The following is a 57,369-nucleotide window of genomic DNA, read 5'->3' on the forward strand; positions in this document are numbered from 1 at the left end:
TACGATGGTTGAGAATACCCCCATCGATTACCTGGATTTCGCCTCGCCGGTGGCCGGCCTGGGCTCGAAAATGGGCCTGGATGCCACTACCAAATGGCCGGGTGAGACTGACCGGGAGTGGGGCACCCCCATTGCCATGGCTCCTGACGTGAAGCAGCGGGTCGACGAGATCTGGTCGAGCCTGGGCATCGATGAAAGCCAAGACTGAAGACAGGCTAACAGTCTTAATCGAACCGGCTGGCCTGACCTTCCCGGCGTCAGCGTCGGACGATCTACTGACTGCGGCCCGCCGGGCAGGCATTGCGGTACGTTGGTCGTGCCGCAACGGCGTATGCGAGCTATGCGAAGCCCGGCTTAAACAGGGGCAGGTGGTTAACACCCGCACCCGCAATACTGAATCCCCGCCCGCAACCATTATGCTGTGCCGATGCCAGCCATGCGGGCCGATTGAACTGGAGATCGAGGAGGTTATGGCCGCAGGTTCTTACACGCCGCAACAGGTGCTGGCCAAGGTGGCGGATATCACGCCGCTGAATCACGATGTGTTTCGCGTCAGCCTGGAATTGCCGCGGCGCCGCGATATCGGTTTTCATGCCGGCCAGTACCTGTCCGTGCGTTTGCCGGGCGCCGATCCGGCGTATTTCTCCATTGCCAGTAGTCCCAACGACTCCGCCATCGAGCTGCATGTGCAGGCGGCAACGGATTGGGCATCGGCTCAGCGTGTCATGGATACGCTCCGCGAAGACGGTCAGGTTGTGCTAGAGCTGCCCCACGGCAAAGCCTGCCTGGCTTCGATGCCGGCTAAACCCCTGCTGCTGATTGCGGCGGGCACCGGTTTTGCCCAGATGAAAAGTATCGTCGAGTATCTGCGTAACCACGGAATGTCTCAGACCGTACATCTATATTGGGGCGTTCGCCGCCATGAGGACATGTATCTGCGCTCCCTGGCCCAGCAATGGCACGAACAATGGCCGGAGTTCTCGTTTCTGCCAGTAGTCGGCGACGACGAGGACAACGACTGGAGCGGCCACCACGACCAACTGGTCAGGGCGGTCCTGGCTGGAGGCCATGACTGGGCTAATGTCGACGTCATGGTCAGCGGCTCACCGCCGATGGTGTACACGCTGATGGATGCGCTGGTCGAGGCGGGGCTGCCCGCAGCGGCGTTTTACTCGGACGTGCTGGAGTATGCGCCCCGAGCGTAAGGGCGCGGTAGTTGTTCCTGCGCTTCTTCCCATTCAAGAACGGCTGTCGGATTGCGCGAGGCTAATCCCACCTACATTAGCACTGTAGGTGGGGGCTCAGGCCTTCGGCATCGGCAGATTCGGTAGCCCGCTATCTTTCAGCACACTTTGCAAGAGCATCTGATTGCTCTGTTCCTGCTGTCCCATATGTGCGTTCAGGCGAGCAAGTTCTGCAAGGGTCTCGCGGCTACGTTTGAGGCGCAGGCTGGTTTCGAAATATTCCCGCGCTTTACCCCAGAGTTCATTGCGCAGGCTCAGGCGGCCCAGGGCGAGAAGTAGTTCCGGGTTGTTAGGTCGATCCTGCAGCCAGCGCTCGGCGACGAGCAATTGCTCGTCCGGCTTTTCCCCGGCCACCCGTCCGTAGAGGTTGGCCAGCTCATCGCTCCAGTGGTTTCTGAGAACCTTACGTAGCAGCGTTTCCGCCTGGGATTCGTCGCCTAGCAGTGAAAGATGGCGGGCGTATTCGCGGATGGTGAGTTCGTCCCGACGCATGGATCCCGGCAGCTCGTCCCAGAGTTTGGTGAGCGGAGAGAGATCGCGCTTCTCGGTGTCCTGACGCCGAACGTCGTCTGCCGCCCGTTGCAGCAGATTGTGCCAGGTGGTGCGCTCCAACTGTTGTAATTCCTCTTTACCCAAAAGCTCCCGCTTGCGTAGCTCCGGAATCAAGGCGGATAGCTCGCGCCAGTCTTCAAGGCGCTCATAGACGGTGCGCAGCAGTTTGAGGACGAACGGGTGGTGCGGGGCCTGCTTACGCAGGCGCACCAGCGTCGCCAGTGCCTGTTCCATGCGGTTGCCGGCGATCTGTAACTGGGCCTGGGTGATGCCCACCGCCAGATCGGAGCCCGGTGTGCTCTCGAAGGCCTTGCGCAAAAGGTCGTCGACGGCTTCGTGATCGCCGCATTCAAAAGCGCATTGGGCCGCCGCCAGGTAATTGATCAGCGGTGTATCGGCCTTGTCGGCGGAGGTTTCCAGCAGCTTGCGTGCGCGTGGCCAATTGCCTTCGGCTAGCGATAGCAGGCCCCGGGTGGTGCGCCGGCGCGCGCGGCGTTCGGCGCTTTGGTTGAGCCAGTTACTGACGATGCCGGTACCGCTGCGCAGACGCCGGGCAACCACCAGGATGGCCTGAAGCAGCAGCGTGACGACCAGCAGTAACAGAACGCCAACCCAGAAATTGGTTTCGATCAGGTAGTTGCCCAGGCTGATTCGGATATAGCCGCTGTCGTACTGCAAGCCCAGACTCAACACGGCGCCGAGCAGCAGCGCGATCAGTAGTATGAGGAAGACTCGTCTCATGATGCGTCGCCCGCCTTATCCCCGGCCGGCGCGGGTGAGGCTGGAGACCGGGATTGCTCGCTTTGAGGCGGCGAGGAGGCCTCGCCGCCGGTCGCATTGCGACGACCCTCCAAGCGGGCTTTGAGCAGGTTCAGGGGCTCGCTGATATCCGGCAATTCCGGATTGATGTCTTTTTCACTGAGTTCTGCGAGTTTCTCGCGAAGGGCGCGCACTGGGGCGTGGCTGCCATCGTACCAAGTGTCGAGCCAGTCGCGGGCTTTGGCCAGCGCTCGCTCGTAGAGAGTTTGATTGCCGCTCAGCAACGCCAGCTGCGCCTCTTCGAGCATCAGTCGCATGTTGAGCCGGGCGTAGACACTTTGTTCCGGCGCCAGCAGGGGTTTGACCGGTTCGTCCAGGCGGCGGATGGCAATCGCTTCGCCGAGGGTGGATTTGATCTGGTTCCAGCCGCGGGCGAACGTGCTGGAAGCCTCGGCCGATGATCCTTGGTCCATCGGCTGGGCTTGTCCCGCGCTGGCCTCCAAAGCGAGGGCGCTTTCGGTTAGGTTGTTGATGGCATCGATAGCGGCGTCCAGCTGCAAGTAGAGGCCGGTTCGATCCACGTCCTCGATGCTCTTGAGCGCCATGACGTCCTTGGCGACCTGCTTGCGCACCGGATAGGTGCCTGGGTCGTCGGTCTGGTTTAGGACGTCGTCGGCGGCCAGCAAGGCGGAAAGAGCGCCATCGATATCCTGTTCGATCTGCAGGCGCTGGTTGGCGATGCGCAGCAGGTACTCGGCTTCGGCCAGCAGCCAGTCGGTGCGGCCGCGATTGCCGGCATCCAGCAGCGTCTGGGCGTTATGGTCGATCTGCCGGCGCATGTCCGAGATCAGCTTTTGCTGCTCGTTAATGGAGGCTTGCAAAGACTGCAAGCGACTGTCGAGCTGACTGCCGGTTTGGCTGTAGTTGCGGTCAAGCCGGTCTGTCGTGGATTGCAGGTGTTCGATGCTTTGTTGCAGCGATTGCTGCTGTTGCCACTGATGCCAGCTCCACAGCGCTAAAAAAACGAGGCCGACGACGGCGATGGCGACGATGAGCCAGAGAGGCCAAAGGCGCCGTGGCCGTGGTGAGGACGGCGAAACCGGGGCGGGCAGGTTGTTTTTTGACTCAGTCACAGGCGTCCTTACTCGTTAATGGCTATTCCGGCGCGAGGGTGTCTGGGCCGGCGGTCCGGGCAACTTCAGTTAAGCTGCATGAGGCAATCGATCAGGCCCTCCGGCGTCAGTCTTTGCGGGATATGAACGCGCTCAAAGCCGACGGCCCGCGCCGTTTCCGCCACATGGGCGACCGGCACCAGCAGGTTGCGGAGTTTAAGATTATGATCAGTATTCTCACCCAGTGCGATGAGATTGTTCAATGTTTCTCCTGACAGCACGATAATGGCATGGGGATCGAAGGCCGTCAGTGCGCTATCTATTGTTTTAGTAGGGTAGTCGGGACAAACGCGCGCGTAGAGTTCCATTTTATCCACCCGGGCTTGACGTTGTTGCAATGTCTGGCCCAGCAATTCCCGGCCGCCGACACCTTTGGCGATCAGAATCCGTTCGCCGGCAGGCTTAGCCAGTGACGGCAGCGCCAACAGGTGTTCGCTCGTGAAACCATCCGGCGGCACGGTAACGGTCAATCCGGCCTCGCGCAGTATGTCTGCCGTGCCACTGCCGACGCCATACCAGTTTAGACCGATGGGCCATTGGGGCCACCAGTCTTCGGCGTACTCAACGAAGGCCCGTGCCGCGCCGGGACTCACGGCAATGACGTGCCGGTACTCATCCAGCGCCAGCATCATCGTACGGCGCTGGGGAGTATCCGGCAGTGAGCGTCGTTCCAGTAAGGGCAGAACCCGGGTTTGCGCGCCCTCGCCTTTGAGATGGTCGGCGAGCAAATCGGCATCGGGCTGGGGACGGCAGATCAATACCCGCAATCCGCTCAGCGACGCGTTATTCGATCTCGTAGCCATAGATGTCGGCAAGAATTCGGTTCGCGCCCATTGCCAGCAAGTCCTCGGCCAGTTCCCGGCCAAGTCGCTCGCCTTCGGTCCTCGGGGCACGTCCTTCCACTCGCAGGATTTCCGTGCCGTCCACTTTACCGACCAGGCCGCGTAGCCAGAGCGTGTCGTTATCCTCCAGCAGGGCGTAGGAGGCGATGGGTACTTGGCAGCCGCCTTCCAGGCGCTTGTTCAGGGCGCGTTCGGCGTGGACCCGGTCGGCAGAATCCCGGTGGTTCAGGGGCTTGAGCAGCTCGATCAACTCGGCGTCGTCGGTTCGGCATTCGATGCCCAAGGCGCCTTGGCCGACCGCGGGAAGCGATACTGTGTCGGGCATGTTGTAGCGGATACGGTCGTGAAAACCCAGTCGCTTGAGGCCGGAGCTGGCCAGCACGATGGCATCGTATTCGCCCGCATCCAGCTTGGCCAGACGGGTGTTGACGTTACCGCGCAGCGTGTGGACCTTGAGATCCGGCCGGTAGGCGCGCAGTTGCGATTCGCGGCGCATGCTGGCCGTCCCCACTACGGCGCCTTCGGGCAGGGCATCCACGTTTGCGTAGTGGTTGCTGACAAAGGCGTCGGTCGGATCCTCGCGCTCGCAGATGGCTACCAGGCCGAGGTTTTCAGGGAAGGTCATGGGCACGTCCTTCATGGAGTGCACCGCCAAGTCTGCGCGGCCATCGAGCATGGCTTCTTCGAGCTCTTTGACGAACAAAGCCTTGCCGCCGATCTTGGCCAGGGGCACATCCAGGATCTTGTCGCCGCGGGTCTTGATGCCCAGCAGTTCGACCGTCACGTGCGGGTACATCCGCTCCAGCTCGGCCTTGATGAATTCCGCCTGCCAAAGGGCCAGGGCGCTGTTTCGGGTTGCAATGCGAAGGGTACGTTCTGTCATGTGCGCTTCGATGGAGTTTCCGGTGGATGTGAAACCGATAGCCTAACGTTTATGACCCAAAAAGTCGCGGCTGGCGGCGCATGGGCACGCGCTATCGACCCTGGCGCTCAAGCCATTCGCGCACCGAACTGGAGTGGCGGCGACTGACCTGCAGCCGCGTATCGCGGTCCCTGAGGCGAATGACATACTGGCCTTCCCGGTTGCGGGTCATGGCTTCTATAAAGCGGCAGCCCACCAGCGTATGACGATGGATACGCAGCAGACTCTCCGGATAGCTTTGCTCCAGTTCCTTCAGGGTGTAGTCGGTGACTGTCTCACCCCGGTCGTGGAAGATGCTGACGCATTTCTGGTCCGCCTCGCAGAAGCGGATACTGTTGATATCGATCAATTCGGTGCCGCGATGGGTCCGCACGGCCAATTGTCCCGGATCGGATTCGCCGGCGGCCTGGAGCGCCTGCAGCTGCACCCGGTTGACCCGACCCGCGCGGGCCAAAGCCTCGCTTAGGTTTTCCTGTCTCACCGGTTTGAGCAGGTAGGCCACGGCCTGCACTTCGAAGGCGTTGATCGCGTACTGGTCATAGGCGGTGCAGAAGATAATCGCGGGGGGATTGTGCAAAGCACTGATTTGCTCGGCCACCGCTAACCCGTCGAGTCCCGGCATGCGGATGTCGAGCAGAATAATGTCCGGCTGGGTTTCGGCGATCTGGCGCAGCACCTCGTGACCATCGCCGGCTTCCCCACAGATTTCATAGTTATCGAGCCCGCCCACCAGCCGTTGCAGGCGCTCGCGGGCAAGAGGTTCGTCATCGGCGATCAGTACACGTTGGCCCATTATCAACTTCCTTACATCCCTTCGACCTTAGCTGCCCTGATCCGAAATGGTACGCCAGGGCAAACGCAGGGTCACGGTGTAGCGTCCGTCGTGCACGCTGTGCTTGAGCACCGCCTGCTCGTCGAACACCGTATCCAATCGCGCACGGATATTGGCCAGGGCCATCCGGTTACCCTGATGCCCTAGCTGATCGGCGGCGGAGGTTCGTTCGGGGTTCTGCACCTCGATGTAGACCCAGTTGCGCTTGCGGTAGGTTAGCACGCGCACCTCGCCCCCCTCGGGCCGAGGCTGGATGCCATGGTAAATGGCGTTTTCCACCAAAGGTTGCAAGGTCAGCGGGGGAATGGTCTGACTATCCAGGGCGCGGTCCAGATCCCAGGTCAGTGTGAGACGATCGCCCAGGCGCAAAGACTCGATATGCAGGTAGCGTTGGCACAGGGACAGTTCTTCGCCCAGGGTGATCAGCCGGTCCTGAGTGCGCAGGCTCGCGCGGAACAGCTCCGACAAGTCGAGAACGGCATCTTCGGCCTGCTCGGGCCGGCTGGCGATAAGACTGGCGATGGTGTTCATGCTGTTGAACAGAAAGTGCGGGTGAATGCGGGCCTGCAACGCCGTCATGCGCGATTGCATTTCCGCCTGTTTCTGCTGGCGCCATTGATGCTGCAGGAAAAAATAGCGCAGCACCATCAAGGTGATGATGAGTGCGGCTAGCAGATTGCGGCCAATCAGATGAGGCGGTAGCGGCACGTCGCCGGCCATCAGTACACCGTTTGCGGCGAGGGTAAAGACCAGCACATCCAGCAGCACAACGGCGGTAATGATGACGACCACGTGGGTCGCGGAAAAACGCTGCAGCCAGCGCCGCATACTGCAGATCAGGGCGGCGCTGGTGAGCACCGTCCACTGCACGAATAGCGACACCAGGCCGAAGTGGTGCCAGTCTATCCAGCCACTGTCGGCATGAACGATGGAGAGCAGGAGTACGATCAGTTCGCTGGTCATCAGCAGCAGGAACACGGCTCTGACCCGGCACAGGTCGGGCACGAAAAGATCGGCGCTGGGTAGCTCCTCGCTGCCGTCGGGACGTCGTTGATGGGCTGGCGGCATTGCATGTCCTGTGTTTTTGTGGGCTATGGGCGTCGCCCATGACTTCTACAGCCGTGCTGTCGAGAGTGTTACAATCCCGGGCGCCTGTTCAATCCCTCTACCAGCTAGCAGGAAAGATAGACCATGACTGACCAGAATACGTCTTCCGAAAAACCCTGGGGTGGCCGTTTCAGCGAACCGACAGATGCCTTCGTCGAGCGTTTTACCGCGTCCGTCGGGTTTGATCAGCGCTTATATCACCATGATATTACTGGCTCAATCGCCCACGCTACTATGCTGGCGAAAGTTGGGGTACTGACTGAAGACGAACGGGATCAGATCATCGAGGGGCTCAAGGCGGTCAAGGCGGAGATCGAAGCTGGCGAATTCCAGTGGTCGGTGAGCCTGGAAGATGTGCACATGAACGTCGAGAAAAGCCTGACGGATCGCATCGGCATCACCGGTAAAAAGCTTCACACAGGGCGTAGCCGGAATGATCAGGTGGCGACGGATATCCGCCTTTATCTACGCGATGAAATCGATGTTATCCGTGAAGAACTGGTGCGTCTGCGTAAGGGCTTGCTCGACCTGGCGGAGCGGGAGGCCGAAACCATCATGCCTGGCTTTACTCATTTGCAGACGGCGCAACCGGTCACTTTCGGCCACCATCTGATGGCCTGGTACGAAATGCTGGCGCGGGACACCGAACGCCTGCTGGATTGCCGCAAGCGCGTTAATATCATGCCCCTCGGTGCAGCGGCTTTGGCTGGCACCACCTATCCGATCGACCGCGCCTATACCGCAGAACTCCTTGGCTTCGATAGACCGACAGAAAATTCTCTGGATTCGGTGAGCGATCGCGATTTCGCCATCGAATTCGGCAGCTTCGCCGCATTGCTGATGACCCACCTGTCTCGCTTCAGCGAGGAGTTGGTGCTATGGACCTCTGCCCAATTCGACTTCATCGACCTGCCGGACCGTTTCTGTACCGGTTCGTCCATCATGCCCCAGAAGAAAAATCCGGATGTGCCGGAGCTGGTGCGGGGTAAAACCGGGCGGGTAAATGGGCACCTGATCAGCCTGCTGACGCTGATGAAGGGCCAGCCGCTGGCGTATAACAAGGATAATCAGGAAGACAAAGAGCCGTTGTTCGACATGGTCGATACCGTCAAGGGCTGTCTTAAAGCCTACGCCGATATGGTTCCGGCCATCCAGGCTAAGGCGGAGAATATGCGTGTCGCCGCCAAGCGGGGATTCTCCACCGCCACCGATCTGGCGGATTATCTGGTCAAGAAAGGCGTGGCCTTCCGCGATGCCCATGAAATCGTCGGCAAGGCGGTGGCCTTCGGTGTGGCCGAGGCGCGCGATCTGTCCGATATGACCTTGGAGGAGCTGAGCCGTTTTTCCGATGTCATCGAGGGTGATGTGTTCGATGTGCTGACGCTGGAGGGTTCGGTGCAGGCGCGCGACCATCTGGGCGGTACCGCACCGCGGCAGGTACGTGAAGCGGTGGCCCGGGCCCGGAGTGCAATGCAGGGGTAGAGCTTCAGCCCGGCTGCTATTTATAGGTAGCCGAAGCTTCAGCTTTGGAGCAGGCTGAAAGCCTGCCACGGGCGCCTCCGCACCTTAGAAACTGAAGCCTCTGCTACATTGCTCTGAACTCTGAGCCCGTCACAGTCCTCTCCGCCCAAGAAGCACATCCACCGTCGCCGGCGCCAGCTCTTCCAGCGGCCGCGGCGGTGACAGGCGGAAGCCCTGGCCAAAATGTACGCCCAGCCTTCGAACCTGCCGCAGGGTTTCATCGCTCTCGATAAACGTGGCCACCGTCGTCTTGCCGGCAGTGACGGCGATACGATGCAGTGCCTCGACCATCACCTGCTGAACCGGATCCTCATGCAGCTCTCCCATCAGGCTGCGATCCAGTTTGATGATGTCCACGGGCAGACGGGCCGCCAGCCCGTAGCTTTGCATCGAAGCACCGGCGCCATCGAGGGCCACCTTGCAGCCCAGTTCGTGCATCATGTCGCAAAAGATGCTGGCTTTGTCAGGATGCTGGGTGGCGTCGGTTTCGCGGATCTCGAAGCAGAAACGATCCGCCGAGAAGTTGATGCGGGCCAATTCGCTCGACAGAAAGTGGGCGAACTCCTCGTCGAGCACGCTTGCCAGGGACAAGTTGAAGCTGCACAGCTTCAGGCGTGGCTCCAGTCGTGGATGCTGGCGCAGCCAGTCCAGCGTCTTGCGGATGACCCGGCGGTCGATGTCCTGCGCCAAGTCGAAACGTTCCGCCACCGGCAGGAAGTCGTTGGGTAGCCAGAAGCCCTCCGCGCCCTCGTGTTCCAGTCGAGCCAGGATCTCGATGTGCTCGCCCCAGGTAACGCTGGTTACCGGCCGCATGGTCTGATACATCAGGGTAATACGCTCCTCGCGAACGCAGTCCTGCAACTGGCCCAGCCTTTTTTGGGCTTCGCTTTCCAGCATGGTGGAGCCGGGGTCGCGATGAACATGTATACGGTCCCGCCCGGCATTCTTTGCGGTCTGGCACAGGTCCGCTGCAAGCGTCAGCAGCTCTTCCGCCGCGCTTGGGCCGCATCCTGGCGCAAAGGGCACAAGGCCGCCGCTGGCGGTGGTCTGCAGCGGATAGCCCTGCCACTCGAACATGAAGCTCTTGATCTGGTCGGTCAGCGCCTGAGCGACGCGGCGGGCTTCAGGCTCGGCACAGGTATCGAGAAGCAGGGCAAACTTGTCGGCAGAGACGCGAGCCAGGGCATCCCGCTGGCGAATGCGGCTACCCAGCAGGGCCGCCAGTTCGCGCAGATACCGGTCGCAGGCGCCCGCTCCGGCAGTTTCGTTGAAACGGGTAACGTGATCGAGGTCGATGTAGAGCAGGGCATGGCCGGGGGATTCGTCGCCGGTCTTGTCGATGGCGCGCTGCAGGCGATGCAGCAGCTCGCGGCGGTTGAGCAAGCCGGTCATCGGGTCGTGCCGGCTCAGATAGTCGAGATTGTCCCCGGTGTTGATGCGACGGGTGATATCCCGCGCCAGATGCACGGCGCCAAGGGTATGGCCCTTTCGATCCTTAAGGCGGTGAAAGCGCACTTCATAGATGGGCAGTTCCCGCTCCTGCTGGGCCAGGGGCATCTCCACGGTGAACTGGTCGCGGCTCATGGCCTTGCCCCAAAGGCGTTGTGCGAGTCGTCGTTCGTTGGGAAAGTCGGCAAGCAGGCGTGTCAGGTCATCGCCCACCCGGGGGCGCAGGCCAAAGGTCGACTCGAATTGATCGGCCATTGCATCGTTCAGGGCAAGAATATGGTGATTCGGCTCGAGTGCGAGCACCAGATCCTCTGTCGCTGCCATAACGCCCTGCAGTACCTGCTCAATTTCAGTTCGTGCCTGACGCTGATGCAGCCGCTCCGAGAGATCCACTAGAGTGCCGGCGACGGCTACGATTTTCTCGCCGGCTCTTAACGGCTGGCCGGTCAGCCGCACCGGACGAAGCCGCTGCTTGGCCGTGAGGATGTGCAAGTCCCGCGTGAAGGGGGTGCCCCAGCGGATGCAGCGGCGGAATAATGCGCGCACGCGCTGCTGATACTCCTGAAAATAGAACAAGGCATGTTCCGGCGTCATGTCGCTACCCGGTCGCAGGTCGAACAGCCGGTAGAGTCCGTCGGACCACGTCATCTCATTGCTGTAGGTTTCCAACTGCCAGATGCCTAGCTGACCTGAAGCCTCGGCCATGTGCAGCAGCCGTGGATCGAGAGGATCCTGGCCGCGGGGCTGGATGGCGGCCGTGGCCGCCTGGTCGGCGTCGGCGATAGCGACGCGTACGGCAAAGCGAGCGGTGAAAAAGAAGCCCTCATGGTGGCGCAGGGTTAGCAAGGCCGACTCGCCTCGCTCGAAAGCTTCCCGGGGCACCGGACCGAGCGGGTCGTCCTGGCGGGTTGCCGCCAGGCAAGACAGCGACTTGCCCACCAGATCATGCGGGTCATAGCCCAGCACGGCATCGGCGTAGGCATCGGCATAGGTTATGGTGCCGCTGTCGTCGATCCGGACTAAGGTGCGTCGCTCGTCGGGAGCCACGGCATCGAGGCGATGCCGGCAAATCAAGAATTCCTTCACGGTGGCTTTCCGTTGTCATTGGGCCGGGTTGTCACCGTGGCCCGGAATGATGCTTTCCCCCGAGGAAAGGTCACGAGAAAAAGGCACGAGGAAAAGTCATTTGTGTCATTTTGTCATTGTGGTTTGAAAGCAGGCTAACATCATAACGATAATGTCCATGCTATACATGTTCGAAAGATGCGCCACCCGACCGCCTTTCTGGGACGATTTCACCTTGTGACCGCTGTAACCCCCATTAACCTGGATTTCGCCGATGGCATCGACCGTAAGACGCTGAAGCGCCTGACGGACCGCTTTCTCGAACTCAATGCGGTGCGAGTGGGCCGGGCGCGCCTGGCACTGGCGTCACGGCAGCAGATCGTGCTCGATTTGCTGCCGCTAGTTTTCCATCTCAACCACCCGTCATTGCCGGGGTACCTGGACCATGCCTGCCCCTACGGCATTGCCCATTACCAACCCGACGGCGCAACCCTCGGCGCAGCGCAGCGCCTGGCACGGTCGTTCCGCCTGAAGTCGGCGGGGCGCCGGCAGCCCGATATCCAGTCGCTCTTCCTTATGGGGAGTCCCGGCACCTTGGGGCAATCGGTCGCCAGCGATCTGGACGTTTGGTTGTGTCATCGACCGGATCTGGATGAGGGCGGCGTTGATCGCCTGGAAAAAAAAGCGGAAGCGGTTTCGCGCTGGGCTGCGACCCTCGGACTGGAGCTGCACGTTTTCGTGTTTTCGGCGGAAGAGTTCCGTCAGGGCCGCCAGCGGGTTGAGGTCAACGGCGAAAACTGCGGCAGTGCCCAGCATTACCTCCTGCTCGACGAATTTTATCGCACCAGTATTCACCTCGCGGGCTGCTATCCGCTGTGGTGGTTGATCCCCGCCGAGCGCGAGGCTGAACATGACCTGCTGGCGGGTCAATTGCGCGACTTCCGTTTTATCCGGGCCGACCAGTACATCGACTTGGGCCCCGTGCCGGCGATTCCCGACGCCGAGTTTCTCGGGGCCGGGGTCTGGCAGCTCTATAAAGGTATCGATGCGCCCTGGAAGTCTCTGCTTAAACTGCTACTGATCGAATGCTATGCCCGCAATACCGGTGAAGGACCTCTTGCCCTGGATTTCAAGGCGCGTGTCTACCGGGGTATGACCGATCCGGACCGGCTGGATCCGTACGTCATGCTCTATCAGCGCCTGGAGCAATGGCTGTCGACCCGAGCGGCGCCGGAACGCCTGGAGTTGGTGCGTCAAAGCCTGTACCTAAAGACGGGTATTCCCCTGTCCCGGCTTGAAAAGGCCGGTGAGAGCTGGCAGTCAGCGCTGCTGACCGAGCTGGTCGGGCAGTGGGGCTGGGACCGAAAGCGAATAGTCACGTTGGATGACCGGCAGAAGTGGCGTGCGGGGGATGTGCAGGTGCTACGCCGTCTCATCGTGTCGGAACTGACGCACAGCTACCGTTTCCTGTCGCGGCTGGCGCGCGACCACGCGATCAAGGCCGCCATTCGCGCGGAAGACATGAGCTTGCTGGGACGTAAGCTCTACGCCGCCTTCCAGCGCAAAGCCGGCAAGGTCGAGCTGATCAACCCCAACATCGCGCCGACCTTGGCGGAGGAAAACCTGTCGTTTCATCATCCATCCAGTCAGCCCGGCACGGCGCCGGGTCAGGGCTGGCTGATCTATCGCGATCTGGAGAACCCGACGGACGCCTTCTGGCAGCCGGTGATTCGACGCTCGTCCAGCTTGGTGGAAATGCTGGTGTGGTGTCACTGTAACGGCCTTCTGACACGCGCTACGCGATTGAACCTCCGGGCCGGTGACAGCGCGCTGAGCCTCGTCGGTCTGCGCGGCATGATCGAGGTCCTGCAGGCCCGCTTACCGGTTCCGGATGCCCCGGCGCCCCGCGAGGCGCTGCTGGAAGCAAGCCGGCCGCTACGGGTGTTGCTGTTCGTCAACGTCGCGGTCGATCCGCAGGCGGCGCTGACCGAAAAAGGTCTGCACAAATTGAGCGGTCGCCACGATTCCCTGGGTTTCAGCGGCGGGCGTGAAAACCTGGTGCTGACGCTGGATCAGGTGACACTCAATAGTTGGCACGAGGTCAGCGTTCACCGCTACGAAGTGGGCGACACCCTGATTCAGTGCCTAAAAAACCTGCTGGCTGCCCGCGTCGCCGCCCCTGGCCGGCCGCCGGTGCTGACGGTGCACTGCCACGATGCTGGCCATGCCGGATCCATCGAACGCCGGTTACAGACGTTGTTCGAGGATGTGCAGCGGTACTTTTTTGTGGATGAGCGCGGGTTCGTGGGCGAGCGCGGACCTCACCCCTTGCGTTATGTCATCGAAATGGACCGCCGGTATTTCGTGCTCCAATTCCACGACGGGCAGCCCGGTTTCGTGGCGTTGGATTCATGGCCGTCGTTGCTTGAGTATTTGCAGAAACCGCAACCTCGCTATATGCCCATCGTTCTGGATCGCCATACCCTGGAGGAAGATCCCGCCCTCGGTGCTGTGTGCCAAGCCAGCCGGCCGGACAACATTCAAGTGTTTTTTCAGGTCAGGGAAGAGCGAGCCCGGTTATGGGTGATCGACGAACATGGTTCGCTCAACCATTGGGAGCAACCGTTTACTAACCGTCGCCACCTACTGGCCCCGGTGTTGAGATTCCTGGCCAATGTGTCGGAGCGTCGCCAACTGCGGCGTACGCTGACCGAGGCCGGTGGCGACTTGGAAATCATTTGTGGCGAGGTGGTTCGTCAGGGGGCGGACTGGGTGGTTGAGCGTCGCTGGCTGTCCAATGACGAGCTACCGATGGACGGCTTCGAACTACAAGCCGTGGGTGTGCAGGAAGGCGACCAGCCGGTGCGCTTCGATATCTTCTGCGAGGAGCAGGAATTTACAGCCCTCGAGTACGGTGATCGGCTAATTCCGGCGGTCGCCCATTACGTTCGATCCCGTCGTCGCGAGGGTGGACGCTATCCACTTTATCTCACCGATCTGCACCTACTACCCCACGATCTCGACCCCCAGGTCTACCAGCACGATTTACAGACCAGCCAGTACGTGTATTACCGCATCAAGCTGGAAACGGAACTTAACCGGGCATTGAGCGGGGGGATCTGAGGGTTGGTTCGCTAATTGGGCGCTGTCTCAAGGGGCTGGGAGTCTCGCACGGGCGGGGGATGGCCGGTATACTGGCGCGATACATTTCACCGGAGCGAGCCCGTTATGACAGGTCGTTTGATTGCGGCGGCCGGCCTGGTCCTGCTGCTGGCTGGCTGTGGCCAGAAAGGGCCCCTACACCATCCCGAGCCCGAGCCACCGATGTCGACGGATAGCGGCAACACGCAGAATGACGGCAGCCGCGACCAGCCGTCGCGCTAAACGTTTGGTCTATACGCGCTGCTGGGTCGGCGCACCGATACAGGATCACCGATGGATTACTTCAATTACCGCGACGGCACCCTTTTCGCGGAGGATGTGCCCGCCGCTCGCATTGCCGAGCAATTTGGCACACCGGCGTACGTCTACTCCCGAGCTACGCTGGAGCGCCATTTCCGCGCCTACGACGATGCGTTGGCCGGCCGGCCGCATTTGATTTGCTACGCGGTGAAGGCCAACAGCAATCTGGCGGTGCTCAATGTGCTGGTACGTCTGGGAGCGGGCTTCGACATCGTCTCGATTGGCGAGCTTGAGCGCGTGCTTCGGGCCGGCGGTGATCCGGCCAAAATAGTGTTCTCCGGGGTCGGCAAACAGCCGGCGGAAATGCGCCGGGCGCTGGAAGTCGGCGTGCGCTGTTTTAATGTGGAGTCCGAAACCGAGTTGGATCGCCTCAACGAGGTTGCAGGTGAACTGGGCAAGAAAGCCCCGGTTTCACTGCGGGTCAATCCGGATGTGGACGCCGGCACGCATCCCTATATCTCTACCGGGTTAAAGGAAAACAAGTTCGGCGTGGACATCGCCGAAGCGCGCCGGATCTATGCGCATGCAGCTGGCTTCCCCAACCTGGAGGTGGTCGGTGTGGACTGCCACATTGGCTCTCAGCTCACCACCGTGTCGCCGTTTATGGACGCGCTCGATCGCGTGTTGGCGCTGATCGATCAGCTTGCTGAAGACGGTATCCATATCCACCATTTGGATATGGGCGGCGGGTTGGGCGTGACCTATAACCAGGAAACACCCCCCTCACCCAGCGAGTACATGGCACAAGTGCAGGAACGGTTGGGCGAGCGCAAGCTGGAGATCATCCTCGAGCCCGGTCGATCGATCGCGGCCAACGCCGGTATTCTGTTGACCCGGGTCGAGTTCCTCAAGTGCACTGATCACCGCAATTTTGCCATCATCGATGCGGCCATGAACGATCTCATCCGGCCCGCGCTTTACAGCGCCTGGCAAGCGATTGTGCCTGTCACGCCACGGCAGGATGTGGCCAGTCAAGCATGGGATCTGGTGGGCCCGGTCTGCGAAACCGGCGACTTTCTCGGCAAGGAGCGGGAGCTGGCGCTGGCGCCGGGTGACCTGCTGGCGGTGCGTTCGGCCGGGGCCTACGGTTTCGTTATGAGTTCCAACTACAACTCCCGCAATCGTCCGCCGGAGCTGATGGTAGACGGCGACCGGGTGCACGTCGTGCGACAGCGGGAAACCCTGGAAGATCAGATGCGCCTCGAAGCCTGTCTGCCGGAGTGACTGCAATGACTGAAGCCCGACGGCGAGGCGGCGGCCTGCTCCAGTTCACCAAAATGCACGGCTTGGGCAACGACTTCATGGTGGTCGATGCCATCAGTCAGCCGTTCCGGCTGAGTGCGGATTTTATCGGGAAGCTGGCGAACCGTAATTTTGGTATCGGTTTCGATCAGTTGCTGGTGGTCGAGCCGCCGGGCCTGCCGGACGTGGATTTTCGCTATCGCATTTTTAATTCCGACGGCTCCGAAGTAGAGCAGTGCGGTAACGGCGCTCGCTGTTTCGCCCGCTTCGTGCGCGACCAGCGTCTGACTAACAAGAAAGTGATCCGCGTCCAGACTGCTGGCGGCGTTATCGAACTACGGGTCGGCAAGGAGGGGTGGGTCACTGTGAATATGGGTGTACCTGAGCTTGAGCCCGCGAAAATCCCGTTCAAGGCGTTAGCGCGCGCCGAAACCTACACCCTCGAGGTGGCTGAACATACGGTGGCGTTCTCTGCGGTTTCCATGGGCAATCCACATGCCGTTCTGGTGGTCGATAACATCGATACCGCCCCGGTGTCGCAATTGGGGCCGTTGCTTGAAGCGCATCCCGCGTTCCCCAAGAAAGCCAACATCGGCTTTCTGCAGATTGTCGATCGGCAGCATGCCCGCCTGCGGGTCTTCGAGCGTGGGTCCGGTGAAACCCTGGCTTGCGGCAGCGGTGCCTGTGCGGCGATGGTAGCGGGCCGTCTGCGTGGTTTGCTCGACGACAAGGTGAGGATGGAACTGCGTGGCGGGCCGCTCAGTCTTGAATGGCAGGGGGAGGGGGCCCCTGTTATGATGGAAGGGCCAACGGCCCGAGTCTTTGATGGTCAAGTCAAAGTGCCGGGGGAGGCCCCGCGCCGAGCCCGCTCCGGGCGAGCATCGGGCCGTGGACGACAGAAAAAAAACTAGCGTGTGCGCTCTCCGAATTGGAGAGCCCGATAAAAAGAACCGCTTTTAAAAGGTGGTCGCAACAGGAGGTATTCTCGGATGACAGACCAGGCGGCGGATCCAGCCGTAAACGTGACCGAGCAGGACGTTGTGGCGTACCTGAAGGCCAACCCCGATTTTTTCGTTCGCCAGGACGATTTGTTGCGCAGCCTGAAGCTGCCCCATGACAGCGGTAGGGCCATTTCTCTGGTCGAGCGGCAGGTACATCTTTTTCGCGAGCAACGCGATCTGCTTCGTCACGAACTGGGCGAGCTGCTTGAGATTGCTCGCCACAACGACCGGCTGTTCGAAAAAAGTAAGCGCCTGCTGACGCAGGTGATCGAAGCGCGCTCCCTCAATGAGATGGCCTCTGTCATCGACGACAGTATCCGCGGCGATTTTGGCCTGGATGCGGCCTCCCTGATTATGTTCGACGATGTGGACGACGCGGCTGAGCCAGAAGGGGCGCTGGTGCGTGTGTCGCGCGACGGCGCGCAGTCCCAGTTGGGCGCGTTGCTGGATGGACAGCGGGCGGTGTGCGGCCAGTTCCGCATGGATCAGCGGGCCTTCCTTTTTCCCCGCCGGGAAAACCCCATTGCCTCGGTTGCCCTCGTACCTCTGCGCCATGGCGACCTTCTGGGTTTGTTCGCCATCGGCAGCGAGCAACCTGGCTACTTCGACGAGAGTATGGGTTCGCTATTCCTGACCTATATCAGCGACACCCTAAGTCGCCTGCTGCCACCGTTGATGGCGCGCCACAGCCAGCATGCGCCCGTCGCCGGCGATGAAGAACGGGTCGCGGAATCTCGCTGATCCACGTCGCGACGGTAACGGGTAACGGCAAATAGGCGGCCGGGACGGCAGGCAGAGGTGGTAGAAAGCGCCAGTAGGCGGTGGCGGTGGACGACTGGCAGTAGACAGTACGGTAGAGTGCAACGATGAGTGAATGGCCCGAAAGTCTCGATGAACCGTTAAACCGATTCATCGAGCATTTGCGATCCGAGCGGCGTCACTCGCCTCACACCTGCGTCCATTACCAGCGGGATATCGAGCGCCTCGGCCAGCCTTTGGTCGAGGCGGGTTGCTCGCGCTGGTCCGAACTCGATGTGCATGGCCTGCGTCGCCATGTCGCCAACCTCAGCCGCGAAGGCCTGGGCGGTCGCAGCATTGCCCGTCACCTGTCGTCGATCCGCCGCTTTTATGAATTCCTATTGCGTGAACGCGAAGTGCGGGACAATCCCGCCCTGGACGTGCGCGCGCCTAAGTCCGGCAAGAAGCTGCCCCGGGTGGCCGATGTGGACCAGCTCAACCATTTGCTTAACGCGGCGCCAGACGATGCACTGGAGATCCGCGACCGCGCCATGTTCGAGCTGATCTATTCGTCCGGGTTGCGTCTGGCTGAGCTTGTCGGTCTCGACCTTACCGATCTCGATGCTCGGGCCGGAGACGTTCGCGTACTGGGCAAAGGGGGTAAGACGCGGATCCTTCCTGTCGGCCGCCAGGCCTGGCAGGCGCTGGACGACTGGCAGCGCATACGCCGTGAATTGGCCGGGGAGGGCGAACAGGCTCTGTTCCTGAGTCGTAACGGCAACCGTCTGAGTCCCCGTAGCGTGCAGGCCCGGTTACACCGCTGGGGACTGCACAAGGGCGCCGATCAACGCCTGCATCCGCATTTATTCCGTCATTCTTTTGCGAGCCATATGCTGGAATCCAGCGGCGATCTCCGGGCCGTGCAGGAATTGTTGGGGCATGCGGATATCTCGACCACTCAAGTCTACACGCACCTGGACTACCAGCATTTGGCGCGAGTCTATGACCGTAGCCATCCGCGCGCCAAGCGGCGCAAGTCCGGCGATTCATTAGATGGCGGACAGGCCGAGCCATAACGGCTTTGATCGTATAAGGCGTTGGACGATGCCACGCCAGGGCGATAACAGTTGTTCTAGATGCAGTGGACGGCACGGTCTACGCTGATACTAATCGGATTTAAAAACAGGGCTCCCCGGCGCTCCCGTGGAGCTCATTAAGGCTGTAACGATGGATCTCAAAGACGCTGCACCCGAAAACTGGCAGGAAGAGCGCTATACCTTGCAGCGTTTACTGGTTCGCACGAGCTTGTTCGCGGCCGGTCAGGACGGGGCGGTCGACGCCTTGCTTGAGCGCCTACGCAAAGCTCTGCGTCACGATGATTGCACGTTGGCCGATTTGCGGCATTTGCAGCACGATCTCGACCAGGCTTTGGAGCGTTTCGATGGCAAACGTGCTGAGTCGGAGCGAGCGCTGAAGGCGGTTCTCGCACAACTCCTGGAGGTGCTTGAAGACGATGGCTCGGCCTCCCACAAGCAGTATCGATCACTGGAAAAGCAAATCGGCAAGCTCGAGCTGGATAGCGAGACCGTCGCCAGCTGGCTTTCCCGGGTGGTTGCGCTGGCTGAGCAGGAACGAGCCGTTCTCTCCAAAGATGATGCAAAAGACGACGCACGCGGTGGATGGCGTCGTTTCTTTTCTCGCCACGACTCTCATCACGACTCTCACCACGACGATGAGTCCAAGTTATCCGTTCCTACCCCGCGGCCTACCGAAGTTGCGTCCAATCACGTCGAGCAGGTCGAGAGCGACGATGCCGAGCAGCGTCTGCGGATTGCCCGGCGTATCGGCGAGCTGCTGGGCCACGTACTGGACCAGGTGAGTCTCGAACCCGCCGCCCATGCGCGGGCTCTGCACCTGAAGCAACTGCTGGACCAAAGCTATGAATGGCGGGAGCTGCGCGATGCGCTAAACGAGATTGTCGACCTAGTGATCGCCGCGGTCAGTCGTGGGCGGACCGAGTTTGAGGATTTCCTCAAGCGCTTGGATGAGCGTCTGGCGACACTCAAGGCCAATTGCGAAGCTCAAATGGAAGCGGGCGCCGTTCGCCGCACGGCAACCGATGCACTGGATCAGGCACTCAGTTCTCAACTGGAGGATATGGGGTCGGCAGTGTCCCGCGCCACCAGCCTGGATCAGCTCAAAACCTCGGTCACGCAAAATATTCAGGCCATTTCCGACTCTTTCCGCACTTACCGGGACGACGAGAGCCAGCGTGAGAAAGTTTTGGAAGAGAAACTGTCGGCGATGCAGGAGAAGCTGGCGGGGATGGAAGCCTATTCCGAGCAGGTCCAGGAGCAGCTGCGCACCGAACGCTCGCGGGCGTTGACCGATATGCTGACCCAGCTTCCCAACCGCGAAGCGTGGCAGCAACGACTACAGCTCGAGTTTGATCGCTGGCAGCGCTACCAACACCCGATCAGCCTCACCGTACTGGACATCGATCACTTCAAGAAAGTGAACGATTCCTTCGGTCATAAGGCCGGGGACCGGGTCATCCAACTCGTGGCCCGGGCCTTGTGCGATCGTCTACGGGCGACGGACTTTGTGGCACGCTACGGTGGTGAGGAATTCGTTATCCTATTACCCGAAACCGATGCCGATGTCGCCTACAAAGTCCTTGAAGATCTGCGCCTGCACATTGCCAGCCTGCCGTTCCACTTTCAGAACCAGCCCGTTGCGGTCACCGTTTCTGCGGGTATCACGTCTTTCATTGCCGGCAGCAGCCATGACGAACTGTTCGACAGGGCCGATAAAGCCCTTTATCGAGCCAAGAACGAGGGCCGCAATCGCGTGGTCCGGGCTTGATGCCCGGCAGTATCGTTCTGCAGTCGGGGCGTCCCTGCCACACTCAATGGCGTAGCAAGGCATCCAGCTCGTCAATCACCTCGGCCCAGTCCGAGTCGTCCTCGATACCTTGGTGTAGGAAGCTGGATTGAGCGGCGTTCCAGAAAGTGGCATCGGGCAGCGCCACTTCCTGAGGCAACGGGGCGTAGTTGGCGATGAATGTTTCAACGCTTTCCTGGTCGGCGGGTAAACCCAATTGTGCGAAGAGCGTCTGCAATGTGTGCTGACTCGTGTCCATGGTGCTAAAGTCCTCTGCCTTGATGACCTGTAAAACGTTGTGCCTGCGAACGAAACATCGGCAGGCTCTAAGGTGAGGGACATCCTCACTTAACGACATCTTTAATAGTCCAGTCTAGCCGCCGGTTTCTGCAAAAATCCAGGAAATGTGGCGCTGGAATCATGAACAGTTATTAAACTCGAACGTATTGCGTGAAAAACCGAAGAATTCCACTATCCGCTTTGCTCCGTAGCCTAGTGCTGGCTGTCCTTGCCGTCTTGGTTCTGTTGCCTCCCGCGCTGTCGACGGCCGAACCGCGACTCGAGTCGCCGCACCCGGTACTGGGCGCGGAGGCCTTGGCCTGGCTTGAGCGGCAGGAAAGCCTGCGCATCGGTATTGCCGGCCAGCGCAAACCGTTGGCCTACCTGGCGCCGGACGGAGAAATGGCGGGCACCCACCCTGCGTTTGCGCGGCTAGTGGGCCGCAAGCTGGGGGTCGGCGTGACTCTGGTTCCGGGTGCGCCGGTTACCCTGGAAGCCCGCCTCAAAGAAGGCGAGCTGGATGCCATCGTTACCACCCGGCAGCCACCGGTGAGCGCGCCTGACCTGCTGTTCACCGATAGTGTCATGTCTCTCAACTATGGCTTGTTCGCCAACGCCCAAGACGCTTCCGTTCAGCGTTTGTCCGACCTGGAACACAAGCGTATCGCGCTGATTGCGGGCGATACCCAGCAGTATGTTCTGCTGGACGCGGTGGATTCTTTCCGGCCCATTCCCGTGCGCTCGGTGAGCGAGGCGGTCAATAGCATCCTGTCCGGGCGGGCCGATGCCTTTTTCGCGCCCATGCCGGTGATTTCCGATTACCTACGGGCCGGTTTGATCGACCAGCTGTCGCTGGTCACCGTACTCAACAACCAGCCGGCGGAAGTGGCTTTTGCCGTGGCGGCGGGGAATGAGCAATTGCAGAGTATTCTCGATGCCGGTGTCGAGGCCATTAGCGGCAACGAGAGCCGGGCTCTCCAGCAGGAGTGGATTGCCTTCGAGCTGCCGGGTGTCAGCGCCGAGAGCGATGTGGCGATTTCAACCCAGGAACGGGCGTGGCTCAAGCGCCATCCGGATCTGCGTGTGGCCTATCGCAGCGACTGGCCGCCGTTCGAGTTCGAGGAGGATGGCCGTCCCAGCGGGTTGGTTCCGGATCTGGTGGCCAGCCTGGGAGACAGGCTGGATGCGCGCTTTGCGACACGCACGATCGACGACTGGTCGAGGGCGGAATCCCTGTTGCAGGCCGGCGAGATCGACGTTATACCCGCGCTGCCGAGAACCCCGCGCCGAGAAAATCTGTTTCTTTTCACCCGCGCCTACCTCAGCTTGCCTATCGCCTTAGTTATTCGCGAAGACGGGCGTTTCGTGGGCGACCTGCGCGAGCTTCGGGACGAGCGCGTCGGGGTGGTGCGGCAGCACGCCAGCCACGAATACCTGCTGATCAATCACCCGGAGCTGAATATCTTTCCCGTCGATAGTCTGGAGCAGGGCCTGCTCGATTTATCCAACGGCGACCTGGATGTGATGGTGACGCATATCCCCGGCGTGAGTTACACCGTCGCCCGTTTGGGTCTGTCCAATCTGCGCATTACCAGTATTACCCCGTACCAGTACGAGCTTCGGTTGGCGGTGCGGCGGGATGAACCGGAGTTGCTACGCATCCTCAACAAGGGCCTCGGCGCTATCGGCAAGAGCGAATACGACGGTATCTATAACCGCTGGATTCACCTGGATATCGAGCAGGACATCGATTACACGGTGGTACGCCGGGTGGTTCTGATCGCGGCGGTGGTGGTGCTGATCTTCCTCTATTGGAACCGCAAGCTGTCTCGGGAGGTGGACGAGCGTATCCGTTCCGAGGACGCGCTGCGCCGCAGTGAGGACGAGCTGCGCGCGGCCAAGCTGGAGGCGGAGAAGCTCGCCCGCGAAGCGGAATCCGCCAACCGCGCGAAGAGTGAGTTCCTGGCGAATATGTCGCACGAGATTCGTACACCGATGAACGCGGTCATGGGCTACAGCGAACTGCTCGAGGGCAGCGTCACCGATCCGCGCCAGCGGGGCTATATCGAGTCCATTAAGGCGGGTAGCCGCAGCCTGCTGACGCTTATCAACGACATTCTCGATCTTTCCCGAATCGAGGCCGGCAAGATGCGGCTGGAGTTCGGGCCGCTGGACTTGCAGCGCCTGCTGGAAGACGTGCGGCGGATTTTCGAAATGCGGGCCAAGGCCCGGGGGCTCACGCTTGAGGTGACCCTGTCGGACGCCATGCCGACGGCCATGGTGCTGGACGAAACGCGCCTGCGCCAGGTGCTGTTCAACCTGGTGGGCAACGCCATCAAGTTCACCCATGAAGGGGGTATTCGTCTGAGTGCGCACACCGAACGCTGTCGCAGCGATGACGCCGGTGATGAATGCCAGCTGGTTATTGAGGTCACGGATACCGGGATTGGCATACCCGACGATCAGCAGGCCCGCATTTTCGATGCCTTCGAGCAACAGGAGGGCCAAAGCAATCGCCAGTATGGCGGCACCGGCCTGGGCCTGGCTATCAGTCGCAAACTGGTGCGCATGATGGGTGGCGAACTCAGCGTGACCAGCACGTCGAGCGAGGGCTCCACGTTCCGCGTGGTATTGCATGACGTAGAAACCTCGTCCGCCGGCCCGGAGTCCCAGGGCGAGGGCGGTCCCGGCTTTACCTTTGCCGGTGGCCAAGTGCTGGTGGTGGACGACAACCAGATCAATCGCCAGCTGGTACGCGACATGCTGGAGCCGGTCGGCCTGAAGGTGATCGATGCCGCCGATGGCGCCCAGGCGCTGGGTGTCGCCCGGGAATGCCAGCCAGACGCGGTTTTGATGGATATCCGCATGCCCGTTATGGATGGCTTCGCCTGCCGGAAGGCCATGCACGACGATGAAGCTCTGGCTCACATTCCGGTCATCGCCCTGACGGCCTCAGTCATGCCCGGCGATGCCTCGCGTATCGAAGACGCAGGATTCGATGGCTTCCTGCAGAAGCCCGTCAGCCGTCATGTGTTGATGCAGGAGCTGGCGCGTTTCCTCGACCATGAGTTGAATCTCGAGGAAGAAGAGCTGGACGAAGACGACGAGCCCGTCCTCTACACCATTACCAACCGCTACCAGCGCCGCCGCCTGGCAAAAGACCTGCAAGCGAATTTTGCGGAGGACTGGGAAGGCATGCGCGGAAGCGGCGACCCGGAACAGCTCGCCGAATTTGCGCAGCGCTTGGTGGAGTGGGGTAAACGTTACCGCGTGCTTGAGGTGGTGGAGTACGGCCGTGAGCTGCTGGGCGATATCGAGTCATTCGATTTGGATAGCGTTCACGACCGGTTAGAGGCATTTCCGGAATTGCTTGGCGAGCCGGGATAACCAGCCTGCACGCTTATGTTAAGAGGGACGCTAGGGTCTAAGGGGCACTAGGATTAAAGACAGTCGTACTGGGATCTGCGATCGAAGGCCACGGCAACCATGTCGTAACCCTGCTGGGTCAAACGCTGCATCAGGTCCCGGTCGCGGATCATGGCCATGCAGATGGTGTGTATGCTGCTCTGCAGGTGGGGCGCGGGAGGGGCGTTGTTGAAGCGGAAATCAACGATGAGGTACTTGCGCTCGTAGTTGGCCGCTTCGGGAATATCCTCCCGGCTAATACTGCTCGCGCCGATATAGGTCGGTCCTTCGCTGGTAAACAGAGCGCTCATGAGCAGATCTATATTTTCGGCCCGTGCCGACTGGACACAGGCTGCAATCGGCAGCAGAGCCAGGACACAGAGTAAACGCATAAGGCCGATCCGTTGGCGACGAACTTTTGCTCCCATCACCAATCTCCCTTGCAGAGAAATGTAACAGAACGTTAAACGATGTTACCGGCATTATCTCAGAGTGGCGCGGGTTTGCTTAGGCCCTGATCACTTTTTTTTCAATTGTTTGCAATAAAAATGCGATCAAATTGACGTCGAAACACCGCTGGTGCCCAAAATGAATGCGCCCTTTTGAATCCTCGCGTCAGTCGCATGCGACGGTCTCGCCTTCCTTCCGGGCCTATGGCCGCGGTTTGGGATGCGCTAGGATTAGGAAGTCGGCAGTGGAGCCGGATGGGTTAGTGTCCCGTTTCATTCGTCAATCGAACGGGATGTCAGGTGCGGAGAAGACATCATGTATCAGCTGATATTCAAGGGCGAGTGCGCCCCCGGCATAGACGAACAAACGGCGCGGGCCAACGCCATGGCCTTGTTCAAGGCGACCCTGGATCAAGTGGAGCGGATGTTCAGCGGCAGCCGCGTGGTGATCCGCAACAAACTCGATGAGGCTCAGGCGGCGAAATACGAAGCAGTGCTGCGAAAGCACGGCATGATTGCCCACGTCGAGCCGATGGACGGAGCGCCCGCATCTTCGTCCCCATCGCCTGGCGCCTCGACGCAGCCCGAGCCCGCACCGCGTGCCGAGCCGGAACCTCCGGCGCAGACAGCTGCGAGCGAGGTGCCGCGCCCTAGCGCCGGCGGCGTGCCCGTGGAACCCGGAGACCGCCTACTGGTGGCGGGGGAAAGAGTCGATAGCATCCTGTCGGGTTCGTCACTTAAGGTGGACGCCGTCCACGACCGCTTGAGTGAAGCCCGTGAGGTGGAAGCGCCCCTGTTCGAGCATGTCGATGACTGGACCCTTGCGCCGCCGGGCAGCACCCTGGTGGAGCGGCGGGAAGAGGTTCCGCCGATGGTGCCCGACATTTCCCATTTGTCACTGGTCGATAACGACGAGGATCGCAAATAATACCCGCCCGCCGCGCCATGCCTCACCATGGCGCTGTCATATATCGCGCTGTCATATATCAAGTGTACCGTCTGTTGCTTTGGATTCCGGTCAAGTAGGACCGCTGACAACGAACCTTCCGGTGGCATCGCTAACCGGTGCGTGTTGCGCCGGAAAACGACGGAGCGAAAAAATGGAAAGGAGTGCTGTTTGATCCGAATTCTCGCCACCCTGTTGCTAACCTGCCTCGTGCTGGATGCCTTTGCCCAGTCCCAGAATGCCTCCGGCAAGCGGTCGGTGGTTGCCCTGGTATTGAGCGGTGGTGGCGCGAAGGGCATGGCCCATGTCGGGGTACTGCGGGTGCTGGAGGAAATGCGGGTTCCGGTGGATATCGTGGTGGGTACCAGCGCAGGGTCCGCCGTGGCGGCGCTTTATGCCTTGGGTATGGACGTCACCGAGATCGAAGACCGATTCGTGGAAATGGATTGGCTATCGAGCTTTCAAGACAGTCCCGGCCGGGCTTATAAACCGGTACGGCGCAAGTTCGATGACTGGCGCTATCCGGTGGATCCGGGTATCGGTGTGGGGCCGGAGGGCATTTCCCTCGGCCGCGGCCTTGTTGCTGGCCAGAACCTGGGCTTTATTCTCAACGAACTGACCCGGCGGGCGGCGTTGGTGCGGGATTTCGACAAGTTGCCGATCCGCTTCCGCGCCGTGGCGACCGACCTGGAAACCGGTGAAGAGGTGGTGCTCAAGGAGGGCGCCCTGGCCGAAGCCATTCGTGCCAGCATGAGTATTCCCGGCGTCTACGCGCCTATGCAAATCGATGACAGGCTGCTGGTCGATGGGGGGATTGCCAATAACCTGCCCATTAGCGTTGCCCAGGACATGGGAGCTGATGTAGTCATCGCAGTGGATATCAGCGACGCCCTGTTGGAAGGCGAGAAGCTGACAGGTGCATTCTCCGTCGTCGGTCAGCTCACCACGATGATGACCCGGCGAAATGTCGACGACCAGCTCGAACGCCTCACCGGGGAAGACGTGCTCATTCGTCCCAAATTGGAAGATCTGACGTCGGCGGACTTCTTCGACGCGCCGGAGATCATTGAAGCCGGCGCCACGGCCGCCCGCAACGAAGCCGTCGGTCTCAATAGCCTGCGCGTGGGCCCGGTGGCTTGGGCGGATTTCCAGCGCGCGCGTCATCACGCCCGGTTCACTCCGGACCTGATCGCCGATGTGCAGATTCAGCACGACTCCCGCCTCTCCCGGGAATTCCTGCGTTCGCGCATCCGCCAGCAAGCTGGCCAGCCCCTAGACGTGGAACAGCTGGAGGACGACCTGCGCCGCATTTACGGCCTGGGCTACTACGAAACAGTGACCTATTCGCTGGCGCCCAGCGAGAGTGGCGAAGCGGGTTCCGACTTGGTGATCGACGTTCAGGAGAAAACCTGGGGGCCTAATTATCTGCGTTTCGGGTTGGGCTATGAGGACAACTTCGAAAGCGATACTCGCTTCAACGTGGCCGGCTCTTATCAAATGACCGAGCTGAATGCGTTGGGCGGCGAATGGACCACCGGCTTGCAACTGGGTACCGAACCGTACGTCCGCACCGATTGGTTCCAACCCCTGGACTATGGTTATCGGCGCTTCCTTCTCTCCGGCGCGGATTACCAGCAGGATAGCTTTTCGGTGTTCAACGCGCAGGGCGACCGGGTCGGCAAGGTGGAAGTCGAGGAGTATGCATTCGATATCAGCCTGGGCCTTGAATTGGGCGCTGAAGGCGAAGTGCGCGCGGGCTTTCGACGAGGCGTCGCGTCGGTGGACGACGTGTTGGGCGATTCTTCCCTGGAGGAGAGCGAAATCGATCAGGGCGCCTGGACGTTACAGTTAACGTTCGACACGCTGAACGATCCCTTTCTGCCCAGTAGTGGTGGCTTTTTGGGACTCAGCAGCCGCTTTGAACGGCCCGGCCTGGGGTCGGATCGCCATTTCGACCGGACCACGCTTCTGGCCGCCAAAGCGGGGCAATTTGGCCGCAACGTAATCGTAGGCCAGGCCTTCGCCAGCGCGGTCACCAACGGCAAGGCGGGCGTGGAGAACTATGTCTCCCTGGGCGGGTTCCGGCGGCTATCCGCCTACGCCCGTGGGGAAATCACCGGTCCCGACGCTGCGTTGCTGACGTTCTACAGCTACCGCCGTTTTGGCGGTCCCTTCGTACCTTACTTTGCCGGGCTAGGCTATGAAACCGGCAATGCCTGGCAGGAGGTCAACGATGCCAGTTGGGGCGACCTGATTCACTCCTGGAGTGTGTTTGCGGGAGTCGATACGTTCCTGGGGCCGGTCCAGCTCTCGACAGCCTATGCCGACGATAACCATTGGACCTTGTTCCTGACGGTGGGGTATTCGTTGGAGAGTCTGTTCATCAGCCCATAGGCCGATTGAGGTTCCCTTAGTTATTTGAAATTCTAAATTATTTGAGAGTCCCTAGTTATTTGAGGATCCTAAGTTATTTGAGGGTCCTAGTGGGTTGAGATGGCCTAAGTTGATCGAGATGTCCTAAATAGGCGCGACCAGAATCAACCGTTCCTCGTCACACGGGCCATTCAGCGGGCGCTCGAGAATGGCGCGGTATTCCGCGCCATTGCGCGCGCTGCTGGGCACCGGATGAAAGAGAATGTCGTCGCCGGGAAAGAACTGCCAGGTTCCGATCCGGTTTTCCTGCGCCAGCAGTGAGGCTACACCTCGCACCTTACTCCACGCGCAAAGGGCCGGAGGTCCGTCACTGCCCTTATCGCGGACGTCCCGGTCACGAGGTTCGGGAGCTGGCTCCGGTTCCGGGGCTGGCTTTGGCTCGTCCTGATCCGGCGGCGTTACCGTTGGAATAGGCTCGAATTCCGGGGCCGGGGCAGGCTGCTCGGGTGGGGATGACGCACAGCCGGTCAAGGCCAGAAATAGGGCGGCGGCGACCGGATAGCTATAGCGCCGCTCAGTCGCCAGCATCGCTACGCGGCGCGTCTTCCCCGATGTACGAGAGCACTTGGGCGCATTGCTGGCCCGCGTAGCGCTGCAAGATCTCCACCAGCTGCTCCTCGTCATGCGCCTTGATAGCCTCGATGGATTCACGCATGTGGGCCAGGTTGTCTTCCAGTACCCGCTGGTTGGCATGCTGAAAGGCGACGAAGGCGCAACGGCGTGCCGACGGCCAAAGGTCTTCGATGGCTTGCAGGATAAAGTAGTTGTCGGCGTAGGCGAGAGAGGCCTGGGTATACTCGATACCAAAATCGAGAAACGCCAGCAGGTCGCCCCGTTTGTAGCATTCGTCCATGCGGGCATAGAGGGACTCGAGTTTTTCCATGTCCTCAGGCTGCCATTGCCGGGCCAGCTTACGGCCGGTATGGCAGAGATAGAGTTCGAGCACTTCGTACAGGCTTCGAACAAAGTACGCGTCCAGTTCGGTTACGAACGCACCTTTGCGCGGTACGTTGCGCACCAGATGACGCTTCTCCAGCAGCAACAGCCCTTCCCGTATTGAACCATGGCTAACGTCCAGCTGCTTGGCCATTGCGCTCTCGTATATGCGTTCTCCGGAGCGGAGCTGGCCGAAGGCAATCAGATTCTCGATATGTTGGGCGACCTGCTCGGTCAAGGTTTCACGGGGCTTGAATGGCTTCATTAACGGGTTTCCGGATAATTCCTGATAACCGGGTACGTTTACGCCGGGGTCTAGTGCACTAGTTTGATGGCCGGCTGCCTGCAAGTGTCCCTTCAACACAAGTATTCCTCATTATGCTCTCACATTCCCCGATAACTGCAAGGGGGTTACAGCAGCGGCGCCAGCAATCTGATCGCGCGGCAAGTCAGGCGGAAGACGATCGAACGCTCGCTATAGTCTGACGGCGTCATGAGACGGCAGTGCCGCAAGTCCTCTTCCAACATTTGACGCACTTGGGCGACGAAAGCGGCGTCGGTGAACAGCGCCGCAATCTCGAAGTTCAACCGCATCGAACGGTTATCCAGATTGGCCGTGCCGACCGCGGCGTAGCGGTCATCCACCAGGATTACTTTCTCGTGCAGGAAACCCGGTTGGTACCGGTAAATCCCAATGCCGGCCTGACTGGCCTGCACCAAATAAGAATAAGCGGCCAAACGGACGAGCTGGTGGTCAGGATTCTGGGGGATCAGCACGCGCACATCGACACCACGCAGGGCCGCCAGTTGCAGGGCGTTGACCACTTGCAGGTCAGGCACGAAATAGGGCGAGGTGATCCAGATTCGCTCCCGGGCGCTATTGATGCAATTGAGAAAGAACAGAGTGCCGGTATCGAAGCGGTCGGCGGGCCCGGTAGGCAGGATAAGCACTTCCTGATCGCCGGCCGGCGAAGATTTGGGTGTCCAATTCAATGAGGGCAGGTCGTTGGCGGCCCAGTACCAGTCCTCGACAAAGGCCAGTTGCAGACCCATCACCGCCGGTCCCTCGATGCGGCAATGCGTGTCCCGCCAAGCCAGGCTATTGGTTTTCGTACCCAAGTATTCGTCGCCCAGGTTGATACCTCCAACGAAACCCAAGGTGCCGTCGCAAATCAACAGCTTGCGATGATTGCGAAAGTTGATCTGAAAGCGCCGTCGTCGAACATTGCCGTCCCCAAAAGCGGCCACGCGAGCGCCGGCGTTGGTCAGTTCCTTGAGGTAGTTGCGAGGCAGCCAGACACTGCCGATGTCGTCGTAGATGAAGTAGACCTTGACGCCTTCGGCCAGCTTGCGCTTGAGGATCGACTTGATGCGCTGGCCGACCCGGTCCGAACGGACGATATAGAACTCCAGCAGAATATAGTGCCGGGCGCTTTCCATCGCCTCGAACAGGGCATCGAAGGTGGCGCGGCCATCTTGGAGCAGCGTGCAATAGTTGCCGCTGGTGAAGGGCTGACGTACCAGGCTGGTCAGCACCCGTAGTTCCGGACTGGGATCGTCGCTGTCTGGGATGCGTGTGAGCTGGGTTTCGTTCTCAAACACCGTCAACAGCTGATTCAGGGCGACATCGCCGGAGCGACGGGCGCGGATATAGCCGGCGAAGCGATTGCGGCCAAACAGTACGAACAGGGGCAGCGTGACGTAGGGAAAGGCCAGTAGGGCGATGATCCAGGCAATGGCTCCCTGGGTGGTCCGGTAGTGCAGCAGGATGCGCAGGACACAGAGAAGCGCCAGGCCGTAGACGGTAACGAGCAGTAGGGTGAGCAGGACCGGATCCCACATGCGTAAAATGTCCAATCAGTGGTGACGCGCGCGATATTGCGCAGGTGACTCGCCGGTCCAGCGCTTGAAGGCGCGGCTGAACGCACTCAGTTCGGAAAAACCCAATAGGAAGGCAATCTCCCCCAGCGCATACCGGTCAGAGGCAACATACCGTAAAGCCTTATCTTTGCGCACGTGTTCCACCAGTTCATGGAAGCTCATGCCCTCCTTCTTGAGCCGGCGATAAAGGGTCTGGCGGCTCATGTGCAACTGATGTGCGAGGCTATCCGCATCGATCCTTTCCGAAGCCATCTGTTGGGAAATCAGCCGTCGTACCTTGCGGCTAAAGTGACGGCGCGTTTGTACTTTCGCCAGCAGGCTGTTGACCTGACGAAGCATTGCCGAATGGATGTAGGGATTGCGGTGTGGAATCGGCCGGCTCAAATAATGTGCGCTAAAGGCGAGTGCCATGTCCGGTTCGTTGTAGTTGACCGGGCATCCCAGAATACGTTGGTATTCGTCTCCATACGCCGGTTCGGGATGGCTAACGCGCACCCAGGCGAGGTCGAGCTGGGGATGGATGAAATGCCGGGCCCGGCTGACGGCGGCAGAGAGTGTGCGATCCATGTCTTGCCGGCAGTACTGGTGCCGCGGATCAACATGCCAGCTCAGAATGGCGAGTTCGCCAGCGGTTTCGAAATGCAGGCTGACGCTCTCGTTGATCAGCCGGTGCAGCCTGACATATTGGGTGGCGGCCTCGCCCAGGGTGTCGCAATTGAAGAACACGTGACCTAACAGCCCCATTCGATCCGGATCCACGATTTCACCGACATGCAGGCCAACGGCCGCATCGTCGGTGACCTGTTCGGCATACCGCCAGAGCCGGTAGTGAGCGTGGGCAGGAAGCCTCAGGTCCGGCTCGCTGAGTGCGTCGACCGATCGCTCAAGCAACGCCTCAACCTGCGGTTTATCGAGTTTGTGGCGGGTCTCCAGATAATGTACCAGTCCGAGGGCGGTGGAGGCGGCGACCAGCGGTTCGTCAGACGAAGCTGCGTCCGTTGGCGTAGGCGTTGTTACAGGTGTCATTGGCATCTGTCTTGTGGGCGGACCGGGCGGATCTTCGAACACTATCGTTCACGGGGATGTTACCAAATGTCAAACAGTTGGGACGGACTGTCAACGTAACGGGCTTACTGTCGAGGTAACCTGAGCGTCCTTTCATGGGTTGTCTGACGTTGTCAGGAGGTGTGCAGAATGGAACTTGAAATCTTTGTACCTCGTACGGAGCTTGAACGTCGTAATTGCGAGGCTCTCAAGGACTATCTCAATAGCATCTTCTATTGCTAAATCCCTTCGCACGTCGGCCGCCATCAGGCGGCCTTTTTTGTGCTTGTGGCAACGGCCTGGGTGTCTTCGGAGGCGCCCTAACCGTTCTCGAGCTGTTCGGCGAGTCCCCTGATATGTTCCAGAGGCTGCAGCCGCAGTCTTAGCTTCTCGCTCCGTTCCAGGATGCCTTCAATGCGACCAAGTTGCGCGCGTGTCTGTTGAGAGCGCATCAGCCGGCTGCCGGTAAAATTGAACGCGATGCCGAAGCGAGAGAGCGACCCGGCGTCCGGCAACGTTTGCCGGTTAACGATCTCTCCCTGAATGCGCTCAAGGGAGAGTGTACTGGCTTCCATCCACAGCTCCAGACGCAACTCCAGCCGGTCCCCGATCTCGAAACAGTCTGACCGTTCGATAATGGACAGGCCCTCGCGGGTAAAGTCATGGCTTTCGGTTGCCGAGTAACTGCCGAACAGGCCTTTTCTCGGGCGCCAGGCAACGCGCAGTTCGGCGGCGGGGAGCCTGCGGAAGCGGCGGCGTTCCTTGTTCTTGCTGGGCATTTGCATGGAGCGATGCATCCTCTATTTGACGAGTGCGACGCGCAGTAGATCAGCGAATTAACCGCACGGCACACTAGCGCGTAATCACTTCAAGCTCGGAAAGCGCACACCTGCGTTATCCTGACTCCAGGTTCAACAATAGCAAAGCTCAACCCGTACCCAACACTCAAATTTAGCGCCGGGGATGACGAAAGTGCGGTACAGATCAATCGCTGCCGCTGACGGTAAAGCGCCGGGCAGGTATGCTCTTGTCTGGTTAATGCGCTGATCTACTGCGCGAACCGCTGCCGGAGCTGCACGTTATCAGAATGGCCGGAGGCCCCTCGATTTGACGCAAAAAAATAGAATATTCGATCTCGATGCCGGTTTGCTGGACGATGACCTCCTGGCCGGACAAATGCGCTTGCTGGTCGGGTTGGTTAGCACGGACCGGGCCCGCAGTGCCGGGGATCGGCTGCCTCTGTCCTGGCAGGGGCATGAAGATGCCCTGACCCTGCGCCTCAACCAACTGATGGGCGAAATGACATTGCGGGGCATGGCGGTGCCCGGTGAAGTGAAGGTGACCCATGAGGCCATCATCTGGCCGCCGCTGGAACAAGAGGCGCTCAAAGAAGAAATCCGCTATGTGGCCGAGCGCGCGGCGGCCGGCAAAAAGGGGCGCATTCGCCTGCCCCGCAACGATCACGAGCTATGGGCCACGTACAAGTACAGTTTGCTGGCTCGTAACCGCCAGGCCTACGAAAGTTTCGGCCGCCGCGTGGCGACGCGGGCCGTGCCGCTGGAGTCGCTGTGGATGGCTATGGTCAACGCGTCCAGGGTTGCGCCGCCGGAAGGCGGGATTCGCAACGCTCTCCAGCATATGTGGGGCTATGTCTCCGAGCATTCACGATTGAGCCCGCAAGTGGACGATCTTGACGCACTAGCGGGCGAAGTGCAGCGCCTGGCGCGGGAACATGCGGTATCCTACCTGATCAATTCAACGGCGTTGGGCGAACTCCGCGCCTGGCTTTAAGGAGGACTCTGTGAGCGTCGATCTGCACCACCGAGTGGTCGGGGAAGGCAAACCCCTTGTGCTTTTGCACGGGCTGTTTGGCTCCCTGGAGAACCTGGGCGGCGTTACCCAGCGGCTTTCGGACACCTGGCAGGTCCACGCGCTGGACCTGCGCAACCATGGCCGCTCGCCTCATGTCGAGGCGATGGACTACCCTGCCATGGCAGACGATGTGCAGCGCTATCTCGACAAGCAAAAAATAGAACGCGCCTCGGTTCTGGGCCATTCGATGGGGGGCAAAACGGCGATGGAGCTTGCCCTGGCTCACCCGGATCGGATCGAGCGGCTCATCGTCGCCGATATTGCACCGGTGGCTTATGCGCCCCACCATGACACCATCATCGAGGGCCTGACCGGGCTTGATCTGTCCGCGGTGAAAACCCGTGGCGATGCAGACAAATGGCTGGCTGAATACGTGGAGATTCCAGCCGTGCGGCAGTTTCTGCTCAAGAATCTGGTGCGCAGCGATGAGGGGGGCTATGGTTGGCGAATCAACCTCAAAGCGATCGAACGAGAGTATCCGCAGATCGCCAAAGGACCGACAGCGCAAGGTCCCTTTGACGGGCCCACACTGTTTCTAAAGGGTGGGGAGTCCGACTATATCCAGGATAGCCATCGCGACACGGTCAGCCGGCTTTTCCCCAAGGCGACGCTACGTATCCTTCCCGGCACGGGCCACTGGCTGCACGCCGAGAAGGCGGACTTGTTTGCCAAACTGTCCCGGCGGTTTCTAGACGGTGAGTTCGATTAACGGTTACATCGATAGCGAAAAGCCACAGTTCCGCGCTGTGGCTTTTTTGTAGGTGCGGGGCTGTTTGCCCTGAGAAGTAACCCAACACCTTCTCAATCAAGCATTCGTCGGTTTCGCGGGGTTTTGGTAGGGTTATGAAATCGTCTACCTCTTTATTCTATGTTTGCTACGACTGATAACGATTTGCTACGACTGATAAAGGAGCGCCCATGCGTTGGGTCTACGCGGTCTGCGTTGTGCTTTTCCTGGCGATTGGCGGCTTTCTGTTTACGCCATCACCGGTCGATAGCCAGGCATGGACGCCGCCCAAGGCGCCACCATTAGAAGGCGAACTGGCCCAGAATGACCTGCTGAAGCAGGCCGAGTTACTGGCTGTGGGTGATGTCTACGGCCCGGAAGATGTGGATGTGGACAAGGCGGGCCGGGTTTATGGCGGCACCCAGGACGGAAAAATTATCCGCGTTTGGCCGGACGGACGGGTGGAGACCTGGGCGCAAACCGGTGGTCGGCCCCTGGGCATGGAGTTGGACCGCCACGGCAACCTGATTGTCGCCGATGCCTATAAGGGGCTGCTAGCGATCGATCCACCGTCGGGTAATATTCGCGTGCTCAGCCGTGAGGCTGAAGGTTTGCCGTTCAAGTTCACCGACGATGTGGATATCGCACCGGACGGCATGATCTATTTCACCGATGCCAGTTCTCGGTTCAATCAATCCGAATACATGCTCGACCTGCTAGAGATGGCGCCCAATGGCCGTTTGTTGCGGCTGGATCCGGCGACGCGCAAGACGGAAGTGCTGTTGCGCAATCTCCATTTTGCTAGTGGCGTGGCCGTCTCCAAAGACGGTAAATTCGTGCTGGTTAACGAAACCTGGAAATACCGTACCTTGAGATATTGGCTTAGCGGTCCGAAAGCGGGCACCGCGGAGATCTTCATCGACAACCTGCCCGGCTTCCCCGATGGCATCGCCGCGGACAGCCAAGGCCGCTTTTGGCTGGCGCTGGCAACCACGCGCAATGCCTTTATGGACAGCATTCACCCCTATCCCTGGGTAAAGGAACAGATTGCCAAGCTGCCGGAGAGCCTCAAGCCATCGCCCCGGAATTATGGGCTGGTGTTGGTTGTGAGCGAGGACGGCAATATTATCGCCAGCCTACACGACCCTACGGGTGAACACCTGCAGGAGATCACGTCGGTGGAGCCGAACGAGGGCATGCTGTATTTCGGCTCCCTACATAACGACCGAATTGGACGGTTACCGATGAGCGCGGTGCCGGCCCTGAAAAAGGAGAAAACACCGTGACGGACGTGCCGGACCTTATTGACTGGGATCTGCCGGGGCCTTTCATCATGCCCATCGTGGTTAAGTCTGACGATGTGGACCGGCTGGGGCATGCCAACAATGTTGTCTACGTGCGCTGGCTCGAAGACGTAAGCTGGGCCCACATCGAAAGCCTGGGAATGACCTGGGATGTGCATGAGGCGACAGGGCGGGCCATGGCCATCACCCGTACCGAAATCGACTATCTGGCTGCCGCAAACCAGGGCGATCACTTGCTACTGGGTACCTGGCTGGTGGATTTCGATGGCCGTTTCCGTTCGGCACGGCGTTTCCAGCTGATGCGGCAGGGCGATGGCAAGTGCCTGGCCAGGGCGCTCTCCACCCACGCCTGCGTTGACCTTAAAACCCAGCGCCCGGCCCGCGTGCCCAAAGAATACGGTGAGATTCTCGGGAGTGCGGTGGTAGCTCCTTAGCGTTTCAAAGCCCGTCGTTGTGCGTATCTGCAGTCCTTTCCATGGCAGGGTGAGGGATAGGCGCGTACAAAGGCGTGTTCATAGGCCCCTCGAACCAATTTCTGCTAGTCTTCAGTCAAACCTGTCCGGCGTTGTGCCGGCTTTTTGCGAGGTCGCTTGGCCTGAGAGCCTCAGTCACGGTCAGTCATGGAGAGCCATCATGCGTCACATCGTCTATGAACAATTCGGCGAAGCCGATGTGCTGAAGCTGATCGAGTCGGATCGGCCGGAACCGGCAGCCCATCAGGTCTGCATTCGCGTGGCAGGAGCGGGCCTTAACCCGATTGACTGGAAAACCCGGAAAGGCTTGGGGTTTGCCGCCCAACAGATTAAGGACCGGCTGCCTTGGACGCCGGGCTACGATCTCTCCGGTACCGTAATCGACGTTGGGGCAGAGGTGACGACGCTCTCTGCAGGTGATCGGGTGATGGGTATGATCGGCTTTCCCGCTGCTGGGGGCGCCTACGCCGATTACGCGCTGGCGCGGCACGACGAGCTTATTATCGTGCCGGAGGAAATGGACCTGGTCTCCGCTGGCGGACTGCCCTTGGCCGCACTTACGGCTTGGCAGGGCCTGTTTGAAATAGCCGAGCTGAAGCCCGATCACAAAGTCCTGATCCACGCCGGCGCCGGCGGTGTTGGCCACCTGGCGATCCAGTTCGCCAAGACACGCGGAGCCCATGTCATCGCCACGGCTTCGGCGGGCAACGCGGATTTTCTAGCGACCCTTGGAGCCGACGAGGTGATCGACTACGCCGCCGATGATTTCGTAGACGCCTGTTATGGCCTCGATGCCGTGTTTGATCTGGTAGGCGGCGAAACCGGACATCGCTCGCTGCACACCCTGGCGGAGCACGGCGTGCTGGTGACCGTGCCCACCGTTTCGGCGGATCCTATCATCACCGAGGCGGAAAATATGGGGTTGCGGGCACATGGGATGACCGTGCGTCCGGACGTGTTTCATCTGGAGGAAATCGCCGAGCTGATCGAAGATGGCGATGTACGCCTCCATGTCGACGAGACGTTTCCGCTGGCGCATGCCGTAGCGGCGCACCAGCGCCTGGAAACCGGTCACGTGCGCGGCAAGCTGGTGCTCGATTGCCAGGCACGTTGAATGCGTATAGGCGTTAATCAGAAACCGCTCAGGTGTTGGCTTGTGCGGTATTCTCTCCCGTCGGTTTTTCCGGGCTGACGTCTTTTTCCTTGCGTTCCTTCAGTTTCTGCGGCGGCACTAAGCTGACCAGCACCCAGCCTTTCTCCGGTTTCAGATTCTTCTCGGCCGTCACGGCGTGAATGCGTTCACGGGTATCGATCACGAACAGCAAAATGGCCTGATGGTCGTACTGTTTCTGGAAATCCTCGTAGGTGAAGGCGTCGCTGAGCTGGGTGGTTTTGACCGAGTAGCCCTTGCTGACCATGCTGGCCAATTTGGCGTAGCTCATGTCGCCGAATAGGCCGCGGGTCTGCTGAATCTTCTCGGCGGTCTGATGGCGTGCCTTCTGGTCCTGGTCGCCTTCCGAAAGACTGTAAACGCTGCCGTTGCCGAACCAATCGAGGAAGTGATAGGTGGCCAGCGAGTTGAGCTGCTTATACGGGGAGATCACCAGCAGGTTGCCGATGCCCGTCAAATCCAGATGGGTGGACGCATGTTCGGAGACCGGGTTGCCGAAGTAAACGTGCAGATTGTCCATGCGCGCCTGGCGTACGTTCTCCCAATTGGTGTCTGTGAGAACGACCGGCACGTCGACCTTTTGCAATGCCTGGCCAAGCTGTCGGGCGGCGCTATTGGCCCCCAGGATCAGGAAGCCGTAATCCGCCGGCTCCGCGACACCGAGCAGCCGGGCCACCGGGCGCGCCGTCAGGCTTTGTAGCGTCACCGTCGTGATGATCACCATGAACACCAACGGCACCAGCACGCCGGCGCTTTCGTAACCGATATCCTGCAACTGGAATGCGAACAGCGCCGAAACAGCCGCCGCCACGATGCCCCGGGGCGCCACCCAGCTGAGGAACAACTTCTCGCGCCAGTTTAGTGTGGTGCCAATGGCCGACAGGAAGATGCTGACCGGCCGCGCCACTAGGAGCAGCACCGCCAGCACGACGACCAGTCCCCAGCCCAACTCGGCAATAGCGGCGAATTCCACCCGCGCTGCCAGGATGATAAATAGCGCAGAAATCAGCAGTACGCTGAGGGATTCCTTGAATTCCAGGATGCTCTCGATCGGCACGTGCTTCATATTCGCCATCCAGATGCCCATGACCGTGACCGTCAGCAGACCGGATTCGTGAGCCATTTCGTTGGACAAGGCATAGACGCCGAGCATGAAGGTCAGGGTGCCGGCGTTATGCAGGTATTGAGGGATCAGATGCTTGCGCAGGGCGATACCGGTCAGCCAGCCTGCAGCGGCGCCCAGGATGGTGCCGATGGCGATTGTCTTGGCGAAAATATAGAGCGAGTGGCCGAAGACGTTACCTTGGCCCCAAGATACGATCCCCTCGAAGACCAATACCGCCAGCAGAGCGCCGACCGGATCGATGATGATGCCTTCCCAGCGCAGAATGTTAGCCAATTTGGCGGCAGGCTTGACTGTGCGCAGCAGGGGCGCAATGACCGTGGGTCCGGTTACCACGGAAATAGCGCCGAAAAGCAACGCCACCTCCCACGAGATATCTAATGCCCAATGCGCGGCCAGCGTGCCCACGGCGCAGGTAACGATGGAGCCGACCGGCACCAGGTTGCGCACCATCTTGCCGTGGCCCTTGATCTCCGCATAGTCCAGGGTGAGGCTCCCCTCAAACAGGATGACCGCGACCGCGAGAGACACCAGCGGGAACAGCAAATCGCCAAAAAGGGCTTGAGGCTCAAGCCAGTTCAATAAGGGACCTGCTGCGATCCCACCGGCCAGCAGGAAAAGAATGGCCGGCATTTTCAGGCGCCAGGCCAGCCATTGGCAAAACAAGGAGAGTACGCCGATGCTCGCAAGCATGAGGACGATATTTTCTGACATAGACAGGGCGGTCCATTCCGGTGGATCGTTTATCGTTATTTACAGTGCGATGGCTATCTGTAGTGTGATGACTTTTTATAGTGCGATTATGTCGTTCAGCTCGCGAGATGTGCTTACGTCGGCAAGACCTCACGCGTCTTTTTGGCGAGACGGTTGAGCAGACGAGAAGCAGCCACGAAGCCGAAAGTGGCGGTCACCGGGCTGGCGGCCCCAAATCCGGTCGCACAGTCCAGGCGTACCGGGCCGTCGGTATCCGGCTTCTGCATGCAGACTTCTCCATCCCCCGCAGGATACGTTAGCTGCTCTAGCGAGTACACGGCCTCAACACCGAAACGACGCTTGGGATTGCGCGAGAAATTGTATTCCCGGCGCAGCAGGTTTCTGACCTTGGCCAGGAGGGGGTCCTGGGTTGTGCGGCTTAGATCGCTCACCTGAATTTGGGTCGGGTCCATCTGGCCGCCGGCTCCACCGGCGCAAATCAAGGGAATTTTGCGGCGCTTGCAATGGGCGATGAGGGCCGCCTTGGATCTCACGCTGTCGATTGCATCGACCACGCCCGCCAGATCGTCGCTCAACAGGTCGGCTGCGTTCTTTGGCGTCAGGAAACCGAAGTGGATGTCCACCTGCATGGCTGGATTGATGTTTTTCAGGCGCTGGGCCATGACATCGGTTTTCGTGCGCCCGTACTCGCCAGTTAACGCGTGCAGTTGGCGATTGGTGTTGGACACACAGACATCGTCCATATCGATCAGCGTTATCCGGCCGATACCGCTACGCGCGAGGGCTTCTGCCGCCCAGGAGCCGACGCCGCCGAGTCCGACCACGGCCATGTGAGCGTCGCGGAAGGCCTGGAGTGCTCGCCGGCCATAGAGCCGTTCAATGCCGCCAAAGCGGAAGCTGTAATCGTCTACATCCATCATCGGGTCCCATACGCTAGTTGAGCTATAACGGATTGTACCTTAGACGGGATCGTACTTGAGGCCACGGTTTCACCCCTGGCCGTACAGCCGCGTGAGATGTAAACCGCGCGGATGCCAGTGCCTGAGGTTAAGCAGGATAAATCGGCAGGCCGGAAAAGTGGGCGCGTCGTGCTGGAGGGCATAAAAAAGCCACGCCCTTTGGCGTGGCTGCACAAGCAAAATGGCTTGACCCTGAAGGGCACAAGCCGGACTCGTTCAGAGACACTAATCAACAACGCTTATTTTCCAGGTTTCTCCTGGGGGCTAAAGATCAAAAGCTGACAGATATCGGTCATTTTCGGTCAGCAGTCGCCTGCCTATGGCTTATCCAGACCCTGGCGCAACGGACGCCAGGGCTTTTATAGCTGTCAGCGAATGAACGGATTGAGCAGGCGGGTGAAGGTGCCGGTGAGTTTCACGGGCGCACTGAGTACCGAGAGGGTAATGCAGTCCTCGCCATCCAAAGCGATTGGCTTATGCTCATCGTTTTGATCGAGCACGACAAAATCCCATTGTTTGAAGACGCCCTTATGGTCGGTGAAAGCGCCTTGGAGCACGATTGTGGTTTCGTTGCCGCGGTGGGTGTGGACGGGTGCCTTGCCCCCTGCCGAGAGCTTTTGCAGCACGACCTGCTCAGACTGACTGGGGAACAGATGGCTGATGTCGAGCACACTGACATCGGCTAATTGGCGCTTCCAGGGCAAGCTCTCCAAGTTGCTGCCGAGAATGCGTTCCAGCGTGTCGCCGGCGTGGCGTTTCTTCGGCACGGGGGCCGTGACCTCGGCTTCATTGTCGATAATGCCGAGAATACGATTGAACGCATCGTCGGACACGCCCACGCTGGCTTGCCGTTCCATCATTACCGCGCCCAGGCTGTCCAGCATGTCCACACGACTGCAACAGTGCGGGCATTGGTCGAGATGGAGGCGAATACACAGTGCGTGGGGATCGCTCAGGTTCCCGGCGCTGTACTCCATCAGACTATGACTGTCCGGGTGATGCTGGGTCATGCGTTCGGATCCTGCAGGATAACTCTGAGCTTGTTCAAGGCGAGGCGGACGCGGCTCTTTACTGTGCCCAGTGGGATATTAAGTTCATTGGCCACGATCTGATGGGATTTGTGCTCCATATAGACCTTGGCGATGACAGTCACTTGTTCTTCCGGGAGGTGTTGCAGGGAGTCGCGGATACGCCGCTCGGAAATGAGACGGTGTAGGGACGTGACGGGATCGTCCTCGTGATCCCCGGGGATCTGCCAGAGATCTTCCGTTTCCACCGCCATTTCGGCACTGGTGCGCTGTATCTTGCGCAGCATGTCGATGCGTTGATTGCGGGCGATGGTGAAAATCCAGGTCGAGGCGGCTGCCTTACGCCAGTCGTAAAGACACGAGCGTCGCCAAATGGATACGAATACTTCCTGGACCAACTCTTCGGCCTGCCCGGCGAGTCCGTTGGCCATGGCGTAATACTTGATTTGCGGCCCAAAATGCTCGAACAGCGCCTTGTAAGCCTGCCGGTCGTGATGGCGGCCGACTTTTTCGAGCAACTGGCTCCAGGCGTCCTTCCGCCCTTCGGACCGGCTGGTCCTGGGATGCAATGTGGACACTTTTCGGCTCTCGGTGGTGGCTTCCGGTGCACGTGTTGATGTCATCATTCTATGCGCTCGCCATCGTTTTGTCAGTCCAGGGACTTACGGAGATGGCGAGCGCCCGGATCACTCGATGACAAAAATGAGGTCGTGCGTGGCGGGCGGCCAGGGATACGATTCACGTATCACGCAACGGCCGGCCCGTCTCAATCTTCAAGGTAGGTGTAGCCTTCCAGTCCCTGTTCCAGTTCGCGAGCCAGCGCGGCTTGCTGCTCAGCCGTCAGATTACTGGCTTCGAACTTGGCGCGGTAGATCTGGCGCAGGGCCTCCGGATCGAAGTTCACGTAGCGCAGGATCTTGGCCACGGTGTCGCCTTCTACGAGATGCCGGATGTGGTAGCTGCCATCCTCGCGTCTACTCACGTCCACCGAATTGGTATCTCCGAACAGGTTATGCATGTCGCCGAGAATTTCCTGGTAGGCGCCAGTCATGAAGAAACCGATCAACATGGACTCGCCCGCCGGCGTTTCCGGCAAGGGAAGGGTGGTTTCCAGGCCCTGGCCATCCACGTAGCGGTCGATACGGCCATCGGAGTCGCAGGTGATGTCCTGGATCACCGCCCGGCGACGGATCGGCTGGTTGAGGCCGGAGATGGGCAACACGGGGAAAATCTGGTCAATGCCCCAAACATCCGGCAGGGACTGGAACAGCGAGAAATTGACAAATAGCTTCTCGGCCAGCTTCTCGTTGAGCTCGTCGACGATTTCCCGGTGAGCCCGGTTGCCGGCATCCAGCTTATCCCGCAGGGTGCGGCAGCAGGCGGTATAGAGTTCTTCCGCGTCTGCCCGGTGAGCGAGCGTGAGCAGACCATGGGCGAAAAGCGCATGTACGTCACTGATGGCATGCATAACGTCGTGGTAGATCTCCAGTCGCGAGCGCTTCTGGTCCACGGCTTGAAGATCGCCGAAGTCGCGCCACAGGTCATGCAGCGGCGCCGGCGCGTCCGCCGCGGGCGCGCCGGGTGTGGGGTAGGGTGGCTCCTCCTGGTCGATCACGTTGGTGATCAGCACCGCATGGTGGGCCGTCAGGGCGCGCCCGGATTCGCTGATCAGGTCCGGATGGGGAATGCCGGCGCGATCGCACTCCGCCTGCAGCGTATGGATCACGTTATAGGCGTATTCGCCGACGCTGTAATTGATCGAACAGCTGCTGCGCGAACGGGTGCCCTCGTAGTCCACGCCCAGGCCTCCGCCGATATCCACGGTACCGATGGGCGCCCCCAGGTGGTAGAGCTCGCTGTAAAAACGGGCGCATTCCTTGAGGCCGGTTTGAATGTCGCGGATGTTGGCGATCTGCGAGCCCAAGTGGAAATGCAGTAACTGCAGAGAATCCAGTGCGTCGGCAGCCTTGAGTTTGTTCACGACGTCCAGCACCTGGCTGGCGGACAGGCCGAATTTGGATTTCTCGCCACCGGTATTCTGCCAGTTTCCCTTGCCGATGGTGGCCAGCCGGGCGCGCACCCCGATCAACGGTTTAACGTCCAGCTTGCGCGCCTCTTCCAGGATCTCAGGCAGTTCCGACTGCTTTTCCACCACGATAAAGACTTTGTGTCCCAGCTTCTGGCCGATCAGTGCCAGACGGATATATTCGCGGTCCTTATAGCCGTTGCAGACGATGACGGAACCGACTTTGCGCGACAGCGCGAGCACAATCATCAGCTCGGGCTTGCTGCCCGCTTCAAGACCGATCTGGCCCGCGCTGGCGGCGGGCTCGGCGCGGGTGATCTCCTCGACGACGTGGCGCTGCTGGTTGACCTTGATGGGGTAGACCGCGGTATACCGGCCCTGGTAGCCGTGGTCCTGTGCCGTCTTATTGAAGGCATTGCACAGGTTGTTGACCCGGTCGTGAAGGATGTCACTGAAGCGCACCAGGACGGGTAGCTGAATCTTCTGTTCCAGCAGTTCGCGAGTCAGGTCCGGCAGATTGATCGGGCTTCCGCTCTGGCCCCGGTCCGGGCGTATCAGAACGTCGCCGGCGGCGTCGATATCGATGTAGCCATCGCCCCAATGGGCAATATTGTAGACCTGGTGGGCTTGAGCGCCGGATGAATCAGTCATAGCGGGTCCGTTTCGTAGGTTGGCCGCCATTGTAAAGAATGCGGCGGGATCACTGAAAGCATTCTGCCATGCCCACGGCTGCCAACTGCGGGCATTCACGTGGCCAGCTTCGGCAATTACGGAAGATCGCCTGTATTTTTGGGCTTCTGCGAGCAACAATGTCACTCTACAATTCCCGCATCAAAGAAGGCCATCTTCGCTGGCCAACCAACGACTTATCGAATGACCGGGCAAGAGGAGTTACGCGATGTCAGCACTCAATGAAGGATGGTTTACCGAGATTTTCCAGGATCAGGGCACCGCGTTTTCCCTGAAAGTCAAAAAAAAGCTGCACGAGGAGCAGACCGAATACCAGAAGCTGGAAATCTACGAGACGGAAACCTTCGGCAACCTGATGGTTCTGGACGGTTGCGTCATGCTCACGGGACGCGACAACTTCCTCTATCACGAGATGATGACGCATCCGGCGCTGTTCACCCATAAATCACCGCGCAAGGTCGTGGTTGTGGGCGGTGGCGATTGCGGGACGCTGCGCGAAGTGCTCAAGCATCCGGACATCGAGGAAGCCTGGCAGGTGGAAATCGATGAACGGGTCACGCGCATGGCCGAGACGTATTTTCCGGAGCTGTGTGAATCCAACGAGGACCCGCGCGCCAACTTTTTCTTCGGCGACGGTATCCAATGGATCCGCGATGCCGATCCGGACAGCATCGACCTGATCATTATCGACAGCACCGATCCGGTGGGGCCGGCCGAGGGCCTGTTCGCACTGGATTTCTACCGCGACTGCATGTTGGCTCTGCGTGAGGGCGGCATCATCGTGCAGCAGAGTGAATCGCCCCTGCTACACGCGGACACCATTATCAAAGGCATTCACGCCGATATGAAGAAGGCGGGTCTGGATCACGTGGTGACCTTGCCGTTCCCGCAACCGGTATATCCCACCGGCTGGTGGAGTTGCACCATGGCCAGCAAGGAGAATCCGCTGCATTATTTTCGTGAAGCCGATGCCGCGGAACGGCCGTTCGTCACGCGCTACTACAACGAGGCGATCCACAACGGCGCCCTGGCCCAGCCCCAATTCATGCGGGATTTGCTGGAAGACTAAGTGAATGGCGAGGCGGCGCTGTATGGCGCCGCTCGTGACTGTGGTGCCCGTTAATGCACCGGCGCAGAGTAAAGTAACGATAACAAGAGAATGTCATGCCCGCCGAAATGCCATCGCATTTTCCCCAGAGGGTCGTTGCCTACTTGGTCGACCATCGGCAGATTCCGTTGCCGGAAATCATCACGGCGGTCGGATTGCCACCAGAGGTCATGCTGCGAGATGATGTTTTCTTGAGTGAGGCGGTCTATCTCGCGTTGGTGCGGTTTGCCATCGATCGCACGGACGATCCGGGGGTAGGGCTGGGCTATGGCCGTAATCTGCAATTGTCCGATTTTGGGATGCTGGGATACGCTGCTGGGGCTCAGGCGACGGTCGCGGAAGGCATTGAACTGTTTGCCCGGCATTACGACGGCATGTCCCGGCTGAGCCGGCTGGCGGTAGAGAAAGGTAGTGGCTACTATCTTCGGGTATTGCTGGAGCCGGGCTTGCCGGAATACATGGTCTGGTTCCTCAGTGAAGCCATTGTGGCCGCTGCCCTGCAGAATCTGGCCCGCTTACGGGTGCCGCTGGGACGCGGCATCAACGCCCACTTTGCCTATCCCCGTCCTTCCCATTGCCGTTGTTACGAAGACTTGCAGGTGCCCTGCTACTTCAGTGCCGATACCACGGGAGTGTATGTGTCGGAAAAAGTGCTGTCGTTGCCGCTAGGCGTTGCGGGCGTCCGGGCTCCGTGGCCGGACAGCCTGGGCTTGTCCGATCATGCGGCGGCCCGATCAGGCTATGGGAAAGAATCACTGGATGCCCAGTTGGCGTCCATCGTCCGTGTCTCTCTACCCCGGGTGCCCACGTTGCCGGAAGTGGCCCAGCGGTTAGGCGTGTCACCACGGAAATTGCAACGGCAATTGGAACGGCACGGACTGGGTTTCCGTCAGCGGGTCGGAGAGATTCGAGTGGGGGAAGCCGCCGAGCGCTTGTTGCGGAGCACTCTACCGGTCCGGCAAGTCGCCGAGCAGACTGGGTTCTCCGACCAGGCCAGCTTTACCCGCGCCTTTCGCCGGGTGTTCGGGCTAACGCCGGGCCAGTACCGGCAAAACCAGTACCAGCAAAAAAGGACCGGCGAGGATGGCCAGCCCTAAAACGAATGCTCATGAACTGTGGCGGTGTAATCACCCTCACGCATGAGGGCAATCACACCGCACAGCGGCTCATCGGAACGTTAATTTTCTTCGCGAACTCGTATTCCGGCTTAGTTGCGCACCGTCTTTTCGGACACCGTGGCGTCAGTCACCGCTTGGGCTGTAAACGGCACAGGGCGCCAGGTTTGCGTGCTATACAGCTCGGTCTGATCTTTGAAGTAAGGTGAACCGGTATGGTTGCTCTGGCCGTAGGTCAGCAGAGCATCCGCTTTCGGGCCGTCGTCGCCGAATTCCACCGTCATTACGTAGGAGGCGCCGTAGTTGATCAGGTAGCCCTCTTCCGTCAGGTTGGTGGGTTCGTTGACCACCGGCGCACGGTCCATTTGCGGCAGGGTGGATGTGTACATCGCTGGGTTGCCGCGGTATTCCACCTTGTTGAAGGCACCGTCGATCTTTTGCAGGCCACCGTGGATGGGGATGACAGTGTCGCCTTTTTTGGTGAATTGAACGTCGCCTAGAGCAACATCGAGCTCAAGTCCCTGGGCGCTCAGGCGATCGACTGCGTCCGTGAGTCCGCTCTGCAGCAGGGCCTTGCCTTCCGGCGTCAGACCACTCGGGGTATTGAGCGGGCTGGCCGGGTCGAAAGGTGTTGCGAACATCTGTGTGCCATCGATCTCTCCATTGACCTCCAGAGCTTTAACAGCGGTCAGCGCCTCACGGAATAGGGCTGCGCCGTGGCTGGCCAGGTTATATCTGCCATCCCAGTTGGCGATGATGCCGCAGGCCTCATCGAGAGTGGCTGGAGCGTCGGTGCATAGATCGCTCCGCCACAGATTCTCGGTGAAGGATCTGTTGGCAAACAGCAAGTCCTGCAGAGACTCTTTGGTGACCGTGTCTGGAGCGAGTTCCTCGATCTGCGTGAGTCCCATGCGCGTACGGAAGCTGCGAGGCATTTCACCGGCATCGCCGTACAAGCGGGAGAAGGCCTCCAGGGTTTCGTCGAGGTTGGGCAGCCAGAAGCTATCGTTGGAGTTCATCACGTAGTCAGTGCGGAACGTGTAGGGCGCTTTCTCGAAGGGGATCGAGCCTTTAACCCGGACACCTGGTACCACCACTGGCTTGGTGATCGAACGGGACCCGTCCATCAGCACGATGCCGGATTGGAATGCACCTGCAACGGCCTTCTCAGACTCGTTTTCGGGCGTCAGCGCGGCATCCAGATAAGCGGTTTCCACACCCGGTAGCAGGAAGGGTACGAACGTGGTATCGGCGTAAAGGGTTTCGCCGCTGCTGTCGGTAGCCATGGTGTGGTTCCAGGGCACGCCGCCATTGGCCAGGAAGACCTGGCGCAGTTCACGCACCGATTGAGCTTTAGCCATTTCAAGGAAAGTGGCCAGGAAAGCCCCATTGTCGATGTTTGGGTCGTGGATGGCGAAGGCCTGTGTGTTGTCCCAGGCCAATCCCTGACTCGGCGCCTGCAGAATGGGGCCGAATTCGGAGCTGTAGACCGTCTGGGTGTACGGTGCCTCAAGGCCCGCTACGTCGATGGAAACTTCCCGGGCCACCATCTGTTTCTTCTCGCCATCCACCATATAAGCCGTGGGATCGTCCGCCGCCAGGGTCAGCCGATAGATCACGAACTGATTTGACGGTGACGTGGTGTGCGTCCAGGCCATGTTCTGGTTGAAACCAATTTGCACGCCGAGGCCGCCGGAAAGGCTGACGCCGACCACGTCGAGCTCGTCCGGAATGGTGAGATGGACTTCGTGATACTTCAGTTCGTCTTCCCACGGCAAGTGGGTGTTGGAGAGCAGGACGCCGCCTTCACCCGCGCTGAGGTCACGGCCGATGGCAATACCGTTACTGGCGTGATCCTTGACGACCTTGAAATCATCGCCCAGGGGATTGGTCATTACCATCGCTGAAGCGGGTGGCTTGGCGTTGGCCAGCGCAGGCAGTAACTGACGGGTACCTGCTAGGGTGGCCAAGTCCAGGTAGTAGGCCATCAGGTCAGTATCGGCAATGGGTGAAACCCAGGGCTCGCCGGCACAATCGCCCGGTAGATTGGCGGCACCGGTTTCGTCGAGGTAGGCGTTGAAGCCGGCGACATAGCCGCTGAGCATCGCCTTGGTATTACTGTCGAGTTGCGCGACCTGCTCGACTGCTCGCCCTTGGACATCCATTGCCAGATAGCTGATATCGGAGGCGATGTGTCCAGGACCGTTTTCCGCGATATTGTCATCGTCGGGTCCGAAGTACTTGGCGCGTTCACTCCGCACTTTGACGATCTGGTCCATCAAGGTACAGAAGCGGTCTTCGGCAAAGGCGTAACCCTGACCAAAGCCCAGAGAACCATAATTGTCCGCAGTGATGTGAGCTGTACCGTGAGTGGTACGGGCGATAGAGGCGTTAAAACTGACTTCGCCGGCTCCTTCGGAACCGCCGGATGATGAACTATCGGATGAGTCATCTCCGCAACCCGCCAGTAATCCGGCGCAGGCGGTGGACAGAATGAGACGAGTGCCCCAGTTCATGTTTTTTCTCCTGTTGTTTTTGTTGAGCATTGGCCACGGGCAGGCCTTAACAACAGAATAGTGACAGATATTGGCTGGGGCGACGTTGATTGCAGACGCCAGCAATTGATTTGAGACGACAGCGGATAGCGGCGATTGTCTGAACGTGTAAAACCTGAAGGATCACGCGTGTTTCCCAACGGCGCTGCCAAGCCGTCTGCGCCACTTGCTGGGCTGGAGCGGTGTCTCGAACCCAGTTGATCAGGATGTGACCCGGCGAACAAAAAAAGGCGCCCCCGTGGAGGCGCCTTTCGTTTTCGGTGGCGGGCGCTTACTGTTTGCCGCTCACGAATTCCGGATAGGCTTCCATACCGCACTCGGACAGGTCGACACCTTCGTACTCGTCTTCCTCGGAGACCCGCAGGCCCATAACCGCCTTGAGGATGCCCCACACGACCATGCTGGCGACGAAGACCCAGACAAAAATGGTGATGGCGCCGATGATCTGGCCTGTCAGGCTGACGTCGCCGTTGGTTGCCGGTACTAGCAGCAGCCCCAGCAGGCCACAGGTGCCGTGGACGGAAATGGCGCCGACCGGGTCGTCGATGCGCAGTTTATCCAGAGTGACGATACTGAACACCACCAGAATACCGCCCAAAGCGCCGAACAGAGTGGCGGTCAGTGCGCTCGGCGTCGACGGCTCAGCGGTGATGGTCACCAGCCCAGCCAGGGCACCGTTGAGCAGCATGGTCAGATCGGCTTTGCCGAACATCAGGCGTGCAGTCAGCAACGCAGCGACAGCGCCGCCGGCAGCGGCTGTGTTGGTGTTGAGGAAGACCATGGCAACGGAATGTGCGCTGGAAATGTCGCCCAGTTTCAGCACCGAACCGCCATTGAAACCGAACCAGCCCATCCACAGGATGAAGGTGCCCAGCGTCGCCATCGGCAGGTTGGCGCCCGGAAAAGCGCGGATCTCGCCGTTCGGGCCATATTTGCCTTTACGGGCGCCAAGCAGGATAACGCCGGCCAGGGCAGCCGCCGCGCCCGCCATGTGAACGATGCCGGAGCCGGCGAAGTCGCTGAAGCCCAGGTCGCCAAGCGTGTACATGCCGAACACGGAAGCGCCGCCCCAGGTCCAGGCGCCTTCCATCGGGTAGATAAAGCCGGTCATAACAATGGCAAAGATCAGGAAGGCCCAGAGTTTCATGCGCTCTGCAACCGTACCGGAAACGATGGACATCGCCGTAGCGACGAATACAACTTGGAAGAAGAAGTCGGACGCACCCGAGTAAATGGAACCGCCTTCGAAGCCGTCTTCACGGCCGGCGAAATCGCCCAGCACGCCCGCGACGTCAACCTCGCTCATGCCGGAAAGAAAAATGCCGCCGCCATACATAATGGCGTAGCCGCAAACCATGTACATGATACAGGCGATGGCGTAGAGGGCGACGTTTTTGGTGAGGATCTCAGTGGTGTTCTTGGCGCGTACCAGTCCGGACTCCAGCATGGCAAAGCCTGCTGCCATCCACATGACTAATGCGCCGCATACAAGGAAATAAAAGGTATCTATAGTGTACTGCAAATGGAAGATATTGTTTTCCATATGAAGCCCTCCGCACAAGGCTCTTCAAGGATGAATAGGTTTTTTGCGTTGGCGTTTTCTACAGGATCGGGAGGGCCTTAAACGGCTTCTTCTCCGGTCTCTCCGGTCCGAATCCGGATGGCCTGCTCCAGTTCGGTGACGAAGATCTTGCCGTCACCAATCTTGCCGGTGTTGGCCGCCTTGGTAATGGATTCGATGACCTGATCCAGCAGGTTGTCGCCGATAGCAACTTCAACCTTGACCTTGGGCAGAAAATCGACCACATATTCCGCACCCCGATAAAGCTCGGTGTGCCCCTTTTGCCGTCCGAAGCCTTTGACTTCAGTGACGGTCACGCCTTGAACGCCTATCTCGGATAATGCCTCGCGGACATCGTCCAGCTTGAAAGGCTTGATGATCGCTGTCACAAGTTTCATTGCTGTCTCCTTGGTAATGCCGTCTCAAACTTTCTCGGTATGGGTTAGGGTTTGAGCTCGGGATGCTGCCACCTCGCACACAGCTGTGCGGATTGCGTACGAGGCTTAAAGCATCGTGTGTGCCAACGCAAAAATAACCTAATAAAACAATACTGTATGGTCGAGTGGCCCTGTTTTGGATCACCCGGGCGCATTACATCGGTGCGCCGTGTTTCGTTGCGAACCGTTTTGGTGCGCCATTTCGGTGCGTGCCTGAGTGGGCTGCGCATCACACCGTTTATGGTACACTTTTCCTTTCATTCCTTGGGACCCGTGGAGCGACAAATTGAAAACACCGCAGGATATCTTTGCACAACTCCAGGGACAGTTCGGTCAGTTCGTGCCTGACATGGCCCGCGCAGCGCGTGAGGACTTTGAGCAGCATGCCCGCGCCACGGTACTGACGGTACTGAGTAAGTTGGATTTGGTGACCCGGGAAGAGTTCGATGCCCAGCAGGCGGTACTCATGCGCACGCGGGAGAAAGTCGAAGCGCTGGAGAAGCAGGTCGCGCAACTGGAGCGCAGACTGGACGATCCGAAGGCCTGATCCGAAAACTGTAAATAGCCACCGATGGCAGGACGCCATCGAACGATTTCGCCACTCATTCATACCATGGACGGTTGTTATGCTTGCCATTGTTCATACCCGCGCCCGCCTGGGCGTGTCGGCACCGCCGGTTACCGTTGAGATTCATCTATCCAACGGGCTGCCATCCCTCTCCATCGTCGGTTTGCCTGAAACCGCGGTGCGCGAGAGCAAGGATCGTGTTCGAAGTGCGCTGATGAATGCCGGCTTCGAATTTCCCACCCGCCGGATCACCATCAACTTGGCCCCCGCCGATCTGCCCAAGGAGGGCGGTCGTTTCGACCTTCCCATCGCCTTGGGTATCCTGGCGGCATCCGGCCAGATACCGTCTGAACGTCTTCAAGGACTTGAATGCATTGGCGAACTGGCCCTCGACGGCGCACTGCGCCCGGTGCGAGGGGTTCTGCCGGCGGTCATGGCCGCCCGGGATGCGGGCCGGTCGCTGTTGGTTCCGATGGAAAACGCCGAAGAGGCGGGCCTGGCCGCCGCTGACGACGTTTATGCCGCTGATCACTTGCTCAAGGTCGTCGCCCATTTGTGCGACGAAGAGCGGCTGCCCCCGTTGGCGCGTTGCCCGGAGCCGCCCCTCGATCAGGGCTGCCCGGATCTTCGCGATGTGCGCGGTCAGCATGTGCCCAAGCGGGCGCTGGAAATTGCCGCCGCGGGCTCGCACAACCTGCTTTTATTTGGCCCGCCAGGTACCGGCAAGAGCATGTTGGCTAGCCGTATGCCCGGCATCCTGCCGCCCATGTCCGACGAGGCCGCGCTGGAGGTTGCCAGCGTGCGATCCGTCGCGGGAGAGGCTGTCGATCCGGGTAGCTGGCGCCGGCCACCCTATCGTTCACCGCACCATACGGCCTCGGCGGTGGCCCTTGTAGGGGGTGGCAGTTCGCCCCGGCCAGGCGAGATTTCCCTCGCGCACAGGGGCGTGCTTTTCATGGACGAGCTCCCCGAGTTCGACCGCAAAGTGCTGGAGGTATTGCGTGAGCCGATGGAGTCCGGTGAAATCGTGATTTCCCGTGCCGCCCAGCAAGTGACCTATCCGGCCCGCTTTCAAGTGATCGCGGCGATGAATCCTTGTCCCTGCGGCTATCTTGGGCATCCCAGCATCGACTGTCAGTGTACGCCTCAGCATGTAACGCGCTACCAGGCCAAACTCTCGGGTCCCTTGCTGGATCGGTTCGATCTGCATGTTGAAGTGCCGGTCCAAAGCGGCGAGATCCTGCTGCGACAGGAGGCGGCACCCATCGATAGCCGAACCGTCCGCGAACGGGTACTAAAGGCGCGGGAAAGGCAGGCCGCCCGTGGGATGCTCAATGCCGATCTCAGCGGCGATGCGCTCGATCACTATTGCCGCCCCGGAGAAGCGGGTCAGCGCATGCTGGCCCAGGCGATGGAAAAGCTGGGGCTGTCGGCACGGGCGCTGCACCGCATCCTTCGGGTGGCGCGAACACTGGCCGATTTGGCCGGCGACGAGCATTTGCAGCAGGGACATCTGGTAGAGGCGCTGGGTTACCGCAAGCTGGATCGCCGTCGAGCCCAAACCGGGGTTTCGACGGCGTAAGCCGCTTTATTCATCCTCGGGCGGAATAAAGGCGTCTCTATGGAACTGGCCAGCGGCTTCCACTTCGGCAAATCCGCATACGCCCGGCTCGATGGGGTCAGCGCCTGCCAATACATTGAGGACGGCGTGTACGCCTCTGGGTAGGGATTCAACGTTATAGCCGCCTTCCAAGACAAAGGCGAGTCGTCCGTCGCAATGCCGTCGTGCGATTTGCTGCACGGCTGCAGCCATGGCGCCGAATCCTTCGTAGGAGACGTTTAGCGCCAGGTCCATCCAGTGGGCGTCAAAGCCGGCCGACACGAGAATCATATCGGGCTTGAACCATTCGGCGGCCGGCTCCAGGATTTCCCGAAACGCCTTCAGGTAGGCCGCGTCACCCGTTCCGGCAGGCAGCGGCACGTTGACGGTGGTGCCTTCGCCCAGCCCGGCACCGGTATCCTCAAGGTGCCCGGTACCGGGATAAAAAGGCGAAGCGCGATGCAGGTCAAAGAAGAGCACGTCGGGATCAGCCCAGAATATATCCTGAGTGCCGTTGCCGTGGTGGGCATCCCAATCGATGATGAGTATGCGCTGGAAACCCAGCTCCGCTTGGGCATGGGCGGCCGCCACGGCCACATTGTTGAACAGGCAAAAACCGCGTGCCCTGACCGGCTCGGCATGGTGTCCGGGTGGGCGGACCACGGCAAAGGCCGTTTCCGATTCGCCGGAGGCCACGCTCTCCACGGCAGCGATGGCGGTGCCTGCGGCGACCTCGGCCGAATCGATACTGCCGGGCGAGACCGCCGTCGTGTCCACATCCAGCCAGGCGCTCTTGCCGCGCAGGTTGTAGATATCTTCCAGGTAGGCCGATGTGTGAACCCGGCCGAGTTGCTCGGCGGTAGCGGCCTTGCCCGCGGCAACGTGCAGTCCGGCGATCGGGTGTTGCTCCAGGTACTGCATAATGGCCGTCAAGCGGCCAGGGTGCTCCGGATATTTCCACGGCACGTTGAGGGACGATAGAATCTGCCGGATGCGGCGATCCAGACGCGCCGGTAGAAAGGCGGCTTCGGTGTCCGGGGCGTGGGCCAGCACCCGTTCATCGTAGAACACAGTGACCTTGCGTTGGACTTCCATGAGTTAGCCTTAATCAGAGGTTCCTTAGAGTCTTTCGGGCTCATTCGTTGGCCGTTAGCGAGACCGAAAGTCAACGAATGAACTCTACGGCGTATCATGCCAATTATCGAGCCGCTCTCCCAGCATAGCCATTTATCGACGAACGTTCAGGCGCCGGAGGCGACAGACTCGCGAATGGTCCAACGCTCACTCTCCGCGTAACCTTTGATACACTTTGAAACCTTCCGCAGATCGAAGACGAGAGATGCCATGACCGATGAGAATGACAAGCGCCATTCTTCCCAGGATGAAACGGTGACCACCCGACGCGGTATCCGCAGTTTTGTATTGCGCCAGGGGCGAATGACCGAGGGTCAGAAGAAAGCCTACGACCGTAGCTGGCCACGTTTCGGGTTGACCCGTGAGCACGGCATGATTGACCCCCGGCAAGTGTTCGGCCGCGAGGCCGTGCTCAACCTCGAGATCGGATTCGGTATGGGCCAATCTCTGGCCACCATGGCGGAAGCGGCTCCAGAGCAGGACTTTATCGGTGTCGAGGTCCACACCGCCGGTGTGGGCGCCCTATTGAAGGAAGTCGAGGAGCGCCAGCTTGAGAATGTGCGTATCTACAGCATCGACGCCAACGATGTTATCGACCTTTGCCTGCCGGATGCGTCGCTGGACCGGGTGATGCTGTTCTTCCCCGATCCCTGGCACAAGAAGCGCCACCATAAGCGTCGTCTGGTGCAGGTGGACTTTGTGCAGCGCATCCGCCATAAACTGCGGGTGGGCGGTATCTTCCACCTGGCGACGGACTGGGAAAACTACAGCGAACACATGATGGACGTGATGAGCCAGTCAGAGGGGTTTGCCAACACGTTGCCGGAAGGCGGCTTTTCGCCGCGTCCCCAGGACCGGCCGCTGACCAAGTTTGAGCAACGCGGTCTACAGCGCGGGCACGGTGTTTGGGATCTGTTGTTCCGCCGCACGAATTAACCGCACGGCACACTAGTGCGCCAGTGTTTCTCGCCACAAGGGCGCTGTTCAGGTATGCAGTGAACGGCGCCGCGCGGCGCGGATAACCAGTAGGCCGGCGGTGCCCAGCATCAGCGCGGTAAACTTGATCAGTGCAAACAGGGAGGCCATGAGGCTCAGTGTATCGGTCGGTTGCGCCAGATTGCTGAGCAGGCAGATATTCTCCCCCACGTCGCTGGCGCCCGCGGCCACAAACAGGCCACGTACCCACCGCCCCGCCTGGCGCTCGCGAATACCGGGCCGGTCGAGCAAGAGGTAACCGGTGAGCGCCATCAGCGTAATCACATAAACCACGATAAAGGGCAGGTCCAGCAATAACGAGGCGACAACCCAGTGGCTGCTTTGGGTGCCCCAACTATTGAGGATCCGGATCGTCTGGTCTGCGGTCGCGGCAAACTGCAGGCTGATCACGCCCTGGGGCGCAGCCTGGGTAACCAGCGGCAAGTTGATAAGTACAAGCAGGACGAGAAGCGCAACCGTTGAAAAACCAAGCAATTTCAGGTGGCGCGGCATCGGGGGCAGGGTGGCTTCACTCATAACAGGAATCGTTCCAGGATACTGTTGAGATACCGCTGGCCCAGCGGTGTGGCCTGCAGGCGGTTCTGTTCCAGCAAACCGTCAGATCGCAGTGCTTTGAGTATCGCAGCAATCTCCTGCAATGGTAAACCGGTATACGCCTGGAACGCGGCCTCTTCAACGCCCTCATCCAGTCGCAGCACGTTCATCATGAATTCCAGTGGCAGATCGTCCCGCGCGAGCACCTGTTGGCCAGCGGTGCGGCTACCCAGTCGTTGTAGGTAAGCCTCCGGCTGACGCGTCTTCCAGAAGCGGCGGATTTCGCTGGTATCGGCGAAGGTGACCTTGCCGTGAGCGCCGGCGCCCAGAGCCAGGTAATCGCCAAAACGCCAGTAGTTGAGGTTGTGGCGCGAGGCCTGTCCCGGCTGGCACCAGGCGGAGATCTCGTAAGCCGTGAAGCCATGCTGGCGTAGGTGGGCATGACCTGCTTGATGAATATCCCAGAGCTGGTCGTCCTCGGGCAAGTCCGGCGGGCGGCTGTAAAATTCGGTGTTGGGTTCCAGGGTAAGCTGGTACCAGGACAGGTGAGGCGGGGCATACTGAAGTGCGGCATCCAGGTCTGCCAGGGCCTGCTCAACCGTTTGCCCTGGCAATCCATGCATCAGGTCCAGGTTGAAGTTGTCGAAGCCCGCTTCCCTCGCGGCGGCAATCGCACGGTGCGCATCCCGGTCGTCATGAATGCGGCCCAGGTTCTCGAGTTGTTGGGGATCGAAACTCTGGATGCCCAGCGATAGCCGGTTGATGCCTGCACTCCGGAAGCCCTCGAAGCGTGCCTGTTCGACGGTGCCGGGGTTGGCTTCCAGGGTGATTTCGGCATCGGGCGCAAACGACAGGTGACGGCCCAATCGGTCGAAAAGGCGGTGATAGAAATCGGCAGACATGAGCGATGGCGTGCCGCCACCGATAAAGACCGTCTCAATGCTGCGTCCTTGCACGCCGGCCAGATCCGGTTTCAGGTCTTCTTCCAGGGCATTGAGGTAGGCATCTTCGGGAATGTCGGTCTTCAGGGCATGCGAGTTGAAGTCGCAGTAGGGACACTTGCGCACGCACCAGGGCACATGGATATAAAGACTCAGCGGGGGCAGCTTGAGCGAACCGGGGTGGGTGCTCATGCGCCTCCGCGTAGCTTAAGGCTGGCCAGTAGACCCTCCAAGGCCTTGCCGCGGTGGCTCATGCGTCCTTTCACTGTACGTTCGAGTTCTGCCGCCGCGCAGCCGGTGTCCGGTACCCAGAATACCGGGTCGTAGCCGAAGCCGCCCGTGCCGACCGGCTCGCGCAGGATGCTGCCGTGCCATACGCCATGGCAGATGATCGGCGTCGGATCCTGAGCATGGCGTAGGTAGACCAACACGCAGTGGAACTGAGCGCCACGACGGTCGTCCGATATATCCTTGAGGGCGTCGAGCAGGTGCTCAATATTGTCCCGATCACTTGCGTTCTCGCCGGCGTAGCGCGCCGAGCGAACCCCGGGGGCGCCGCGCAAGGCGTC

Annotated in this window: 49 protein-coding genes (2 of these 49 cut by a window edge); 23 read left to right on the forward strand and 26 right to left on the reverse strand. The window is 60.0% G+C overall.

What is annotated here, in order from left to right:
• Both ubiD and FXO11_RS02760 read left to right on the forward strand, forming a co-directional pair.
• Positions 1-208: the 3' end of a 4-hydroxy-3-polyprenylbenzoate decarboxylase gene (gene ubiD, locus FXO11_RS02755; protein ID WP_148861469.1), read on the forward strand. It extends 1,271 nt beyond the left edge of the window; 208 of the gene's 1,479 nt are visible here — the last part of the coding sequence; its start codon lies beyond the left edge, outside the window; the stop codon is at positions 206-208.
• A complete protein-coding gene (locus tag FXO11_RS02760) occupies positions 192-1,205 on the forward strand; it encodes a 2Fe-2S iron-sulfur cluster-binding protein (RefSeq protein WP_148861470.1) in 1,014 nt (337 codons plus the stop codon). Before ubiD ends, FXO11_RS02760 begins: the two co-directional genes overlap by 17 nt.
• A 96-nt stretch (positions 1,206-1,301) precedes the next feature.
• Here the strand turns inward: FXO11_RS02760 and FXO11_RS02765 are convergent, their stop codons facing one another.
• From FXO11_RS02765 to FXO11_RS02790, 6 genes are all read right to left on the reverse strand, one after another.
• A complete protein-coding gene (locus FXO11_RS02765; protein ID WP_148861471.1) occupies positions 1,302-2,537 on the reverse strand; it encodes a heme biosynthesis HemY N-terminal domain-containing protein in 1,236 nt (411 codons plus the stop codon).
• The gene (locus FXO11_RS02770) at positions 2,534-3,688 is read right to left on the reverse strand and encodes a uroporphyrinogen-III C-methyltransferase (protein WP_148861472.1); all 1,155 of its coding nucleotides are present in this window, start codon (positions 3,686-3,688) and stop codon (positions 2,534-2,536) included. The genes FXO11_RS02765 and FXO11_RS02770 overlap by 4 nt, the downstream gene beginning before the upstream one ends.
• Positions 3,689-3,753: 65 nt before the next feature.
• Positions 3,754-4,530 carry a uroporphyrinogen-III synthase gene (locus FXO11_RS02775; protein ID WP_148861473.1) on the reverse strand — a complete coding sequence of 259 codons (777 nt, stop codon included), beginning with the start codon at positions 4,528-4,530 and terminating at the stop codon, positions 3,754-3,756.
• On the reverse strand, positions 4,511-5,452 hold the full coding sequence (hemC, locus tag FXO11_RS02780) for a hydroxymethylbilane synthase (protein WP_148861474.1): 942 nt from the start codon (positions 5,450-5,452) through the stop codon (positions 4,511-4,513). The genes FXO11_RS02775 and hemC overlap by 20 nt, the downstream gene beginning before the upstream one ends.
• A 91-nt stretch (positions 5,453-5,543) precedes the next feature.
• The gene (locus FXO11_RS02785) at positions 5,544-6,284 is read right to left on the reverse strand and encodes a LytR/AlgR family response regulator transcription factor (protein ID WP_202980277.1); all 741 of its coding nucleotides are present in this window, start codon (positions 6,282-6,284) and stop codon (positions 5,544-5,546) included.
• A 27-nt stretch (positions 6,285-6,311) separates the two neighbouring features.
• Positions 6,312-7,391, reverse strand: a complete 1,080-nt coding sequence (locus FXO11_RS02790; RefSeq protein WP_148861476.1) for a sensor histidine kinase — start codon at positions 7,389-7,391, stop codon at positions 6,312-6,314.
• Positions 7,392-7,514: 123 nt separating this feature from the next.
• On the opposite strand from FXO11_RS02790, the gene argH reads away from it, so the two are divergent.
• Positions 7,515-8,912, forward strand: coding sequence for an argininosuccinate lyase (gene argH, locus FXO11_RS02795; RefSeq protein WP_148861477.1), 1,398 nt, complete (start codon positions 7,515-7,517; stop codon positions 8,910-8,912).
• Between the two features lie 129 nt (positions 8,913-9,041).
• Here the strand turns inward: argH and FXO11_RS02800 are convergent, their stop codons facing one another.
• Entirely contained in the window at positions 9,042-11,486 is a 2,445-nt protein-coding gene (locus tag FXO11_RS02800; RefSeq protein WP_148861478.1) for a sensor domain-containing protein, read from the reverse strand.
• 216 nt (positions 11,487-11,702) lie between these two features.
• On the opposite strand from FXO11_RS02800, the gene FXO11_RS02805 reads away from it, so the two are divergent.
• The 7 genes from FXO11_RS02805 to FXO11_RS02835 all read left to right on the forward strand — a co-directional run bounded on the left by FXO11_RS02805 (position 11,703) and on the right by FXO11_RS02835 (position 20,773).
• Positions 11,703-14,588 (forward strand): class I adenylate cyclase, encoded by a 2,886-nt coding sequence (locus FXO11_RS02805; protein ID WP_227546020.1) that lies wholly within the window; start codon positions 11,703-11,705, stop codon positions 14,586-14,588.
• 105 nt (positions 14,589-14,693) lie between these two features.
• Positions 14,694-14,849, forward strand: coding sequence for an LPS translocon maturation chaperone LptM (lptM, locus tag FXO11_RS02810; protein ID WP_148861480.1), 156 nt, complete (start codon positions 14,694-14,696; stop codon positions 14,847-14,849).
• A 51-nt stretch (positions 14,850-14,900) separates the two neighbouring features.
• The gene (gene lysA, locus FXO11_RS02815; RefSeq protein ID WP_148861481.1) at positions 14,901-16,151 is read left to right on the forward strand and encodes a diaminopimelate decarboxylase; all 1,251 of its coding nucleotides are present in this window, start codon (positions 14,901-14,903) and stop codon (positions 16,149-16,151) included.
• A 5-nt stretch (positions 16,152-16,156) separates the two neighbouring features.
• Positions 16,157-17,080 (forward strand): diaminopimelate epimerase, encoded by a 924-nt coding sequence (dapF, locus tag FXO11_RS02820; RefSeq protein WP_148861482.1) that lies wholly within the window; start codon positions 16,157-16,159, stop codon positions 17,078-17,080.
• A gap of 78 nt (positions 17,081-17,158) precedes the next feature.
• A complete protein-coding gene (locus tag FXO11_RS02825) occupies positions 17,159-17,911 on the forward strand; it encodes a DUF484 family protein (protein WP_148861483.1) in 753 nt (250 codons plus the stop codon).
• A 125-nt stretch (positions 17,912-18,036) separates the two neighbouring features.
• On the forward strand, positions 18,037-18,984 hold the full coding sequence (gene xerC / locus FXO11_RS02830; RefSeq protein ID WP_148861484.1) for a tyrosine recombinase XerC: 948 nt from the start codon (positions 18,037-18,039) through the stop codon (positions 18,982-18,984).
• Positions 18,985-19,135: 151 nt separating this feature from the next.
• Entirely contained in the window at positions 19,136-20,773 is a 1,638-nt protein-coding gene (locus FXO11_RS02835) for a sensor domain-containing diguanylate cyclase (RefSeq protein WP_148861485.1), read from the forward strand.
• 43 nt (positions 20,774-20,816) lie between these two features.
• Here FXO11_RS02835 and FXO11_RS02840 read toward each other — a convergent pair whose 3' ends face one another.
• The gene (locus FXO11_RS02840; protein WP_148861486.1) at positions 20,817-21,050 is read right to left on the reverse strand and encodes a DUF2789 domain-containing protein; all 234 of its coding nucleotides are present in this window, start codon (positions 21,048-21,050) and stop codon (positions 20,817-20,819) included.
• Between the two features lie 191 nt (positions 21,051-21,241).
• Here FXO11_RS02840 and FXO11_RS02845 point away from each other — a divergent pair, with 191 nt between their 5' ends.
• Positions 21,242-24,457, forward strand: a complete 3,216-nt coding sequence (locus FXO11_RS02845) for a transporter substrate-binding domain-containing protein (protein WP_227546021.1) — start codon at positions 21,242-21,244, stop codon at positions 24,455-24,457.
• Between the two features lie 53 nt (positions 24,458-24,510).
• Here the strand turns inward: FXO11_RS02845 and FXO11_RS02850 are convergent, their stop codons facing one another.
• A complete protein-coding gene (locus FXO11_RS02850; protein WP_227546022.1) occupies positions 24,511-24,867 on the reverse strand; it encodes a hypothetical protein in 357 nt (118 codons plus the stop codon).
• A gap of 373 nt (positions 24,868-25,240) precedes the next feature.
• Between FXO11_RS02850 and FXO11_RS02855 the strand changes: the two genes are divergently transcribed.
• Entirely contained in the window at positions 25,241-25,852 is a 612-nt protein-coding gene (locus FXO11_RS02855; RefSeq protein WP_148861488.1) for a hypothetical protein, read from the forward strand.
• 189 nt (positions 25,853-26,041) lie between these two features.
• The gene (locus FXO11_RS02860) at positions 26,042-28,264 is read left to right on the forward strand and encodes a patatin-like phospholipase family protein (RefSeq protein WP_202980278.1); all 2,223 of its coding nucleotides are present in this window, start codon (positions 26,042-26,044) and stop codon (positions 28,262-28,264) included.
• 123 nt (positions 28,265-28,387) lie between these two features.
• On the opposite strand, the gene FXO11_RS02865 is transcribed toward FXO11_RS02860, so the two are convergent.
• The 5 genes from FXO11_RS02865 to FXO11_RS02885 form a co-directional block, all read right to left on the reverse strand.
• The gene (locus FXO11_RS02865) at positions 28,388-28,831 is read right to left on the reverse strand and encodes a hypothetical protein (protein ID WP_148861490.1); all 444 of its coding nucleotides are present in this window, start codon (positions 28,829-28,831) and stop codon (positions 28,388-28,390) included.
• A complete protein-coding gene (locus FXO11_RS02870) occupies positions 28,818-29,504 on the reverse strand; it encodes a GntR family transcriptional regulator (RefSeq protein ID WP_148861491.1) in 687 nt (228 codons plus the stop codon). The genes FXO11_RS02865 and FXO11_RS02870 overlap by 14 nt, the downstream gene beginning before the upstream one ends.
• Before the next feature lie 146 nt (positions 29,505-29,650).
• The gene (gene cls / locus FXO11_RS02875; RefSeq protein WP_148861492.1) at positions 29,651-31,081 is read right to left on the reverse strand and encodes a cardiolipin synthase; all 1,431 of its coding nucleotides are present in this window, start codon (positions 31,079-31,081) and stop codon (positions 29,651-29,653) included.
• A 15-nt stretch (positions 31,082-31,096) separates the two neighbouring features.
• Positions 31,097-32,146, reverse strand: a complete 1,050-nt coding sequence (locus FXO11_RS02880) for an AraC family transcriptional regulator (RefSeq protein WP_168203117.1) — start codon at positions 32,144-32,146, stop codon at positions 31,097-31,099.
• A 338-nt stretch (positions 32,147-32,484) separates the two neighbouring features.
• A complete protein-coding gene (locus tag FXO11_RS02885) occupies positions 32,485-32,949 on the reverse strand; it encodes a PilZ domain-containing protein (RefSeq protein WP_148861493.1) in 465 nt (154 codons plus the stop codon).
• A gap of 322 nt (positions 32,950-33,271) precedes the next feature.
• Here FXO11_RS02885 and FXO11_RS02890 point away from each other — a divergent pair, with 322 nt between their 5' ends.
• The 5 genes from FXO11_RS02890 (at position 33,272) to FXO11_RS02910 (ending at position 37,654) form a co-directional block, all read left to right on the forward strand.
• Positions 33,272-33,955 (forward strand): YbgA family protein, encoded by a 684-nt coding sequence (locus tag FXO11_RS02890; protein ID WP_148861494.1) that lies wholly within the window; start codon positions 33,272-33,274, stop codon positions 33,953-33,955.
• Positions 33,956-33,965: 10 nt separating this feature from the next.
• On the forward strand, positions 33,966-34,745 hold the full coding sequence (locus FXO11_RS02895) for an alpha/beta fold hydrolase (RefSeq protein WP_148861495.1): 780 nt from the start codon (positions 33,966-33,968) through the stop codon (positions 34,743-34,745).
• Positions 34,746-34,954: 209 nt separating this feature from the next.
• The gene (locus FXO11_RS02900) at positions 34,955-36,049 is read left to right on the forward strand and encodes an SMP-30/gluconolactonase/LRE family protein (RefSeq protein ID WP_148861496.1); all 1,095 of its coding nucleotides are present in this window, start codon (positions 34,955-34,957) and stop codon (positions 36,047-36,049) included.
• On the forward strand, positions 36,046-36,501 hold the full coding sequence (locus FXO11_RS02905) for an acyl-CoA thioesterase (protein ID WP_227546023.1): 456 nt from the start codon (positions 36,046-36,048) through the stop codon (positions 36,499-36,501). Before FXO11_RS02900 ends, FXO11_RS02905 begins: the two co-directional genes overlap by 4 nt.
• 199 nt (positions 36,502-36,700) lie before the next feature.
• Positions 36,701-37,654, forward strand: a complete 954-nt coding sequence (locus FXO11_RS02910) for an NADP-dependent oxidoreductase (RefSeq protein WP_148861497.1) — start codon at positions 36,701-36,703, stop codon at positions 37,652-37,654.
• 28 nt (positions 37,655-37,682) lie between these two features.
• On the opposite strand, the gene FXO11_RS02915 is transcribed toward FXO11_RS02910, so the two are convergent.
• The 5 genes from FXO11_RS02915 to speA all read right to left on the reverse strand — a co-directional run bounded on the left by FXO11_RS02915 (position 37,683) and on the right by speA (position 44,212).
• Positions 37,683-39,548 carry a cation:proton antiporter gene (locus FXO11_RS02915; RefSeq protein ID WP_148861498.1) on the reverse strand — a complete coding sequence of 622 codons (1,866 nt, stop codon included), beginning with the start codon at positions 39,546-39,548 and terminating at the stop codon, positions 37,683-37,685.
• A gap of 113 nt (positions 39,549-39,661) precedes the next feature.
• Positions 39,662-40,465, reverse strand: coding sequence for a tRNA cyclic N6-threonylcarbamoyladenosine(37) synthase TcdA (gene tcdA, locus FXO11_RS02920; RefSeq protein WP_148864770.1), 804 nt, complete (start codon positions 40,463-40,465; stop codon positions 39,662-39,664).
• Positions 40,466-40,875: 410 nt separating this feature from the next.
• Positions 40,876-41,517 (reverse strand): ChrR family anti-sigma-E factor, encoded by a 642-nt coding sequence (locus tag FXO11_RS02925; protein WP_148861499.1) that lies wholly within the window; start codon positions 41,515-41,517, stop codon positions 40,876-40,878.
• Positions 41,514-42,161, reverse strand: coding sequence for a sigma-70 family RNA polymerase sigma factor (locus FXO11_RS02930; RefSeq protein ID WP_202980279.1), 648 nt, complete (start codon positions 42,159-42,161; stop codon positions 41,514-41,516). Before FXO11_RS02930 ends, FXO11_RS02925 begins: the two co-directional genes overlap by 4 nt.
• Positions 42,162-42,301: 140 nt before the next feature.
• Complete coding sequence (gene speA, locus FXO11_RS02935; RefSeq protein ID WP_148861500.1) at positions 42,302-44,212, reverse strand: biosynthetic arginine decarboxylase; 1,911 nt, start codon at positions 44,210-44,212, stop codon at positions 42,302-42,304.
• A 247-nt stretch (positions 44,213-44,459) separates the two neighbouring features.
• Between speA and speE the strand changes: the two genes are divergently transcribed.
• On the forward strand, positions 44,460-45,320 hold the full coding sequence (gene speE / locus FXO11_RS02940) for a polyamine aminopropyltransferase (protein ID WP_148861501.1): 861 nt from the start codon (positions 44,460-44,462) through the stop codon (positions 45,318-45,320).
• Between the two features lie 95 nt (positions 45,321-45,415).
• Positions 45,416-46,456: an AraC family transcriptional regulator gene (locus FXO11_RS02945; RefSeq protein ID WP_148861502.1), complete on the forward strand. Its 1,041-nt coding sequence runs from the start codon at positions 45,416-45,418 to the stop codon at positions 46,454-46,456.
• Positions 46,457-46,566: 110 nt separating this feature from the next.
• Here FXO11_RS02945 and FXO11_RS02950 read toward each other — a convergent pair whose 3' ends face one another.
• The 3 genes from FXO11_RS02950 to glnK all read right to left on the reverse strand — a co-directional run bounded on the left by FXO11_RS02950 (position 46,567) and on the right by glnK (position 50,988).
• Entirely contained in the window at positions 46,567-48,990 is a 2,424-nt protein-coding gene (locus tag FXO11_RS02950) for a penicillin acylase family protein (RefSeq protein WP_168203118.1), read from the reverse strand.
• Positions 48,991-49,300: 310 nt separating this feature from the next.
• Positions 49,301-50,572: an ammonium transporter gene (locus FXO11_RS02955; protein WP_148861504.1), complete on the reverse strand. Its 1,272-nt coding sequence runs from the start codon at positions 50,570-50,572 to the stop codon at positions 49,301-49,303.
• A 77-nt stretch (positions 50,573-50,649) separates the two neighbouring features.
• Positions 50,650-50,988 (reverse strand): P-II family nitrogen regulator, encoded by a 339-nt coding sequence (gene glnK, locus FXO11_RS02960; protein WP_004578958.1) that lies wholly within the window; start codon positions 50,986-50,988, stop codon positions 50,650-50,652.
• 325 nt (positions 50,989-51,313) lie between these two features.
• Here glnK and FXO11_RS02965 point away from each other — a divergent pair, with 325 nt between their 5' ends.
• A complete protein-coding gene (locus tag FXO11_RS02965; RefSeq protein WP_148861505.1) occupies positions 51,314-51,574 on the forward strand; it encodes an accessory factor UbiK family protein in 261 nt (86 codons plus the stop codon).
• A 79-nt stretch (positions 51,575-51,653) separates the two neighbouring features.
• Complete coding sequence (locus tag FXO11_RS02970; RefSeq protein ID WP_148861506.1) at positions 51,654-53,177, forward strand: YifB family Mg chelatase-like AAA ATPase; 1,524 nt, start codon at positions 51,654-51,656, stop codon at positions 53,175-53,177.
• Positions 53,178-53,183: 6 nt separating this feature from the next.
• On the opposite strand, the gene FXO11_RS02975 is transcribed toward FXO11_RS02970, so the two are convergent.
• Complete coding sequence (locus FXO11_RS02975; RefSeq protein WP_148861507.1) at positions 53,184-54,290, reverse strand: histone deacetylase family protein; 1,107 nt, start codon at positions 54,288-54,290, stop codon at positions 53,184-53,186.
• 249 nt (positions 54,291-54,539) lie between these two features.
• On the opposite strand from FXO11_RS02975, the gene trmB reads away from it, so the two are divergent.
• A complete protein-coding gene (trmB, locus tag FXO11_RS02980; RefSeq protein ID WP_148861508.1) occupies positions 54,540-55,265 on the forward strand; it encodes a tRNA (guanosine(46)-N7)-methyltransferase TrmB in 726 nt (241 codons plus the stop codon).
• A 48-nt stretch (positions 55,266-55,313) separates the two neighbouring features.
• On the opposite strand, the gene FXO11_RS02985 is transcribed toward trmB, so the two are convergent.
• The 3 genes in view from FXO11_RS02985 to rdgB are tightly spaced (each overlapping or abutting the next) and all read right to left on the reverse strand, a layout consistent with a single transcriptional unit that may run on beyond the window.
• Positions 55,314-55,841 carry a hypothetical protein gene (locus FXO11_RS02985; RefSeq protein WP_148861509.1) on the reverse strand — a complete coding sequence of 176 codons (528 nt, stop codon included), beginning with the start codon at positions 55,839-55,841 and terminating at the stop codon, positions 55,314-55,316.
• Positions 55,838-56,992, reverse strand: coding sequence for a radical SAM family heme chaperone HemW (hemW, locus tag FXO11_RS02990; protein WP_148861510.1), 1,155 nt, complete (start codon positions 56,990-56,992; stop codon positions 55,838-55,840). Before hemW ends, FXO11_RS02985 begins: the two co-directional genes overlap by 4 nt.
• On the reverse strand, positions 56,989-57,369 hold the 3' portion of the coding sequence (gene rdgB / locus FXO11_RS02995; RefSeq protein WP_148861511.1) for an RdgB/HAM1 family non-canonical purine NTP pyrophosphatase. Its footprint extends 228 nt past the window's final position; the window shows 381 of its 609 coding nt (coding positions 229-609); its start codon lies beyond the right edge, outside the window; its stop codon occupies positions 56,989-56,991. The genes hemW and rdgB overlap by 4 nt, the downstream gene beginning before the upstream one ends.

Origin of the sequence: Marinobacter fonticola, from assembly GCF_008122265.1 — a bacterium.
Taxonomy (GTDB): Bacteria; Pseudomonadota; Gammaproteobacteria; order Pseudomonadales; family Oleiphilaceae; genus Marinobacter_A; species Marinobacter_A fonticola.

What these genes read in the sequence shown, in the direction of transcription:
- FXO11_RS02985 (WP_148861509.1), bottom strand. Translation starts at nt 55,841, where the DNA reads ATGAGTGAAGCCACCCTGCCCCCGATGCCGCGCCACCTGAAATTGCTT.
- FXO11_RS02975 (WP_148861507.1), bottom strand. Translation starts at nt 54,290, where the DNA reads ATGGAAGTCCAACGCAAGGTCACTGTGTTCTACGATGAACGGGTGCTG.
- FXO11_RS02870 (WP_148861491.1), bottom strand. Translation starts at nt 29,504, where the DNA reads ATGAAGCCATTCAAGCCCCGTGAAACCTTGACCGAGCAGGTCGCCCAA.
- FXO11_RS02915 (WP_148861498.1), bottom strand. Translation starts at nt 39,548, where the DNA reads ATGTCAGAAAATATCGTCCTCATGCTTGCGAGCATCGGCGTACTCTCC.
- FXO11_RS02880 (WP_168203117.1), bottom strand. Translation starts at nt 32,146, where the DNA reads ATGACACCTGTAACAACGCCTACGCCAACGGACGCAGCTTCGTCTGAC.
- argH (WP_148861477.1), top strand. Translation starts at nt 7,515, where the DNA reads ATGACTGACCAGAATACGTCTTCCGAAAAACCCTGGGGTGGCCGTTTC.
- speA (WP_148861500.1), bottom strand. Translation starts at nt 44,212, where the DNA reads ATGACTGATTCATCCGGCGCTCAAGCCCACCAGGTCTACAATATTGCC.
- FXO11_RS02885 (WP_148861493.1), bottom strand. Translation starts at nt 32,949, where the DNA reads ATGCAAATGCCCAGCAAGAACAAGGAACGCCGCCGCTTCCGCAGGCTC.
- FXO11_RS02945 (WP_148861502.1), top strand. Translation starts at nt 45,416, where the DNA reads ATGCCCGCCGAAATGCCATCGCATTTTCCCCAGAGGGTCGTTGCCTAC.
- FXO11_RS02970 (WP_148861506.1), top strand. Translation starts at nt 51,654, where the DNA reads ATGCTTGCCATTGTTCATACCCGCGCCCGCCTGGGCGTGTCGGCACCG.
- lysA (WP_148861481.1), top strand. Translation starts at nt 14,901, where the DNA reads ATGGATTACTTCAATTACCGCGACGGCACCCTTTTCGCGGAGGATGTG.
- cls (WP_148861492.1), bottom strand. Translation starts at nt 31,081, where the DNA reads ATGTGGGATCCGGTCCTGCTCACCCTACTGCTCGTTACCGTCTACGGC.
- FXO11_RS02930 (WP_202980279.1), bottom strand. Translation starts at nt 42,161, where the DNA reads ATGATGACATCAACACGTGCACCGGAAGCCACCACCGAGAGCCGAAAA.
- FXO11_RS02910 (WP_148861497.1), top strand. Translation starts at nt 36,701, where the DNA reads ATGCGTCACATCGTCTATGAACAATTCGGCGAAGCCGATGTGCTGAAG.
- FXO11_RS02760 (WP_148861470.1), top strand. Translation starts at nt 192, where the DNA reads ATGAAAGCCAAGACTGAAGACAGGCTAACAGTCTTAATCGAACCGGCT.
- speE (WP_148861501.1), top strand. Translation starts at nt 44,460, where the DNA reads ATGTCAGCACTCAATGAAGGATGGTTTACCGAGATTTTCCAGGATCAG.
- FXO11_RS02835 (WP_148861485.1), top strand. Translation starts at nt 19,136, where the DNA reads ATGGATCTCAAAGACGCTGCACCCGAAAACTGGCAGGAAGAGCGCTAT.
- FXO11_RS02865 (WP_148861490.1), bottom strand. Translation starts at nt 28,831, where the DNA reads ATGCTGGCGACTGAGCGGCGCTATAGCTATCCGGTCGCCGCCGCCCTA.
- FXO11_RS02790 (WP_148861476.1), bottom strand. Translation starts at nt 7,391, where the DNA reads ATGCCGCCAGCCCATCAACGACGTCCCGACGGCAGCGAGGAGCTACCC.
- glnK (WP_004578958.1), bottom strand. Translation starts at nt 50,988, where the DNA reads ATGAAACTTGTGACAGCGATCATCAAGCCTTTCAAGCTGGACGATGTC.
- FXO11_RS02900 (WP_148861496.1), top strand. Translation starts at nt 34,955, where the DNA reads ATGCGTTGGGTCTACGCGGTCTGCGTTGTGCTTTTCCTGGCGATTGGC.
- FXO11_RS02850 (WP_227546022.1), bottom strand. Translation starts at nt 24,867, where the DNA reads ATGCGTTTACTCTGTGTCCTGGCTCTGCTGCCGATTGCAGCCTGTGTC.
- trmB (WP_148861508.1), top strand. Translation starts at nt 54,540, where the DNA reads ATGACCGATGAGAATGACAAGCGCCATTCTTCCCAGGATGAAACGGTG.
- FXO11_RS02925 (WP_148861499.1), bottom strand. Translation starts at nt 41,517, where the DNA reads ATGACCCAGCATCACCCGGACAGTCATAGTCTGATGGAGTACAGCGCC.
- FXO11_RS02785 (WP_202980277.1), bottom strand. Translation starts at nt 6,284, where the DNA reads ATGGGCCAACGTGTACTGATCGCCGATGACGAACCTCTTGCCCGCGAG.
- tcdA (WP_148864770.1), bottom strand. Translation starts at nt 40,465, where the DNA reads ATGGATGTAGACGATTACAGCTTCCGCTTTGGCGGCATTGAACGGCTC.
- xerC (WP_148861484.1), top strand. Translation starts at nt 18,037, where the DNA reads ATGAGTGAATGGCCCGAAAGTCTCGATGAACCGTTAAACCGATTCATC.
- FXO11_RS02840 (WP_148861486.1), bottom strand. Translation starts at nt 21,050, where the DNA reads ATGGACACGAGTCAGCACACATTGCAGACGCTCTTCGCACAATTGGGT.
- FXO11_RS02855 (WP_148861488.1), top strand. Translation starts at nt 25,241, where the DNA reads ATGTATCAGCTGATATTCAAGGGCGAGTGCGCCCCCGGCATAGACGAA.
- FXO11_RS02775 (WP_148861473.1), bottom strand. Translation starts at nt 4,530, where the DNA reads ATGGCTACGAGATCGAATAACGCGTCGCTGAGCGGATTGCGGGTATTG.
- FXO11_RS02950 (WP_168203118.1), bottom strand. Translation starts at nt 48,990, where the DNA reads ATGAACTGGGGCACTCGTCTCATTCTGTCCACCGCCTGCGCCGGATTA.
- FXO11_RS02825 (WP_148861483.1), top strand. Translation starts at nt 17,159, where the DNA reads ATGACAGACCAGGCGGCGGATCCAGCCGTAAACGTGACCGAGCAGGAC.
- FXO11_RS02955 (WP_148861504.1), bottom strand. Translation starts at nt 50,572, where the DNA reads ATGGAAAACAATATCTTCCATTTGCAGTACACTATAGATACCTTTTAT.
- FXO11_RS02765 (WP_148861471.1), bottom strand. Translation starts at nt 2,537, where the DNA reads ATGAGACGAGTCTTCCTCATACTACTGATCGCGCTGCTGCTCGGCGCC.
- hemW (WP_148861510.1), bottom strand. Translation starts at nt 56,992, where the DNA reads ATGAGCACCCACCCCGGTTCGCTCAAGCTGCCCCCGCTGAGTCTTTAT.
- lptM (WP_148861480.1), top strand. Translation starts at nt 14,694, where the DNA reads ATGACAGGTCGTTTGATTGCGGCGGCCGGCCTGGTCCTGCTGCTGGCT.
- hemC (WP_148861474.1), bottom strand. Translation starts at nt 5,452, where the DNA reads ATGACAGAACGTACCCTTCGCATTGCAACCCGAAACAGCGCCCTGGCC.
- dapF (WP_148861482.1), top strand. Translation starts at nt 16,157, where the DNA reads ATGACTGAAGCCCGACGGCGAGGCGGCGGCCTGCTCCAGTTCACCAAA.